At 66.2% G+C, this 41,048-nt stretch carries 39 protein-coding genes, 3 tRNA genes and 2 pseudogenes; 20 read left to right on the top strand and 24 right to left on the bottom strand.

Features of this window, described 5'->3' with window-relative positions:
- The 3 genes from ACP7A5_RS15265 to ACP7A5_RS15255 form a co-directional block, all read right to left on the bottom strand.
- On the bottom strand, nt 1-119 hold a 119-nt coding region (locus ACP7A5_RS15265; protein ID WP_426038994.1), incomplete at its 3' end, for a GTP-binding protein.
- 51 nt (nt 120-170) lie between these two features.
- Nucleotides 171-244 (bottom strand) — tRNA-Gly (locus tag ACP7A5_RS15260).
- An 88-nt stretch (nt 245-332) separates the two neighbouring features.
- Nucleotides 333-416 (bottom strand) — tRNA-Tyr (locus ACP7A5_RS15255).
- Between the two features lie 147 nt (nt 417-563).
- On the opposite strand from ACP7A5_RS15255, the gene rlmB reads away from it, so the two are divergent.
- The 3 genes from rlmB (at nt 564) to ACP7A5_RS15240 (ending at nt 3,052) form a co-directional block, all read left to right on the top strand.
- The gene (rlmB, locus tag ACP7A5_RS15250) at nt 564-1,484 is read left to right on the top strand and encodes a 23S rRNA (guanosine(2251)-2'-O)-methyltransferase RlmB (protein ID WP_426042712.1); all 921 of its coding nucleotides are present in this window, start codon (nt 564-566) and stop codon (nt 1,482-1,484) included.
- Nucleotides 1,485-1,695: 211 nt separating this feature from the next.
- On the top strand, nt 1,696-2,574 hold the full coding sequence (locus tag ACP7A5_RS15245) for a TerC family protein (protein WP_426042711.1): 879 nt from the start codon (nt 1,696-1,698) through the stop codon (nt 2,572-2,574).
- Nucleotides 2,575-2,605: 31 nt separating this feature from the next.
- Nucleotides 2,606-3,052, top strand: coding sequence for a hypothetical protein (locus ACP7A5_RS15240; protein ID WP_426042710.1), 447 nt, complete (start codon nt 2,606-2,608; stop codon nt 3,050-3,052).
- Here the strand turns inward: ACP7A5_RS15240 and ACP7A5_RS15235 are convergent, their stop codons facing one another.
- The 7 genes from ACP7A5_RS15235 to ACP7A5_RS15205 form a co-directional block, all read right to left on the bottom strand.
- Nucleotides 3,053-3,766: a 2OG-Fe(II) oxygenase gene (locus tag ACP7A5_RS15235; RefSeq protein WP_426042709.1), complete on the bottom strand. Its 714-nt coding sequence runs from the start codon at nt 3,764-3,766 to the stop codon at nt 3,053-3,055.
- Nucleotides 3,763-5,466 carry a methionine--tRNA ligase gene (gene metG / locus ACP7A5_RS15230; RefSeq protein ID WP_426042708.1) on the bottom strand — a complete coding sequence of 568 codons (1,704 nt, stop codon included), beginning with the start codon at nt 5,464-5,466 and terminating at the stop codon, nt 3,763-3,765. Before metG ends, ACP7A5_RS15235 begins: the two co-directional genes overlap by 4 nt.
- Before the next feature lie 59 nt (nt 5,467-5,525).
- On the bottom strand, nt 5,526-5,933 hold the full coding sequence (locus ACP7A5_RS15225) for an MAPEG family protein (protein ID WP_426042707.1): 408 nt from the start codon (nt 5,931-5,933) through the stop codon (nt 5,526-5,528).
- Between the two features lie 46 nt (nt 5,934-5,979).
- A complete protein-coding gene (locus ACP7A5_RS15220; protein WP_426042706.1) occupies nt 5,980-7,338 on the bottom strand; it encodes an MATE family efflux transporter in 1,359 nt (452 codons plus the stop codon).
- 209 nt (nt 7,339-7,547) lie between these two features.
- The gene (locus ACP7A5_RS15215) at nt 7,548-7,946 is read right to left on the bottom strand and encodes a DUF1489 domain-containing protein (RefSeq protein WP_426042705.1); all 399 of its coding nucleotides are present in this window, start codon (nt 7,944-7,946) and stop codon (nt 7,548-7,550) included.
- 147 nt (nt 7,947-8,093) lie between these two features.
- Nucleotides 8,094-10,085, bottom strand: coding sequence for an acetyl/propionyl/methylcrotonyl-CoA carboxylase subunit alpha (locus ACP7A5_RS15210; protein WP_426042704.1), 1,992 nt, complete (start codon nt 10,083-10,085; stop codon nt 8,094-8,096).
- A gap of 436 nt (nt 10,086-10,521) precedes the next feature.
- Nucleotides 10,522-11,421 (bottom strand): enoyl-CoA hydratase-related protein, encoded by a 900-nt coding sequence (locus ACP7A5_RS15205; protein WP_426042703.1) that lies wholly within the window; start codon nt 11,419-11,421, stop codon nt 10,522-10,524.
- Nucleotides 11,422-11,669: 248 nt separating this feature from the next.
- Here ACP7A5_RS15205 and ACP7A5_RS15200 point away from each other — a divergent pair, with 248 nt between their 5' ends.
- Nucleotides 11,670-12,164, top strand: coding sequence for a hypothetical protein (locus ACP7A5_RS15200; protein ID WP_426042702.1), 495 nt, complete (start codon nt 11,670-11,672; stop codon nt 12,162-12,164).
- Here ACP7A5_RS15200 and ACP7A5_RS15195 read toward each other — a convergent pair.
- The 4 genes from ACP7A5_RS15195 to ACP7A5_RS15180 form a co-directional block, all read right to left on the bottom strand.
- Entirely contained in the window at nt 12,154-13,746 is a 1,593-nt protein-coding gene (locus ACP7A5_RS15195) for a carboxyl transferase domain-containing protein (protein WP_426042701.1), read from the bottom strand. The two genes, ACP7A5_RS15200 and ACP7A5_RS15195, sit on opposite strands and share 11 nt — an antisense overlap.
- Nucleotides 13,747-13,946: 200 nt before the next feature.
- Entirely contained in the window at nt 13,947-14,366 is a 420-nt protein-coding gene (locus ACP7A5_RS15190) for a J domain-containing protein (RefSeq protein WP_426042700.1), read from the bottom strand.
- A 13-nt stretch (nt 14,367-14,379) separates the two neighbouring features.
- Nucleotides 14,380-15,213, bottom strand: a complete 834-nt coding sequence (locus ACP7A5_RS15185) for a division plane positioning ATPase MipZ (RefSeq protein WP_426042699.1) — start codon at nt 15,211-15,213, stop codon at nt 14,380-14,382.
- Nucleotides 15,214-15,406: 193 nt separating this feature from the next.
- Complete coding sequence (locus ACP7A5_RS15180) at nt 15,407-16,093, bottom strand: SPOR domain-containing protein (RefSeq protein WP_426042698.1); 687 nt, start codon at nt 16,091-16,093, stop codon at nt 15,407-15,409.
- Between the two features lie 76 nt (nt 16,094-16,169).
- Between ACP7A5_RS15180 and panC the strand changes: the two are divergent.
- Nucleotides 16,170-17,033: pseudogene (panC, locus tag ACP7A5_RS15175) on the top strand (pantoate--beta-alanine ligase).
- Here panC and ACP7A5_RS15170 read toward each other — a convergent pair.
- On the bottom strand, nt 17,034-18,218 hold the full coding sequence (locus tag ACP7A5_RS15170; RefSeq protein ID WP_426042697.1) for a cation:proton antiporter: 1,185 nt from the start codon (nt 18,216-18,218) through the stop codon (nt 17,034-17,036).
- A gap of 112 nt (nt 18,219-18,330) precedes the next feature.
- On the opposite strand from ACP7A5_RS15170, the gene ACP7A5_RS15165 reads away from it, so the two are divergent.
- Complete coding sequence (locus tag ACP7A5_RS15165; protein ID WP_426042696.1) at nt 18,331-18,834, top strand: cytochrome C; 504 nt, start codon at nt 18,331-18,333, stop codon at nt 18,832-18,834.
- On the opposite strand, the gene ACP7A5_RS15160 is transcribed toward ACP7A5_RS15165, so the two are convergent.
- The 4 genes from ACP7A5_RS15160 to gor all read right to left on the bottom strand — a co-directional run bounded on the left by ACP7A5_RS15160 (nt 18,831) and on the right by gor (nt 23,413).
- The gene (locus ACP7A5_RS15160) at nt 18,831-19,601 is read right to left on the bottom strand and encodes a chorismate mutase (RefSeq protein WP_426042695.1); all 771 of its coding nucleotides are present in this window, start codon (nt 19,599-19,601) and stop codon (nt 18,831-18,833) included. The two genes, ACP7A5_RS15165 and ACP7A5_RS15160, sit on opposite strands and share 4 nt — an antisense overlap.
- 282 nt (nt 19,602-19,883) lie before the next feature.
- Complete coding sequence (locus tag ACP7A5_RS15155; protein ID WP_426042694.1) at nt 19,884-20,471, bottom strand: prephenate dehydratase domain-containing protein; 588 nt, start codon at nt 20,469-20,471, stop codon at nt 19,884-19,886.
- Nucleotides 20,468-21,838 (bottom strand): class II 3-deoxy-7-phosphoheptulonate synthase, encoded by a 1,371-nt coding sequence (locus ACP7A5_RS15150; RefSeq protein WP_426042693.1) that lies wholly within the window; start codon nt 21,836-21,838, stop codon nt 20,468-20,470. Before ACP7A5_RS15150 ends, ACP7A5_RS15155 begins: the two co-directional genes overlap by 4 nt.
- Before the next feature lie 195 nt (nt 21,839-22,033).
- Entirely contained in the window at nt 22,034-23,413 is a 1,380-nt protein-coding gene (gene gor / locus ACP7A5_RS15145; protein WP_426042713.1) for a glutathione-disulfide reductase, read from the bottom strand.
- Nucleotides 23,414-23,747: 334 nt separating this feature from the next.
- On the opposite strand from gor, the gene ACP7A5_RS15140 reads away from it, so the two are divergent.
- Complete coding sequence (locus ACP7A5_RS15140) at nt 23,748-24,704, top strand: hypothetical protein (RefSeq protein ID WP_426042692.1); 957 nt, start codon at nt 23,748-23,750, stop codon at nt 24,702-24,704.
- Nucleotides 24,705-24,724: 20 nt separating this feature from the next.
- Here ACP7A5_RS15140 and rpiA read toward each other — a convergent pair whose 3' ends face one another.
- Nucleotides 24,725-25,408 (bottom strand): ribose-5-phosphate isomerase RpiA, encoded by a 684-nt coding sequence (gene rpiA / locus ACP7A5_RS15135; RefSeq protein ID WP_426042691.1) that lies wholly within the window; start codon nt 25,406-25,408, stop codon nt 24,725-24,727.
- Nucleotides 25,405-26,754, bottom strand: a complete 1,350-nt coding sequence (glmU, locus tag ACP7A5_RS15130; protein WP_426042690.1) for a bifunctional UDP-N-acetylglucosamine diphosphorylase/glucosamine-1-phosphate N-acetyltransferase GlmU — start codon at nt 26,752-26,754, stop codon at nt 25,405-25,407. Before glmU ends, rpiA begins: the two co-directional genes overlap by 4 nt.
- A gap of 67 nt (nt 26,755-26,821) precedes the next feature.
- Here glmU and ACP7A5_RS15125 point away from each other — a divergent pair, with 67 nt between their 5' ends.
- The 5 genes from ACP7A5_RS15125 (at nt 26,822) to ACP7A5_RS15105 (ending at nt 31,300) form a co-directional block, all read left to right on the top strand.
- A complete protein-coding gene (locus ACP7A5_RS15125) occupies nt 26,822-27,550 on the top strand; it encodes an HAD-IA family hydrolase (protein WP_426042689.1) in 729 nt (242 codons plus the stop codon).
- Between the two features lie 349 nt (nt 27,551-27,899).
- The gene (locus ACP7A5_RS15120) at nt 27,900-29,189 is read left to right on the top strand and encodes a dicarboxylate/amino acid:cation symporter (protein ID WP_426042688.1); all 1,290 of its coding nucleotides are present in this window, start codon (nt 27,900-27,902) and stop codon (nt 29,187-29,189) included.
- Between the two features lie 74 nt (nt 29,190-29,263).
- Nucleotides 29,264-29,338 (top strand) — tRNA-Val (locus ACP7A5_RS15115).
- Between the two features lie 911 nt (nt 29,339-30,249).
- Nucleotides 30,250-30,498, top strand: coding sequence for a hypothetical protein (locus ACP7A5_RS15110; protein ID WP_426042687.1), 249 nt, complete (start codon nt 30,250-30,252; stop codon nt 30,496-30,498).
- A gap of 82 nt (nt 30,499-30,580) precedes the next feature.
- Nucleotides 30,581-31,300: a hypothetical protein gene (locus ACP7A5_RS15105; RefSeq protein ID WP_426042686.1), complete on the top strand. Its 720-nt coding sequence runs from the start codon at nt 30,581-30,583 to the stop codon at nt 31,298-31,300.
- Nucleotides 31,301-32,022: 722 nt separating this feature from the next.
- Here ACP7A5_RS15105 and ACP7A5_RS15100 read toward each other — a convergent pair.
- On the bottom strand, nt 32,023-32,706 hold the full coding sequence (locus ACP7A5_RS15100; RefSeq protein ID WP_426042685.1) for an IS6 family transposase: 684 nt from the start codon (nt 32,704-32,706) through the stop codon (nt 32,023-32,025).
- 70 nt (nt 32,707-32,776) lie between these two features.
- Here ACP7A5_RS15100 and ACP7A5_RS15095 point away from each other — a divergent pair.
- Nucleotides 32,777-33,012: pseudogene (locus ACP7A5_RS15095) on the top strand (transposase); the annotation flags it as partial.
- Nucleotides 33,013-33,332: 320 nt separating this feature from the next.
- A complete protein-coding gene (locus tag ACP7A5_RS15090; protein WP_426042684.1) occupies nt 33,333-34,637 on the top strand; it encodes a ShlB/FhaC/HecB family hemolysin secretion/activation protein in 1,305 nt (434 codons plus the stop codon).
- Nucleotides 34,638-34,770: 133 nt separating this feature from the next.
- Here ACP7A5_RS15090 and ACP7A5_RS15085 read toward each other — a convergent pair whose 3' ends face one another.
- Entirely contained in the window at nt 34,771-35,082 is a 312-nt protein-coding gene (locus ACP7A5_RS15085; RefSeq protein ID WP_426042683.1) for a hypothetical protein, read from the bottom strand.
- A gap of 499 nt (nt 35,083-35,581) precedes the next feature.
- Between ACP7A5_RS15085 and ACP7A5_RS15080 the strand changes: the two genes are divergently transcribed.
- The 6 genes from ACP7A5_RS15080 (at nt 35,582) to ACP7A5_RS15055 (ending at nt 40,106) form a co-directional block, all read left to right on the top strand.
- On the top strand, nt 35,582-36,190 hold the full coding sequence (locus ACP7A5_RS15080) for a MarR family winged helix-turn-helix transcriptional regulator (RefSeq protein ID WP_426042682.1): 609 nt from the start codon (nt 35,582-35,584) through the stop codon (nt 36,188-36,190).
- Nucleotides 36,187-36,510 (top strand): DUF6522 family protein, encoded by a 324-nt coding sequence (locus ACP7A5_RS15075; protein ID WP_426042681.1) that lies wholly within the window; start codon nt 36,187-36,189, stop codon nt 36,508-36,510. Before ACP7A5_RS15080 ends, ACP7A5_RS15075 begins: the two co-directional genes overlap by 4 nt.
- The gene (locus ACP7A5_RS15070; RefSeq protein ID WP_426042680.1) at nt 36,507-36,926 is read left to right on the top strand and encodes a hypothetical protein; all 420 of its coding nucleotides are present in this window, start codon (nt 36,507-36,509) and stop codon (nt 36,924-36,926) included. The genes ACP7A5_RS15075 and ACP7A5_RS15070 overlap by 4 nt, the downstream gene beginning before the upstream one ends.
- A 10-nt stretch (nt 36,927-36,936) precedes the next feature.
- Complete coding sequence (locus tag ACP7A5_RS15065) at nt 36,937-38,331, top strand: NAD(P)/FAD-dependent oxidoreductase (RefSeq protein WP_426042679.1); 1,395 nt, start codon at nt 36,937-36,939, stop codon at nt 38,329-38,331.
- Nucleotides 38,332-38,519: 188 nt separating this feature from the next.
- Nucleotides 38,520-39,194: a thiaminase II gene (gene tenA, locus ACP7A5_RS15060; RefSeq protein ID WP_426042678.1), complete on the top strand. Its 675-nt coding sequence runs from the start codon at nt 38,520-38,522 to the stop codon at nt 39,192-39,194.
- Between the two features lie 219 nt (nt 39,195-39,413).
- Nucleotides 39,414-40,106, top strand: a complete 693-nt coding sequence (locus ACP7A5_RS15055) for an IS6 family transposase (RefSeq protein ID WP_426042677.1) — start codon at nt 39,414-39,416, stop codon at nt 40,104-40,106.
- 332 nt (nt 40,107-40,438) lie between these two features.
- Here the strand turns inward: ACP7A5_RS15055 and ACP7A5_RS15050 are convergent.
- Nucleotides 40,439-41,048: DUF3422 family protein (locus tag ACP7A5_RS15050; protein WP_426042676.1), on the bottom strand; the 610-nt coding region annotated here is incomplete at its 5' end.

Here is a 41,048-nt window from a genome sequence, read left to right as displayed (position 1 = left end):
CTGGCCTTGGCCAGAACCATCGTGATCGCAGCCGTCAGCGTCGTCTTGCCGTGGTCCACGTGACCGATCGTGCCGATGTTGCAATGCGGCTTGTTACGTTCGAACTTTTCCTTGGCCATGGCCAAACTCCTGATGGCCCGGCTCGGGGGCGCTGGTGCTTATCAAAAATATGGAGCGGGTAGACGGAATCGAACCGACATATTCAGCTTGGAAGGCTGCTGTATTACCATTATACTATACCCGCACGGAAACCACGGCAGCCCTTTGTTTTCACGAAGAAACTTCCGCAGCCGATCGTCATCGAAAACCCTGCCGTCCGTATCGAAAGCGCGTGGTGGGGGAAGCAGGACTCGAACCTGCGAAGCTTACGCAGGGGATTTACAGTCCCCCCCCTTTGCCACTCGGGACATTCCCCCAGCGCGCTATGTCGATCCGTCCGAACCGTCCCTGACCAATCTTTCGACCGGCGTCGGAACAAAAGGCTTCGGGGTCGGGACACGCCTGAGATAGAGGGAGCGCCAGACCCGAAAGCCCTAGGGCTCCAAATCGGAGGGCGTCTTATAGTGTCGAGAAATCCAGAACGCAACGACCGGAAATCGGGCCAAAAGCCGACCGGCAAACCGGCCTTCAAAGGCCGGTCCGGCGACGCTTCGCCAGAGTCCAAAGGGGCGCCCAGGGGCGGCCCCGACCGCGGGGGCTGGAACCCCAATCCGCCAACCAAGGCCTTCTCCACCGCCGCGCCGCGCGCCGGGCGGGGCAAGGTCGACGCCGACGGCTTCGTGTGGGGCCGTCATCCCGTGCTGGCGGCGCTGGCGAACCCGGCGCGCAAGGGCATGGGGCGTCTGCTGGCGACCGCCGATCGCGCCGCCGAGCTGGAACGCGACGGCATCCCCAACGGCCACAAGGTCGAGGTGATCGAATCGCTGGCGCTGGAGCGGATGCTGCCCGCAGGCGCGGTGCACCAGGGCCTGGCCTTCAAGGTCCAGCCGCTGGAAGGCGTGGCGCTCGAGGACTTCGCCGATCCGGCCGAGGGAATCATCGTCATGCTGGATCAGCTGACCGACCCCCAGAACGTCGGCGCCATCTTCCGCTCGGCCCTGGCGTTCGGCGCGCGGGGAATCATCGTGCAGGACCGGCATTCGCCGGTGCTGGCCGGAGCGCTCGCCAAGGCGGCGGCCGGGGCGACGGAGCGCCTGCCGTGCGCGCGGGTGACGAATCTGTCCCGGGCGCTGGAGCGGCTGGCCGATCTCGGCTGGCGGGCGGTCGGGCTGGATGGATCGTCCGAGGAACTGCTGGAGAATGCGCTGGATCACCGGCCGACCGTTCTGGTCATGGGCTCCGAAGGCGACGGCATCCGCCGTCTTGTCGCCGAACACTGCGACGTCCTGGCGAGGATCCCCATGCCGGGCGGCTTCGAGAGCCTCAATGTGTCCAATGCGGCGGCCGTCGCCCTCTACGAAGCGACCAAGAAACAGCGCAGCTAGAGCAGGATCGGCTGAGGAGGAATCGCTTCGCGATTCCGCTGATGCCGTGAATCCTGCTCCAGTTATCAGCGAGAGCCTGATTCACGCTTTCGACAGAAGCGCGAAGCGCTTCCATCTCAAACGATCAGGCTCTGGCGACCTTGCCCCCCGTCGTCGTTCGGCGACGGGGAGGAGACTTGGCGCACGACGTTCGCGACGCTAGAGACCGCCCATGGAATTCCTCAGCTCTCCCGAACTCGCCAGCCAGTTGACCGCACTCGGTCAGGTCATGGCCATCGACCTGGTGCTCGCAGGCGACAACGCCGTGGCCGTGGGCCTGGCCGCCGCCGCCCTGGCGCCCGAACAGCGCAAGAAGGCGATCCTGATCGGTCTGGCGGCCGCCGTCGTCCTGCGGATCGGCTTCGCCCTGATCACGGTGCAGCTTCTGGCCATTGTCGGCCTGCTGCTCGCCGGCGGCATCCTGCTGCTTTGGGTCTGCTGGAAGATGTGGCGCGAACTGCAGGAGCATAAGACCCACGACCAGGCCGAGGCCGAGGCGGAGCTCGAAACCGCCCTGTCCGCCCACCACGGCGGCGGACCGGCCCCCGAGGCCCTGGGCCTGAAGCGCAAGACCTTCGGCGCCGCCCTGCTGCAGATCATGATCGCCGACGTGACCATGTCGCTCGACAATGTGCTGGCCGTGGCCGGCGCGGCGCACGAGCATCCGTGGATCATGGTGTTCGGCCTGATCCTGTCCATCGCCCTGATGGGTCTGGCCGCGACCTTCATCGCCAAGCTGCTGAACAAGTACCGCTGGATCGGCTACGTCGGCCTGGTCATCGTCCTGTACGTCGCCCTGCACATGATCTGGGACGGCGCGCGATCGGTCGTGGTGCGGACCGGAAATCTGGAGCAATTCAACGCCGCCGCCCCGGCCTTCCTCGATATCTCCCCCTATGAGGTCGAGAAATTCCAGCAGGGCGTGCGGACCGAGGACAGCGCCCTGCCCGGCGCGGGCGAGCCCCTGACCTCGCCTGACTCGGCGACGGATGCCGCTTCCGCCCCGACCGGGACCGCAGTAGCGTCACCGGAGCCGGCCAGGGCGGAATAGTCCGCCGGCCCGGCCGCAAGGCGGAGGCTAAGTGAGCGTCATTCTGATTTCCGCGCTGCTCGCGGGGCCGATGACGGCCGCGCCGGTCGCGCCGCCCGCGGTCGTCGTCCAGGCGGGACCGCGATCCGTGCCGGTCGGCGACCCCCTGCGGCGGACGCTGCTGAATACGCTGCGTCCGTCCATCGAGGACGAGCTGAACCAGCCGGTCCAGTTCATGGTCGACCGGCTTCGGGTCCAGGGCGACTGGGCCTTCTATGCGGGTTCGGTGCAGCGCCCCGACGGCCGCCCCATCGACTTCGTCCGTGCCGGTTTCGCCGAAGCGATCGCCGAGGGCGTGTTCGACGGCCCGGCGACCTATGGGCTGATGCACCGCGTGAAAGGACGCTGGACGGTGACCGTCTTCGTCATCGGACCGACCGACGTGGCCTATATCGGCTGGCCCGACGCCTACGGCGCGCCGATCAGTCTGTTCGAATAGTCAGGCCCCCCGCAGCCAGCCGGTGATCGACACGCGGTCGGCCCCGGCCGACAGGGCGACCTGGGTCACCGAATGGGGCGCCGGGACCTTGAGCAGGTTAAGGGTGTTGAAGCGCGGGGTGAAGGCCTCGCCGACATTGCCCTCGGCATCGTGGAAGGCCAGCAGGCCGCCCCAGACGATCCGCCACCCGGGCGTCAGGCCCAGGACATAGGCATAGAGGCGGTTCTTCCCCTCGGCCGTGTCGTCGTGCTCGGTCAGGAAGTGCCCCTTGCGGAATCGGGTCAGCTGGGCGTCGGCCGAGGCGATGCGGGGCTCGCCCGTCGCCTGTCGCATCAGGCCGAGGAAGGCCTCGCCGTTGAGGAACGCGACCAGATCGGCCCAGACGGGAGCGGCCGATCCGGCTTCGGCGAGATCGTAGATCGGGTGGTTGTCGAACAGGTACTGGAACTCGTCAGTCGCGGCGGTCTGGACGGCCTGGCCCAGGGCCTGACGCTGGTGCGGCTCCAGCGAATGCAGCCAGGCGCCGGGGAGATCGACATGACCGGTCGAGCGGCGGGTGACGACATTGAAGTCGGGCTGCTCCGCTTCGGCCCGCAGGTGTTCGGCACAGGAAGCCGCCAGCAGGTCGTGCAACTGCACGCGGCCGGTGGCGGCGAGGCGCTCGCGCACCGCCGAGAGGGTCGCCGGGGAGTGATCGGCCAGCGTGGGCTTCACTGAGCCCCTCCGAACCGCTCGCTCCACTCGGCGACCTGGACGTCCTCGATCTTCCTGAACAGGACCTCGGCGGCGGCGACAGTCTGACCGCGCGAGAGTTGATCCAGAAGCGCGGCGTTGGGGGCGGGCCAGCTGAGATCCGTCTCGCCCACGGCGGCGGCGATCTTCCCGGCCGAGAAGGGCATGACCGGCGCGGCAATGCGGGCGAACAGGGCGACCAGGTTCAGGCCCGTGCGAACGCCCACGGCGGCGCGATCGACATCGGACTTGAACGCGGTCCAGGGCGCGGCTTCCTGCAGGTATTCGTTGCCGAGGACCCAGACGGCGCGCAGGGCCTGGCAGGCCTTGCGGAACTCCAGGGCCTCGAAGGCCTCGGTCGCCTCGGCGATGCCGGCGCGCATGTCGGCGTCGAGCTTCGCCTCCAGCGGGCCGGGTTCGCCGCCGTCCGGGACGACGCCGTCGAATTTCGACTCGGCGAACTTGACGATCCGGTTGACGAAATTGCCCAGCACGTCGGCCAGGTCCTTGTTCGTCGTCGACTGGAACTGTTCCCAGGTGAAGGCCGCGTCCGACCCTTCCGGCCCATAGGCGGTCAGATGCCAGCGCCAGTAGTCGGCGGGCAGGATCTCCAGCGCCTGGTCCATGAAGACGCCGCGCTTCTGCGACGTCGAGAACTTGCCGCCGTACCAGTTCAGCCAGTTGAAGGCCTTCAGCGTGTCGACGGTCTTCCACGGCTCGCCCGATCCCAGGATGGTCGCGGGGAAGCTGACGGTGTGGAAGGCGACGTTGTCCTTGCCCATGAACTGGACGTAGCGGACGTCGTCCGCCCCCTCATCCAGCCGCCACCAGTCGCGCCAGGTCGTGCCGTTGGCCTCGGCCCATTCCTCGGTCGCGCCGATATATTCGATCGGGGCGTCGAACCAGACATAGAAGACCTTGCCCTCCATGCCCGGATGCGAACCGCCGTCGGGACCGACCACCGGCACGCCCCACTTCAGGTCGCGGGTGATGCCCCGGTCGATCAGGCCTTCGTCGAGGTGTTTGAGCGCGATCGAACGGGCCAGGGTCTGCCAGTCGGACTTCGACTCGATCCAGGCGCGGATCTGGCCCTCGATCTTCGTCTGCAGCAGATAGAGGTGGCGGGTGTCGCGGACCTCGAGGTTGGTCGAGCCGGAGACCGCCGACCAGGGGGCGATCAGGTCGGTCGGGTCCAGCAGGCGGCCGCAGTTGTCGCACTGGTCGCCGCGCGCGCCCACGTGGCCGCAGTGGGGGCAGGTCCCCTCGACATAGCGGTCGGGCAGGAAGCGGGCGTCGTCGATCGAATAGATCATCCGGTCGACCCGTTCCTCGATCAGGCCGTTCTCCTCCAGCACCTTGGCGAAATGCTGGGTCAGGCGGCGGTTGGGCTCGCGCGAGGAGCGGCCAAACCAGTCGTAGCTGAGGCCGAAGGCGGCGCCCGCCGCCTTCTGGATCTCGTGCTGTTCGTCGCAATAGGTCTGGACGTCCTGACCGGCGGCGGCGGCGGCCAGTTCGGCGGGCGTACCGTGTTCGTCGGTGGCGCAGATGTAGAGGGTCTCGTGGCCCTGGGCGCGCTTGAAGCGGGCGAAGACGTCGGCCGGCAGCATCGAGCCCGCCAGATTCCCCAGATGCTTGATGCCGTTGATGTAGGGCAGCGCCGAGGTGATGAGGATACGGGCCATGATCGTCCGATGTTGGGGAAGGCGACCATATAGAGAGGGGCGGGCCCGGCGGCAAAGTCCTAGCTGAACGCCGTGAATCCGAGCTGCACCGCCATCGCCAGCAGGGCCAGGGTCCCGACGGCAAAGGCGTTGAATCGCAGCCTCACATTGTTGCCGTTCAGATGGATCAGGCTATGGACCAGGCGCGAGGCGACGAAGATCCACGCTGTGACGACCAGGCCCGGCCCCGTCGCCCCCAGATGCAGCGCCAGCAGCACCAGAACGTAGAACAGCACGGGTGTCTCGAACTGGTTGGCGCAGTTGTTGGAGATCAGGCGAACCGGCTCGGGCCAGGCGTCGTTTGAGGCCGCGACCGCCGCGAGCGGGACCTCGCGCCGACGCAGCGCGCCGATTCGGGACACGCCGACGAGGCCGACGAGGCCGAGGGTAAGGGCGATCTGGACCAGAAGGGGGGCGATCAGGGACATCGGGCGACTCCGGGTTTTGAATCGCTACTCTTTCTCCGGATCGACCCTAAGGCAACGCTTGAGTCGAAGCCGGCAGCCTTCTGGCCACCCGCATGAACCGCCCCGTCAACAGGGCGGAAGACACCAGGCTGGCGATGATCACGGCCCAGACCAGGCCATTGACCCCGATCTGGTGCGCCAGGACCCAGCCCAGCGGCATCATGACCCCGCCATAGGCGGCGAAGTGGATGATCGTCGGCCACCAGACGTCGCCGGCCGCGCGGTTGGCCTGGGCGGCGACGACCTGGATGCCGTCGGCCACGAAGAACAGGGTCGCAAGAACCAGGGCGGGCGCGGCGATGGCCAGCAGCAGGGGATCACGATTGTAGGCCCCGACCATCATATGCGCGCTGGGCCAGACCAGCAGGGCGACGATCAAGGTCAGGCCGGTGACCACGCCGATCCCGACCAGGCCTGCCCGCAACGCGCCCTCGCTGTCCCCTGCCCCATAGGCGCGACCGACCAGCACGGCCGTCGCCGACGACAGGCCCATGGGGACCATGAAAACGATCGCGGACACGTTCAGCACCACGGCCCAGGCGGCGGTCTCGTTGGCCCCCAGCTGACCGGCGATGAAGGTCATGGCGGCGAAGGCGGCGACCTCGATGAAATAGGACGAGCCGCCGCCATAGCCGATGCGGCGCTGTTCGGCGGCGGCGACCGGATCGGGCCTCGGCCGGGTGAAGATACCCAGCGCCCGCGCCTCCGGCAGGCGGACGATGTAGATCACCAGGAAGATCGCCAGCGCCGCGCGCGCGGCGAAGGTCGCCCAGCACGAGGCCTCGGCGCCGTTCAGACCCAGGCCGAGGAGGTCGGGCACAAGCAGCAGGTTGAGGGCCAGGTTGACGCCATTGGCGACCCACATGGCGACCATGCCGGGCTTGGGTCTGCCGAGCGCCTCGAGGAAGAACTGGGCCGCGACCGACACGAGATAGGCGGGCATGGACAGGGCGAGAACGATCAGGGCCGGGCCCGCGCCCTCAGCCAGACCGGCCTCGAGGTTGAGCTGGCGCAGGAGCCAGGGGCCGAGGAACACGAGGGCGATACAGGCGGCGACGCCGAGCTGCAGCGCATAGACGAGCCCGCGCCGGAGGACGGCGCCGACCTCGGCGCGACGTCCCTCGCCCAGCATCCGGGCCGTCATGACCTGGACCCCGAACAGCAGGCCGACCGCCGTCACGACGATGATCGAATGCGGCGCCCAGGCGAGGGAATGGAAAGCCAGCTCCCGCGAAGCGTAGTTGCCGACCACGATCGCGTCGGTCAGCCCCATGGTCATGATGCCGATCCGCGCCAGCACCACCGGCCAGGCCAGGGTCAGAAGCTCGCGCGTCGCGGTGCGGGTGGAGGGGCTGAGGAACGTCATGGGACGCGGCGCAGACCACGGTCTGACGGTGGGGTCAACACGATCCTTCTCCCCTTGCGGGAGAAGGTGGCAGCCGAAGGCTGACGGATGAGGGGTCGTACCGGAGGCTGGAGTGAGGGCTGGCAAAGCTGACTTCAAACGTCAGCGTGACCCCTCATCCGACCTCGCCTCGCTCGGCCACCTTCTGCCGCAAGGGGAGAAGGCGTTCTTCACCAGGCCCCCATCTCGCGGAGCTGTTTCGCGAGATCCTCGGGCATGTCGCCAGCGTCGAGCGAGGACATGTCCGGCGGGGCGTCTTTCGGCTCGAGGTAGCGCCAGCCCTGGAAGGGGCGACGGGCCTGGGGCGCGGTGCGGATGACCTCGGGCGACAGCTTGATCAGGCACATGGAGGCCTTGCCCTCCCCCCGGGTCGAGACATCCAGAATGGGCATCCGGCAGGTCACCGACCCCTTCATCACCCAGTAGAGGGAGCCGCCGTCCTCGAGCTCGGGCGCGCGCTTGGGCGTCATCCGGGTGTTGACGGTCAGCCATTCGCCCTTGGCCGCGCGGCGTTCCAGTGTTTCCACGTGGACGACGCCGACGCACAGCTTGATCATGTGGAGAGGCATGGGCGGTCTAGATTTTCCGATCATCCCCGCGAAGGCGGGGACCCAGTTCTTTTGTGAGGCACGGTGCGCAGGATTGACGTCAGCGCTTGTTCGGTTCGATCCATCGTCCAAGGCACCGGGTCCCCGCCTTCGCGGGGATGATCGGAGTTAAGTGTTGGCCTCGACCTTCGCCAGCACGGCGTCCGCGGTCACCTGGTCCCCGACGGCGAAGCCGATCTCGCCGACCACGCCGTCGAATGGCGCGACGAGGGCATGCTCCATCTTCATGGCCTCCAGCACGATGATCGGCTGGCCCCTGGTCACGATGTCGCCGGCCCTGGCGGGGGTGGCGACGATCTTGCCGGGCATGGGGGCGCGGAGGGAACCGTCCGAGGCTGAGCCGCCGCCGGCCCGTTCCGCCACGCCGCCGCGCCAGGCGACACTGATCGCCTCACCGTCGGCGAACAGGATGTCGCCGTCATCCTCTCCATATGCCCAGTTGAAGACCCGATCACCGACCAGAACCTGCTGGTTGACGACCTCGGCCGGAATCTGATCCGCGCCGATCAGCCATTTGAACCCGTCCGTCGTGTCGGTCAGGACGGGCCGGACCACGGGCTTGCCGCCGATGCGGGCGGCATAGCTGGCGCTCGACGGGCCATTCAGGCGGAAGCCGAACGTCGCGCCGGGCAGGCCCTCGAACGGCGACGCCCTGTCCGCGCCTGTGAACCCGGTGCGGGCATGCCACTCGTCTTCGGCCGCCAGGGCGATGGCGGCGGCTTCGATGTCCGGGTCGTGCGCGGCCGCCAGCGCGGCCGCCTCCGCCGCGATCAGGCCCGTATCGACATCGGCCGTCACGAAACGGGGATGACGCAGCAGGCGGGTCAGGAAGCCGGCATTGGTCCTGACCGGCCAGACCTCGACCTCGCTGCAGGCCTGCGCGAGCCGTTCGGCCGCGGCCTCCCGCGTGTCTTCATGCACGATCAGCTTGGCGATCATGGGATCGTAGAACTGGCTGACCTCGCCGCCCTGTTCGACGCCGGTGTCGACGCGGATGTCGTCAGGCAGGACGAAATGATCCAGCCGCCCGATCGAGGGCAGGAAGCCGTTGGCCGGATCCTCGGCATAGAGGCGGGCCTCCATGGCCCAGCCGTTCATCGGGATGTCGGCCTGTTTCAGCGGCACGGGCTCGCCGGCCGCGGCGCGGAACTGCCACTCGACCAGGTCGACGCCGGTAATGGCCTCGGTCACCGGGTGTTCGACCTGCAGCCGGGTGTTCATCTCCATGAACCAGATGCGGTCGGCCTTCAGACCGTCGGAGGCGTCGCCGATGAACTCGATGGTGCCCGCCCCGACGTATCTTACAGCTTTCGCTGCCCTGACCGCCGCATCGGTGATCGCGGCGCGCGTCGCGGCGTCCATGCCGGGCGCCGGAGCCTCCTCGATGACCTTCTGATGGCGGCGTTGCAGAGAGCAGTCGCGCTCGTACAGGTGGACGACCTCGCCGTGGCTGTCGCCGAAGACCTGAACCTCGATGTGGCGGGGCGAGAGGATGTATTTCTCGATCAGCACCCGGTCGTCGCCGAAGCTGGACGCCGCCTCCCGCTGACAGGAGGCCAGGCCGTCGAGGAAGGCCTCGGACGCATCGACGCGCCGCATCCCCTTGCCGCCGCCGCCCGCGACCGCCTTGATCAGCACCGGATAGCCGATGGCGTCGGCCTCGGATTTCAGCCGGTCGGGCGACTGGTCCTCGCCCATATAGCCGGGCGTGACCGGGACCCCGGCCTCGACCATCAGCTTCTTGGCGGCGTCCTTGAGGCCCATGGCGCGGATCGCGGCCGGCGGGGCGCCGATCCAGACGATGCCCGCCGCCATCACCGCCTCGGCGAACTCGGCGTTCTCGGACAGGAAGCCGTAGCCGGGGTGGATGGCCTCGGCGCCCGTCGCTTTTGCCGCCGCCAAGACCTTTTCGGCGACGAGATAGGATTCGCGCGCCGCCGCGGGGCCGATCAGGACGGCCTCATCGGCCTCACGGACATGCAGGGCCCCGGCGTCGGCCTCGGAATAGACGGCGATCGTGCGGATCCCCATCCGCTTTGCGGTGCGGAAGACGCGACAGGCGATCTCGCCACGATTGGCGACCAGGACGGACTTGAACATGGGCCCGGTTTAGAGGGGCGGAGGGCGATTGTCTCCTCCCTCGCCGGAGGAGCGCGACTCCAAAAAAAGAGTCGACAGAGTCGACAGAGTCTACATCGACGGACGTGAGGCGGCGACGATGTCAAAGACCGGGAGACAGTGTCTCACGGTTTTCAGGGGCGCCTGGAATAAGGCTATAAATCACGGCCGGGCGTTGGAGTCACAGAGGAATTCCGGGCGTGCGTTGATGGGTATGGCGCGTTTTCCCTTCTCCCCTTGCGGGAGAAGGTGGCGGCCGAAGGCTGACGGATGAGGGGTCTCACCGGCGGCTGAAGACATGGATGGACGACTGATCATTCGGCTGGAGCCGGTGTCACCCCTCACCCGCCGGCGCAAGGACGATCGCTGCGCTCTCGTGCGGCGCCTCCCTCTCCCGCAAGGGGAGAGGGCAAGTCCCCTATTCCGCCCAGCGCGGGGCGCGCTTGTCGAGGAAGGCGCGGACGCCTTCCTGGCCTTCGTCGGAGACGCGGGCGCGGGCGATGCGTTTGGCGGTCTCCTCCATCAGGCCATGGTCGATGTGGCGTCCGGCGACGTCGCGAACCAGTCGCTTGGCCTCGCCCATGGCGCCGGGGGCGTTCTGGGTCAGGCTGTCGGTCAGCATGGAGATGAACTCGTCCATCGAGCCCTCGGGCAGGACCATGTCGACGATCCCGGCGTGGGCGGCGTAGTCGGCATCGAAGATGTTGGCGGTCAGGAACAGCTGCTTCGCGCGGCGGGCGCCGACGGCCTCGATCACATAGGGGGCGATGGTCGCGGGGATGAGCCCCAGCTTGACCTCGGAGAAGGCGAAACGGCTGCCCTCGACCGCCACGGCCATGTCGCAGGCGCAGACGATGCCGGCCCCGCCGCCCATGGCCGCGCCCTCGACAAGGGCGACCGTCAGGGCCGGGATGTCGTGCAGGGCCTTGAGCATTTTCGCCAGCATCATGGCGTCGTCGCGGTTGTCGCTCTCGGACCAGCCGGCGGCGTCAGCCATCCAGTTCAGATCGCCGCCGGCGCTGAAGGTGCCGCCCGCGCCGCGGATGAAGACGACGCGCACGTTGTCGGCCCCGTGCAGCGTCTCGAACGTCTCGTACAGGGCCGCGACGGTGGCGGCGTCGAAGGCGTTCTTCTTGTGCGGCCGGTTGATGGTGACGAACACCACGCCGTCGGCAGTGCCGTCTACCTGGATCAGGTCGTCGTTGGCGTCGGGCGCCGGGTCGCTCAACAGCGGGTTGGAGATCGCATTGATCTCGGCGGCCTCGGCATCGGTGATGTCCAGCGCGTTCAGTTCGGCTTCGGTGGGTTTGTCGGTCATGTCGGTCATCCGGGGAATGTAGTGAGGAAATTCCCCGTGGGCTCCTTCTTTTCCAGAAAAGCGTTCTGAGAACATATTGCCAACCTGAACAAACCGGGTACGGTTCGCTCTCGGGGGCACTTCTTTGGTTCAAGGTACACCCAATGACGACAAACCGGGCTCCCCGCGGGCAGACCAACCACCTTGGCTACGCCCAGATTGCTGGTGGATTCCACGCCACCCGATACGCGACGTCACGCAACCGCCCCATGACCCATATGGTCACCATCAACTTCGATCGTCTGGCTATCGAAGAAGAAGCTGCAGGTACCGTATTCCGTGCTCTCCGCGCCCGTGTGTCCCGAGCGTGGCGCTATGCTTCCAAGACTGATCGAGACCTCGGGTCTTTCGACTACTTTCATGTCCACGAGAACCCGAACAACCGCAGCAACGTGCATTGGGCAGTCCATCTTCCGGCGGGGTACGAGAAGTGGTTTGAGCACCTGATACGCGACCGGCTCAGCAAGCTGTCTGGCGGGCCGTGCGGGTCAGATGAAGTGCGACTTACGCCTGTGACGACCCCGGGCGGAATGGCCAAGTACATGATGAAGGGAGCGAATCCCTCTTTCGCCAAGCACTTCCATCTCGCCGACTGGATCGCTGACCAAGGCGTCGTGATCGGGAGACGTTTCGGAACTAGCCGCAGCCTCGGCCGGTCGGCTCGGAAGGCCAACTGGTCGCGGAAGAGAAAGATCACATCCTGAACACGCCAAAGGTCGTGTCGGCTATCGGTGCGTTCAGACTGGCCGAGATGGCCAGGCCGAGAACGTCGCGGGTCTGGGTCGGCTCGATGACGCCGTCGTCCCACAGGCGGGCGGTGGCATGGTAGGGATTGCCCTCGTCCTCGTATTTCTGACGAACGGGCGCCTTGAAGGCTTCGGCCTGTTCGGGAGTCCAGCTGTCGGCGTCGCGGTGGACGGTCGCGAGGACGCTGGCCGCCTGTTCCCCGCCCATGACGCTGATCCGGCTGTTGGGCCAGGTGAACAGGAAGCGCGGGCCGAAGGCGCGGCCGCACATGCCGTAGTTGCCGGCGCCGAAGGAGCCGCCGATCAGGATGGTGAATTTGGGCACGCCGGCCGAGGCGACGGCGGTGACCAGCTTGGCCCCGTCCTTGGCGATGCCGCCGGCCTCGTATCTTCCGCCGACCATGAAGCCGGAGATGTTCTGCAGGAAGACGAGCGGGATCTTCCGCTTGCAGGCCAGTTCGATGAAGTGGGCGCCCTTCAGCGCGCTCTCCGAGAACAGCACGCCGTTGTTGGCCAGTATGGCGACCGGATAGCCCCAGATGCGGGCGAAGCCGCAGACCAGGGTCGTGCCGTAGAGCGACTTGAACTCCTCGAACTCCGAGCCGTCGACGAGGCGGCCGATGACCTCGCGCACGTCATAGGGGGCGCGGACGTCGTCGGGGATCAGGCCGTAGAGTTCGGCTGGGTCCAGAACGGGATCACAGGGTTCGCGCACGTCCATGTCGACGCGCTTGACGCTGTTCAGATGGCCGACGATGTCGCGGACGATCTCCAGCGCGTGTTCGTCGTTGTCGGCGACATAGTCGACGACGCCGGACTTGCGCGAATGGGTCTCGGCGCCGCCCAGGTCCTCGGCCGAGATGACCTCGCCGGTGGCGGCCTTCACCAGCGGCGGGCCGGCCAGGAAGATGGTGCCCTGGTTCCTGACGATGACCGTCTCGTCCGACATGGCCGGCACATAGGCGCCGCCGGCGGTGCAGGAGCCCATGACGCAGGCGATCTGGGGGATGCCCTTCGCCGACATCTGCGCCTGGTTGAAGAAGATGCGGCCGAAGTGGTCGCGGTCGGGGAAGACCTCGGCCTGGTGCGGCAGGTTGGCCCCGCCGGAATCGACCAGATAGACGCAGGGCAGGTTGTTCTGTTCTGCGATCTCCTGGGCCCGCAGGTGCTTCTTCACCGTCATCGGGAAATAGGCGCCGCCCTTCACCGTCGGGTCGTTGGCGACGATCATGACCTCGCGACCCGAGACCCGGCCGACGCCGCAGATCATCCCGGCGCCGGGGGCCTCGTCGCCATACATGCCGTTGGCGGCGAGCTGGCCGACCTCGAGGAAGGGTGAGCCGGGATCGAGCAGGCGTTCGACGCGGTCGCGAGGCAGAAGCTTTCCGCGCGAGACGTGGCGGTCGCGGCTGGCGTCCGATCCGCCCCTAACCGCCCTCGCCACCCGCTCGCGCAGCTCGGCGTTCAGGGCGGTATTGTGGGCGTGGAGCGCCTTGAAGGTCGGCGATTGCGGGTCGATGGCGGAGGTCAGCTTCGGCATGACGGGAGGTTTAGGGGGGTTTGACGGATGCGTGAACCCTCTCCCATGGGGAGAGGGCTTAAGCGCACGGCGGCGCAGCCGGCGTCCTTGCGCGAAAGGGTGAGGGCCGGACCTCACCGGAAGCGCACGACCCTCACCCTTTCGGCCAAGACACATCGCTTCGCTCTGCGAGCCTCAAGCCCTCTCAGCCTGGGAGAGGGTTATTTTCTGAGCAACCGATCCCGCGCCGCATTCAGCCGCGCGGCCAGTCCCTCTGTGCCGCCCTGATCCGGATGGGCGCGGCCCATGAGGCGGCGCCAGGCGGCGTTGATCGCTTCGGGGGTGGCGTCGGCCCCGACGCCGAGGATCGAGCGGGCCTCCGTGTCGGACAGCCCGGCGGCGCGCGGGGGGACGGACCGGATGCGAGACGCCACGGTCAACCAAAGCGCCGCCCCGACCAGCGCGCCGCCGCTGATCCACGCGCCCTTCGACAGGGCCAGCGCTCCTCCGGCCAGCATGGCGGCCGATACGAGCGTGGCGGCGACTCGCCATTGGCCGCGCCGGGGACCTTCGGTCTGACGGCCCAGCCGGACGAGGGCCCAGACTCCGATGCCGACCAGCACCAGCCAGATCAGACCCATGGCGGGACCTGGGTCAGGCCGCCGCGTCCAGGGCCGGCAGAGCGACCTCATCCAGGCCGAGCGACTGCATCAGATTGCGCATCTCCTGACGCGCGGCGACGTGGGCCAGGGACACGGCCACGGGGCGGACCTCGTTCGACAGGTCTGCGACGGTCAGGCCGAAGGGGAAGAGCTCGCGGTAGATGACCCGGTCGCGCAGGCCCGGGCCGACGCGGAAGCCGACCCGCTTGGCCAGTTTCTGCATCTTGTCGTCCAGGCGACGGCGGTTGCGGGCCTCGGCGACGGCGAGGCGGTTGGTGATGATGACCCAGTCGATGGCGGCGTGGCGGCCTTCCGAGATCGCGCGGTGCTTGCGGGCCTCCCAGACGCTCTCGGAATAGGTCGAGGGCTTGAGAAGTTCGAGGGTCACCGGGTCGACCGTGCCCAGCATGTCGAAGTCGACGAAGCTGTCGTTCATCGGGGTGACAATCTGGTCGGCGCGGGCATGGGCCGCGCGCGACAGGGCGGTGTCGCCGCCGGGGGTGTCGATCAGGATGATTTCGGCGCCTTCCGCCTCGGCGAAAGCGGCCTCGAAGCAGGCGATCTGGTCGGCCTCGCCGGCCCTGGCCAGAGCCTTGCCGTCGCCGAGATCCGGCTCGATCGGCATGGGCAGGATCACACCGTTGGCGGCGGTCCAGGCGGCGCGGTAGGCGAAGAAGTGACTCATGGATCGCTGGCGCAGGTCCAGGTCCAGGATGGCCACCCGCCGGCCCGCGTGCAGCAGTCCGCACACGATATGGATGGCGAGGGTGGACTTGCCCGCCCCGCCCTTTTCGTTGCCGACGACGATGACCTGAGGCTGCGTCATGAACCGATGATCCGAAAGCTGGCGACGACCGACTCACTCGCCGGTCGCCTTGGCCTGCCAGAATCGGGCCCGCCGCCGCTTCCGTCAACGAAAGGTTAAAAGACGACTGTGGATGGGATCGTCGGGGCTCACCGCTCCCCTATACCCGTGCACTCCGGCGAAGGCCGGGGTGCACGGATGATGGATTGGGCGGCTAGCCCCGGCGCAGGCACCCGAGTTGGGCGGCATCGGCGGCGCGGCAGACGGCGCGGGCGGCGTCGGCGGGGGCGACGACCTTCAGGCGGGTCAGGCGGCGCCCATCGACCTCGACCGCTTCGAACACAGGAGACAGTTCGGCAACCGCGTGGCCGGCTGAGGCGATACGCGTCCAGGCGGCGCGGGCGGCGCCCGGGCTGGAGAAGGCGCCGAGTTGCAGCGTCGCGCGAGGCGCCGCAGGCGCGGTTGCGGCCGCGGGAGTGGCGCGGACCACTGCGCGTTCGACACGGGGCGCCGGCATTCGGTCCGAGACCTGCTGGACGACCGCCTCAGCCACCATGGGAGCCGCGGCCTCGATCAGGGCGGGTGCGGCGCGTTCGACCGCGCCGCGCAGGCCGGCGTCGCGCGCGTCCCACAGATCGTGCGGATTCATGACCTCGACCCGCAGCGCGCCCGGGTTGACGACCGCTTCGGTCATGGCCAGCGCGGGACGCAGGCCGCCCTCGGCCGCCGTGCGCACGGGGCGCGCCTCGCCTGAGCGGGGGCCGCCATCCAGAGGGATGTCGGCCACGATCTGGGCCATCGACTCAAACCGGTGCGGGTCGCCCTCGACCAGGCTGCACGACGAGGTCGCGAGGCCGGCAAAACCGAGGAGCACTGGACGAAGCATTCTGCTGGGCGTCATAAGCCGACTCATAGCCCGACACCTTTTGCCGTCCCGTGCACGAACAGGCTTAAGTTGAAGGGTTAACCCGGTAAGCATGACTGAGAACACTCCTCCCCTTCCCATCGCGAGAACCATCGAAACGTTGCGTGCGACCGTGCGCGACTGGCGTCGCCAGGGGTTCACCGTGGGCTTCGTGCCGACCACGGGCGCCCTGCACGAAGGCCATCTGACCCTGGTGCGCGACGCCGGACGGCGGGCGGACAAGGTGGTCGCCAGCGTCTTCGTCAATCCGACCCAGTTCGCGGCGCATGAGGACCTCGGCGCCTATCCGCGTCGCGAGGCCGAGGACGCCGGCCTGCTGGCCGGGGCCGGATGCGACCTGCTGTTCGCGCCGACGGTCGGAGAGATGTATCCGGAGGGCTTCGTCACAGGCATCAGCGTCGGAGGACCGTCGCAAGGGCTGGAGACCGACTTCCGACCGCATTTCTTCGGCGGGGTGGCCGTGGTCGTGGCCAAGCTGCTCAACCAGGTCCAGGCCGACGTCGCCGTGTTCGGAGAGAAGGACTATCAGCAGCTGCTGGTGGTTCGCCGCCTGGCCCGTGATCTGGACATCCCGACCGAGATCGTGGGTTCGGCGACCGAGCGGGACGGGCACGGTTTGGCCCTGTCGTCGCGCAACGCCTATCTGGCCGACGCCGAGCTGACGGTGGCGCGCAGGCTGAACGGCATCCTGGCCTAGGCGGCGATGAAGGCGGCGGACAGGCGTCCGCTCGCGGCGGTGGAGCGGGAGGCCTATGCCGAGTTGCTGAAGGCCGGGTTCGGGCGGGTGGACTATGTCGCCGTGCGCCGCGCCGACGATCTGGCGGCGTTTGCGAACGGGGTCGTCGATGGACCGGCCCGGATCCTGACTGCTGCCTGGCTGGGAAAGACGCGGCTGATCGACAACATGTCGATATGATCAGCCCGAGGCGAGCCGGGCCAGGCGTGGCTTGACGATCGGAATGGTCAGCATCGTCGAACCCAGCGCCATCAGCAGCAGGGCGGTGAAGGTCTCGTTGGTGATGATCTGCTTGTCCAACAGAATGTTGGCGAAGATGATCATGATCAGGGCCTTGGTCTGCAGCAGCCAGCCGATGATCGTCGCCTCCCCTTTCGGCCACTTCAGGATGCGACCCGCCAGCTGAACCCCCGCCAGCTTGCCGGCGACGGCGGCCAGCAAAAGCAGGGCCGCGGCGCCGAACACGGCCGCGCCGCCGACGCCCCACTGGGTGCGCAGACCCGTCGACAGGAAGAAGACCGGCATTATCGTCAGCAGGACGATGTGGCGAAAGCCGTCCATCTCGGTCTCGTCGAACCAGTCCTTTTCCATCACCACCCCGGCCAGGAAGGCCCCGACCATGAAGTGCAGGCCCGCCCAGTCACAGACCAAGCCCATGGCGGCCAGCCAGATCAGGCCGACGTACCAGCGGTCGGTGCGGGGAATGCGCTGCATCAGGGCGCGCAGGGCGATCGAGGCGATCGGAAAGCCAACCAGGAAGCCGGCCTGACGCCCCAGCCGGTCCCAGTCCAGGATGATCAGGGCCAGAACGCCCCAGATGGCGATGTCGTCCAGACTGGCATAGCGCAGGACGCGCTGGCCCAGCGGCTTCCTGAGAATGCCCAGCTTGTCGAGAAACAGCACCAGGATGGGCAGGGCCGTGACCGCGCAGGCCATGCCGATGCCGGCGATCGTCTGCCACGTCGCCGCCCGTGCGCCGATCCAGCCGGGAAACTGCAGCATCACGGCCGCCGCGCCACAACCGAACAGCAGCGGCGTGGCCAGAGCCAGGCCCGCCGTCATCCCCGTCTCGCCCCGGCTGGCCCAGGCCTGTTTCAGATCCAGCTCGATCCCGGCCAGCCAGACGAAGATCAACACCGCCCACCAGGCGATGCCGTTCAGCGCCGAAACGACCTGCGGATTGAAGACGAAGGCGTAGTAGTCGGGAAAGGTCGCGCCCAGAACGCCCGGCCCCAGGAGGATTCCGGCGATAATCTGAACCACCACCAGAGGGGCGTAGTGATCGGTCTTCAGCAGTCGCCAGACCAGCCAGGGCAGGCTGAAGATGATCAGCATGGCGATGAGGAAGACTTCCGTCGTATTCATGCGGGGCCCATCGCGATCCAAACGCGCGACCCAGTCCTAGCCGATTCCCGCCGAGCTTGACGAACGCGTTTGCGTGGATTTCATTCCCGGCGGGATAACGGGGGGATTTGAGATGAGGCGGACCGATCTGGTCGCGTGCCTGGGCATGGCCGCACTGCTGGCCGGATGCCAGCCGACGATGGAGACCCAGGTCGGCACGGACACTGCGGACGGCCCCCGGGTAGTGGCCGCGTCCGATATCGAGGCAGGCCGCTATGTCGTTCTGGTCGGCGGTTGCAACGACTGCCATACGCCGCAGTACGCCATGACCGGCGGGGCCCGGCCGCCCGAAAGCGAGTGGCTGAAGGGGTCGACCGAGGGGCACACCGGGCCCTGGGAAACCAGCTACGGCAAAAACCTGCGCCTGACCGTCGCGGGGCATTCCGAAGACGAATGGGTCCAGTTGCTGAGCACGGGCGCCAGCCTGCCGCCCATGCCCTGGCCGAGCGTCCGCGCGATGTCGGAGCCCGACAAGCGCGCCGTCTATCGCTACATCAAGTCCTTGCCGGGCGACCCGGGCCAGCCTGCGCCGCCCCCCCTGCCGCCTGGGGCGACGCCGCCCGCTCCGGCGGTCTAGCCGATCGCGCCGACACAGCCCTCGGCGTCGCCGGGGGTCAGGTCGGCCTCGGTCAGGGCCAGGGTCCAGCCGTGGTGGGTGTTCAGGCCCCAGCGACGCGCGCCGCCGCCGTCGCCGGCGTCTCCGCCCGCGCTGACCACGACCCGGCGGCCCCTGGGCAGGGCGGCCGGGTCGATCTTGCCCACGGCCAGAGAGGTCGGCTGACCGCCAGCCGAGCCGAAGCCGTCGAAGACGCTCAGGCTCGACCAGTCGCGGCGCAGACCGACCCACCAGGAATCTTCGGTATTCACGGCCAGAACGGCGACACCCTTACCCTCGGCAGCGAAGGCGAGCGCGGCCTGCGGGTCGCGAACCATGCGGATCGAGGCGGCCGTGCCGAAGCGATGGCGGGCGCCGTCGAAGGCGCGGGTCGGGTCGGTCGGAGCCCAGACCTGGACCTGAAGCTGGCCCTGGCGCGCCAGACCCCAGCCGACGATCTCGCGCCACAGGCCCTCGACGGCGACGGCGTTCTCGGGATCAGCCCTGGCCATGACGCGGCTGAGAACGGTCTGTTCGCGGTCGGGGCGCAGCTTGGTGTGAGGGCCGTGGGGCGCGTCCTTAGCCTGACCAACCTTGGCGGCGATGGCGAGGCGGCGCTGGAACAGGACCAGGAGTTCGTCGTCGACGAAGTCGATCTCGTGACGCAGGGCGGCAAGGGCCATCTGCTCGGGCGACATGTCTTCGGGGTTCATGTCGGGCCAGACGTGCTGGAGGTTCGATTTCGGCATGGGGTTTGAGCTTTCACGGGATGCATTTCGATGAAGGGCGAAGGGGTGCGCCGCCGCCCTGGTTGAGGGCGGTCGCCGGCGAGGCTGTCAGGAGCGAGGAATGCTCGAGGCCTCAGCCGGCGTATCGAAAGCCGTAAAAGCAGGAGCCGAGATAGCAGGCAGCCGCGCGCGAACGGAGCGAGAGGGTCAAGAGCGAAGCGCGCAGCGGGGACATGAGTCGAACCGGTTGTTAGGATCGTGTGCGATCCATGGGACCCTAAGACACGCAACGATCGTGCGACGTCAAGCCGGTTCGCGGGCCAGAAGAACAAATCGCGTGCGATTGTCGTCGGAATCCTGAAGATCGTTGCGCAGAACCGTCAGTCCGTAAACCTCGGCCGCAGCGACTGGCGCGATGGCGGCGCGGGTGCGGTCGCCGAGTTCGGCGACCTCCCGGGCGGCCCCGGCGGTGTCGAAGGCCTCGATGATCTCGAACCCCATGTCGGCCAGGGTCCGGGCGCATTGGCGCAGGGCGATGGGATGGCTGGCCACGGTGCGGATCTGTTCGAACTCGGCGCCGTCGACGGCCATCAAGGCCATGCGGATGGGCCGCCAGGCATCGCCGACGATCGGCAGGCCGGACTCGGCCACGAGGGTCGCCGCTGGCTCCACGACACCGATGGTCGAGTTCTCGACCGGGATCAGGGCGCAGTCGCAGTCGCCCGACTGCACGGCGGCGATGGCCGCGTCGAAGGTCTCATACGGCACATGCTCGTCCCAGGGACGCAGAGCCATGCAAGCCTCGTGGCTGAAGGCTCCGGGCGCGCCCTGGAAGGCCGTGCGGCCTGCCCGATCCTCGCTCTCCGGTCTGCCGACAGCCCCGGTGGTCATGCCGCCTTCGACCTGTTGAGGCGGCCCGACTTCAGACGCTCCGCCACCAGGAAGGCCAGCTCCAGCGCCTGATCGGCATTGAGGCGCGGGTCGCAGTGGGTGTGGTAGCGGCTGGAGAGGTCGTCCTCGGACACGGCCTGGGCGCCGCCGAGGCATTCGGTGACGTTCTGGCCGGTCATTTCCAGGTGGACGCCGCCGGGGTGGACGCCCTCGTGTTCGGCCACCTCGATGAAGCCCTTCACCTCGCCCAGGATCCGGTCGAACGGCCGGGTCTTGTAGCCGTTGGAGGCCTTCAGCGTGTTGCCGTGCATCGGGTCGATCGACCAGATGACCTTCTTGCCGTGAGCCCTGGCGGCCTTCATCAGGCGCGGCAGGCGGTCGTGGACCTTGTCGTGGCCGAAGCGGCCGATGATGGTCAGCCGGCCCGGGATGTTGTCCGGGTTCAGGGCGTCGATGAGGGGCAGCAGGTCGTCCGGCTCCATGGTCGGGCCGCACTTCACGCCGATCGGATTCCTGATGCCGCGCATGAACTCGACGTGGGCGCCGTCCAGCTGACGCGTGCGCTCGCCGATCCACAGCATGTGGGCGGAGGTGTCGAACCATTCGCCCGAACCGCCATCGAGGCGCGTCAGGGCGCTCTCGACGTTCAGGAGCAGCGCCTCGTGCGAGGTGAAGACCTCGACACGCGACAGGTCCGGATGGGATTCGGGCGTGACGCCGACCGCTTCCATGAAGGCCAGGGCTTCGGCGATCTTCTCGGCCAGTTCGCGGTACTGGGCGCCGACGCCGCCGTCGGCGAAGCCCTGGGTCCAGCGATGGATGTTGTAGAGGTCGGCATAGCCGCCGCCGGCGAAGGCGCGCAGCAGGTTCAGGGTCGAGGCCGACTGGTTGTAGGCCTTCAGCAGACGCTGGGGATCAGGGAGCCGCTCCTCGGCCGTGAAGGCCGAGCCGTTGATGTTGTCGCCGCGGTAGGACGGGAGTTCGACGCCGTCGATCTCCTCCACCGCCGAGGAACGCGGCTTGGCGAACTGGCCGGCGATGCGGCCGACCTTCACCACGGGCTTGCGACCCGCGAAGGTCAGGACGACGGCCATCTGCAGGATCAGGCGGAAGGTGTCGCGGATGTTGTCGGTCGAGAACTCCTTGAAGCTCTCGGCGCAGTCGCCGCCCTGCAGCAGGAAGGCGTCGCCGCGCTCGACCTGGGCCAGTTTGGCCGTCAGGCTGCGCGCCTCGCCCGCGAACACGAGTGGCGGCAGGGTGCGCAGCTCGTCCTCGACGGCGGCGAGCGCGCGCGGGTCCGGATAGTCCATCGGCATGTGCACGATGGGTTTGTTTCTCCAGGATTCAGGGGTCCAGCGCTTGGTCATTGCAGAAGAATAGGCCTCTCGCGGTTGCGAAACAACAAATCTGGTCTCCTCCCTGTTCGCCGCCTGGCGAATGGGGAGGTGGATCCGTAGCGAAGCGGAGGAGACGGAGGGGTTCTTGCCGCCGTCAGAACCCCTCCGTCAGCTCGCGAAGAGCTCGCCGCCACCTCCCCATCGCTGCGGGACAGGGAGGAGGCATTACCCCGCGCTGACGTCTTGAGACTGTTTGACCTTCAGGGTCACCAGTTCCTCGGCCATCGTCGGGTGGACAGCGCAGGTGGCGTCCCACTGGGCCTTGGTCAGGCCGGCCTTCACGGCGATCGCGGCCAGCTGGATCATCTCCGGCGCCTCGGGGCCGACGATGTGGACGCCGACCACGCGGTCGGTGTCGGCATCGACGACCAGCTTCATCAGCACCCGCTCATCACTGCCGGTAAAGGCGTATTTCATCGGCCGGAAGCGGGTCACATAGACATCGACGCCCTTGGCGCAGATGTGGCGGGCCTCGCTTTCGGCCAGGCCGACGACGCCGACGGGCGGCTGGCTGAAGACCGCCGTGGCGACGGCCTCGTAGTCGAAATGCTGCGGGTTGTCCTTGTAGACCGTCTCGTGGAAGGCCACGGCCTCGCGGATGGCGACGGGGGTCAGGTTCATCCGGTCGGTGACGTCGCCAATGGACCAGATGTTGTCGGCGGTGGTCCGGGACAGGGCGTCGACCTTGATCGCGCCCTTCTCGTTCAGTTCGACCCCGGCGGTTTCCAGCCCTAGATCGACGACATGCGGGAGCCGGCCGGTGGCGAACATGACGACGTCGGTCTCGATCTCCATGCCGTTTTCGAGAACGTTCATCAGACCGGTCGCGGTCTTTGTGATCCCGGTGTGCTGGGAACCCAGGATGACCTTGATGCCGCGCTTCTCGATCTCGCCGGCGAGGTGAGCGCGAACATCGTCGTCGAAACCGCGCAGGATGTTCGGGCCGCGATAGATCAGGGTCGTTTCGACTCCCAGACCCGCAAAAATGCCGGCGAACTCCACCGCGATATAGCCGCCGCCCGCGATCAGGATGCGTTTGGGCAGTTCCGGCAGGTGGAAGGCCCCTTCCGACGTAATGGCGTGTTCGATGCCCGGCAGGTCGTCCGGCATCCAGGGCCGGCCACCCGTGGCGATCAGAATGCGTTCGGCGGTGATCGTCTGGTCCTTGCCGACGATCTCGACGGTGTGGGCATCCTTCAGGACCGCACGGCCGTGGATCAGCTCGACCCCCGCCTTGCCGAGGTTGGCGGCGTAGATGCCGGACAGTCGGGCGATCTCAACGTCCTTGGCCTGGATGAATTTCGGCCAGTCGAAGCTGGCCTCCACCGTCCAGCCATAGCCCTCGGCGGTTTCGAACTGGTGGGCGAAGTCCGAGGCCATGACCATGAATTTCTTGGGCACGCAGCCCCGAACGACGCAGGTGCCGCCGACGCGGAACTCCTCGGCTATGGCGACGCGCTTGCCGCCGAGGCCCGTCAGACGCGCCGCGCGCACCCCGCCGGACCCGGCGCCGATGACGAAGAGGTCGTAGTCGTAGTCGGCCATGGCGATCTCGAAGCGGACGGAAAACACAGTCCGAAGCGTCCGAAGCGTCCGGAGAGGCCGGACGTCGCTGGCGGCGTCGGCGGACGGACTTAGGCGCCGCTGACACTCGGGACAAGCGCCCTGCCCGCTTCAACTCCAGGCCTCGGGGCCCGTTCCCCGTCCAGCCGCGATGGCAGGGCTCGAACGGACCGGCGTCGGGGCCTCCGGAACGCGCTCATCGCGGGGCGCGCCTGTCGCTTTCCGGCCACGTTAGACGCGTTGAATCAGCCGCAGTTGAACAACCACAGATCAGTGTTAGCCTCGTCTCCGGGACCTGTTCAGGAGAGACGCCGTCATGCTTACGCTCGCTGCCCTGGCCGTCATGGCCACCCTGTCGATCGAGGGTGACGCCAATGCGTCGATCCGGCCGGTCCAGGTCGCACCGCAGGTCGCCCAGACGGGCGAGCCGGTCAAGCTGGAGGACATCGAGGTCACGGGCCGTCCGCTGGACTCCATGATCCTGAACTTCGTCGAGGAAGTCGCCGCCCCCGCCCATCGTCGCGGGCTGGCCCGCTGGGATGCGACGGTCTGCGTCGGCGTCGCCAACCTCCGCAACGACGTCGGGCAATACATCGTCGATCGTGTGCAGACGGTGGCCCAGGATCTTGGCCTCGAAACCGGCCGTCCGGGGTGCCAGCCCAACGTCATCGTCGTGGCCGCTGCGGACGCTGACGCTGCGACAGAGGCCCTGACGCAGCGACGCCAGCGCTTCATCATGGGCGGATCGGGAATGGACCGGGGTTATGCGGCACTGAATGAGTTCCAGACCAGCGATCAGCCGGTACGCTGGTGGACGGTCAGCATGCCGGTCGATTCAGAAACAGGCGCCCGGGCGGTTCGGCTGCCTGGCGATTGCAGGAACGAATGCGACAAGCCGGCGGACTACGCCCCGATCGTCCCCATCGCGTTTGCGTCGCGCCTGACCACCCAGATCGTCGACGAGATCGTGCAGACCGTCGTGGTGCTGGACGTCGACCAGGTGGCGAACGTGTCGGGACAGCAGCTCGCCGACTACGTCTCGATGGTGGTCTTCGCCCAGATCGACCCTGAAGCGGACACCAGCGCCTACGCCTCGGTGCTGAACGTGTTCGATGCGCCCGAGACGGCCGAAGGCCTGACGCAGTGGGACCTCGCCTATCTCGAAGGACTGTATGACGCCCGGCGCACCCTGCGCAGCACGCGGGCCGCCAACCGCGAGATCGCCAGTTCGATCCATCGCGCCCACGCCCGGCTGAACAGCGCCGAAGAATAGCGCCGGAGACGGCGTGGGGATCAGGGCAGCCTGATCTCCACGCCCGCGTCCGTGCCGATGATCGCCTCGTCAGCGAGGTCGAGGAACAGGCCGTGTTCGACCACGCCCGTGATCAGCTTCAGGTCGTCGGCGAGACGGACCGGGTCATGGATGGCCTGGCATCTGGCGTCGTAGATGACGTTGCCGCCGTCGGTGCGGACCACGCCGCGATCCGCCTGCCTCAGACGGGCGGGCATCTGGATGTCGTGGTCGATCAGGACGTCGGCGATGCGGTTGCCCGTCGTCTTGTGACCGAAGGCGACCACCTCGATCGGCAGGGGAAAGGCGCCCAGAACCGGCACGACCTTGGCCGCGTCGGCGATGACAATGCAGCGGCTGGACGCCTCCCATACCAGTTTCTCGCGCAGCAGGGCCGCGCCGCCGCCCTTGATCAGGGCCAGACCGGGACCGATCTCGTCGGCGCCGTCGACGGTCAGGTCGATGCGGGAGACATCCTCCAGCGTGACCAGCGGCAGGCCCAGTTCCCGGGCGAGGTCGGCGGTCTTCTCCGAGGTCGGGACGCAGCGCAGGCCGGTCAGGCCACGCGCCGCTAGAGCCTTGACGAACCAGGCGGCGGTGGAGCCGGTGCCCAGGCCGACGACCATGCCGGCCTCGACGCACAGGGCGGCGGCTTCTCCGGCGCGTTGTTTCTGCAGATCGCTCACCTGGACTTCGCCTTCTTCGCTTTCGCCTTGTCGCGGAAGGCCGCGCCGGCGCCGTCCTTGTTGACCTGACGGCCCCGGGCCAGCGCCAGGGCGTCGGCGGGGACGTCCTCGACGATCACCGAGCCCGAGCCGACGATGGCGCCCGCGCCGATGGTCACCGGGGCGACCAGAGACGCGTTCGAGCCGACGAAGGCCCCCTCGCCCACCGTGGTCTTCGCCTTGTTGTACCCGTCGTAATTGCAGAAGATCACGCCCGCGCCGATGTTGGCGCCCGCACCGACCGAGCCGTCGCCGAGATAGGACAGGTGGTTGGCCTTGGCGCCCTTCTCCATGCGGACATTCTTGACCTCGACGAAGTTGCCGACCTTGGCCCCCTCGCCCAGGTCCGCGCCGGGCCGCAGGCGGGCGTAGGGTCCAACCTCGGCGCCGGTCGCCACCGTGGCGCCCTCGATGTGGCTGAAGCTGCGGATGCGGGCGCGCCCGGCGACGCGGGCGCCGGGGCCGAAGACGACGAATGGCTCAATGATTGATCCGGCCCCGATTTCCGTGTCCCAGGCGAAGTGGACGGTGTCCGGCGCCGACATGGTGACGCCGGCGGCGAGGAAGGTCTCGCGCTGGACCTTCTGGAACAGGGCTTCGGCCTGGGCCAGTTCGGACTGTGCGTTAACGCCCATGACGGAGTCCTCCGAGGCCATGGTCACCCGGGTCGGTTCGCCGCGTTTGCGGGCCAGTTCGACCACGTCGGTCAGATAGTATTCGCCCTTGGCATTGTCATTCCTGACCTCGGCCAGCAGGGAGAACAACAGGCCCACAGGGGCAGCCATGACGCCAGAATTACAAGTGGTTATAGCCAGAACCTCAGGCGACGCCTCCTTGGCCTCGGTGATGGCGGCGAGGGTTTCGCCCTCCATGACCAGACGGCCATAGGCGCCCGGGTCGGCGGCCTCGAAGCCGATCACAGTGACGCCGTCGTGCGTCTCGAACACCGCCTCAATGTCGGCTGCGCGCAGCAGGGGTACGTCGCCGTAGGTGACCACGACCTGACCGATGAAGTCGCCCAGCACCGCCTCGGCGGCGCGGACGGCGTGGCCCGTGCCCATGGGCGGATCCTGGACCGCAACCGCGTCCTCGCCCAGACGCGCCACGACATGGGCGCGGACCTCCGGGGAGTGGGCGCCGACCACGACGACGATCCGCTCGCAATGCAGGGCCTCCGCCGCGTCGATGGCGTGGTCCAGCATGGCGCGATGGCCGATGGGATGCAGCACCTTGGGCAGGGGCGACTTCATCCGCGTGCCCTGGCCGGCGGCGAGGATGATGGCGGCTCTGGGATGAGGTGTGGTCATGAATCGGTCCGGGGTCTAGTCACGCGCCGTGGTCTAGCCCATCGGGACGGCCGACGGGAGACGACTGATGATCGAACGTGACCTCGAAGGCTGGACCCTCGCCTTCGACCTGGATGGGACCCTGGTCGAGACGCATAAGGACCTGGTCGGCACGCTGAACCGGATGCTGGACCTGAAAGGCCTGCCGCCCGCGCCGATGGAGAGCGCAAGGGAACTGATCGGCGGCGGGGCGCGCGCCTTGCTGGTCCACGGTTTCGAGCTGGCGGGAGCGCCCGTCGAGGCGGCGAACGACCCCGCCTTGTTCGACGCCTTCATCGCAGACTACATCGACCACATCGCCGACCACTCCAGGCCGTTCGAGGGCGTGGTCGAGACGCTGGAGACCCTGGCCGCGCGCGGCGCCACCCTGATCGTCGTGACCAACAAGCGGTCGGACCTTTCGGAACTGCTTCTGGGCAAGATCGACCTGACCAGGCATTTCGCCGCCATCGTCGGCCCGGACCGGGTCAGCCAACGCAAACCCTCGGGCACCCATGTGATCGAGGCGATCCGGTCCGTCGGCGGCGACCCGGCCCGCGCCGTCATGGTCGGCGACGCAGCGCCCGACATCGACTGTGCGCGCGACGCCCGCATCCCGTCGATCGGCGTGAGCTTCGGCTACACCCCCGTGCCCATTGAGGATCTGGAGCCCGATGTCATCGTCGACGCCTTCGAGGATATCGAGGAAGCCGTCGATATGATCGTGGTGGAGCATTATGTAACGCGGGCCCTGGCGGGCGCCCAACCCGATCTTTAGACCTCATTGTCAAGCTGCTCCTCCCGAAAAGGAGAAGCCTGTGTTCGGAGAAGTTCTCGCCTACCTGCATCGTCACAATCGCGTGGCGCTGACCGGCACGTTCATGGTCGTGTTCGTAGCCCTGGTCCAGCGGATCAGCTAGCCGGCCGCCTTCGCCGCGTCGATGCTCGGGCGAGGCGGAGCGCCGCGGGGACCATGCGACGGTGCATGCGGCGCTGAACGGGCATTGGTCCCCCTCCCACCGGTAGAGACAATCTATAGCGAACCTTAGAATTCCTGCGTCGCCATCGCGTTGCGGCGCAGGGCTGCGGCCAGCATCTTCAGAGGCTCCTCCCCGAAAGCCGCCTGTATGTTCGCCAGATTCGTCGCCATCCCGCTGTGGCAACGCACGGCCGCGGGGTTCGCCCTGGGCATCGTCGCCGGGCTGATCCTGAGGGAACAGGCGACCATCTGGCTCCAGCCGATCGGCGACATCTATCTGAACCTGATCCGGATGTTGGTGGCGCCCCTGGTGCTGTTCACCATCGCCTCGTCGATCGCCAGGCTCGGCGAAGGCGCGGGCGCGATCCGGCTGGGGGCGCGGACCATAATGTGGTTTGCGATCACCTCCTTGCTGGCCGTGCTGGTCGGGTTCGCCTTCGGACATCTGATCAATCCGGGCGTGGGGCTGGCCAACCTGCCGCTGGGCGAGGTGCGCGAGCGCGAGATTCCGACGCCGCTTGACGTGCTGATCGGCATCGTCCCGACCAACCCCTTCGCGGCTCTGGCCGAAGGCAGGGTGCTACAGATCATCTTCTTCTCGGCCCTGGTGGGCGCGGCTCTGGTGGCGCTGGGCGACCGGGCCCAGACGGCGCGACGGTTCGTCGACGAGGGCGCCGCCATCATCTTCCGCATCACCCGCTGGGTCATCCAGCTAACCCCGTTCGGAGTGTTCGGCCTGATCGGCTCGGTCGTCGGCGGCTATGGCTGGGAGGCGCTGCTGCCGCTCGGCAAGTTCATCATCGCCATCTATGCGGCCTGTCTGTTCCACATCCTGATCGTCTATTCGGGCCTGCTGAAGCTGCACGGGCTGAAGGCGACCAGCTTCTTCCGCGGCGCCTTCGCGGCCCAGCAGACGGCCTTCGCGACCTCGTCGTCGCTCGGGACCCTGCCCATCACCCTGCGTCAGACGGTCGAGCGGCTCGGCGTGCCCCAGGCCTACGCGGCCTTCGCCGTGCCCCTGGGCGCCAACGTCAAGATGGACGGCTGCGGCGCCATCTATCCGGCCATCGCGGCCATCTTCATCGCCCAGTATTTCCAGATCGAGCTATCGCTGACACAGTACGTCCTCATCGGGCTGACGGCGATCCTCGGGTCGCTGGGCACGGCGGGCGTGCCCGGAACCAGCATCGTCATGCTGACCCTGACCCTGTCGACGGCCGGCCTGCCGCTGGAGGGGATCGGCTATATCGTCGCCATCGACCGGATCATCGACATGATGCGCACCGCGACCAACGTCACGGGCCAGATGCTGGTCCCCGTGCTGGTGGCCAGGGAGGAAGGCATCCTCAACGAGGGCATCTATGACGGCCACGTCGCCTGGCTGCCGGGCGACCCGGACGCGGAGACGCCGGAGGGGGTGCGGGCGGCCGGCATCTGAGGCTTGCCTCTGATCGGGGAGCGGGCTATGTCCGCGCCTCCCCGCTTTGGCGCCTTGCCTGCGGGGCCCGAGATGGATGCTTAGCTCAGCGGGAGAGCACCTCGTTCACACCGAGGGGGTCGCAGGTTCAATCCCTGCAGCATCCACCAATTTTCCTATTAAATACTGAGAGTTACGGCTTGGCCGGCTCGATGGCTGACAAAGCCCCTAACCTTCCGACACCAAATAGATACCAGCCTGTCGGAACCGCGGTATCGGTAGAGCTACCTCGGGCTCTCACAGGTCTCACTCTCGTCGCTCGCTCGGTCCGCCAAGTTCCTGTCGATAAATGGAACATTTAGAGAACATTTTCTTGCCCTCTCCCCGCTCAATGGGCCAAATCGCCCGCGAGAGGCCGGAGCTGGAGCGAGACGATGAACGAACGGTCCCTTGCCGATTTGCTCGACCAGATCGACGCAGCGCTTGCGAGAAAGAACGATGCCCAAGGGCCGGCCAGCGAGATCCTGGCTTAGGCTCAGGACCCATTGATGTGATGCGCTCGATCTGATTCAGGCTCTGCGAGGAGTCTGGATATGAGCGACCTTTATTGGCTGACGGACGAGCAGATTGTGGATCGGCGTCGAAATCGGACCCCATCGAGAGGCAGCCTAGGTAGTTGAATTCGCTATGTAATAACACGTTGGCGCGCGTGCTGACAGGCGTCTGTAGGGACCCCGTCTCGCCCCGAGATATTGAGCTCATTCAATGTGTTACCTCATATCGGGTGGGGTCCCGCCTTCAACGCCGATCAACAGGCTTGGCCTGTGGTAGGCGCCGAACCGTTCCGTCGCCGGAACCGCTCACACGCTTCACCGTTCGCTTCCCGGAAGGAGAACGAAATGACCGACGAAAATCCAAACCCGGGGACCTCCAATGGCGGCCAGCAGGACGGCAGCAGTCACGGGACGACACGGCCCGATCAGAGCGGCACGAGCCAGCAGGCGCAAAAGCGAGAAGGCTCAGCTAGCGGGGGGGAGGGTGCATTCGAGGCGGGTGGTCCCAAGGGCTTTGGGGCCGGCGAATGACGATGCGGTTCTACACGGTCACGCTCGAACGGAACGGCGAGCACCGCGATGTTCGGGTTCCTTCCCCGACGGATGTGCAGGCCGCTGATGCTGCCGCGCCGCTGATGAAGGCCGGCGAGTCCATTATATCTATCACGGAGGTAGAGGACGACGGTTTGCAACAGGCCGACGCACTGCCGCCCAAGTCACAAGCCGCTGAGTTCGCTCCGGTCACGCCCGGCGCGGCCGCCGCCCCAGATCGGTGAGCAGAACCCCAGTGGCCAGTGCCGGAACTCTTCGACCCGAGAAAAGCTTGGACAGGCCCCGCAGTCTTTGGAAGGGCAAAACATGACCGACTACCTCGAGCGATCCTCTCACACTCACCCTCTTCACGTATTGGTCTCGTGGCCAGCCGTCATCGCGGGGGCGGTCGTCGCCGTAGCTGTCGGAGCTATGCTGAACCTACTGGGCGTCGCTCTCGGAGCGGGGGCCTTCAATCCGTACGATCTCGACGGCGGCGACGCCGAAAGCTTCGCGGCGGCAGCCGGGATGTGGGCCGTGGTCGCAAACTGCATGGCGCTGTTTGTGGGTGGAGCTGTGGCGAGCCGCGCAGCCAAGTACGCGGATCATCATAAGGGCGCGCTCCACGGCCTCAGCGTCTGGGCCGTCGCTTTCCTGCTTGCGATCCTGATTGCGTCGGGTTCTGCCGCCGTAAACACCGCCGGCATCGCAGGCGGTGAGGCGACCAGGACGACTGCGGGTGAGACGGTGATCGGCGACGCCTTGGCGCCTGACTCGCGAGTAGTTGAGGGAACTTTGATCGTTTCTCTCTCACAGCGCGTCGAAGCGGAAAGCACGGCTGACAGCACCGCGACGCTCGCTCTTTGGGGCTTCCTGACGATGCTTCTCAGCGGCATCGCCGCAGTGTTCGGCGGCCTGTACGGCTCGCGCAATCATCGCTGGATGGCGAAGGCGGGACTGGAGGGTCGCCCGGCTCCCGAGGTATCACGCGATGCTGCTCGAGAAGTGAGCGAACCACACAAAGTCTATCCGACGCCGAGGAGCTGAAAGCGTAGGGAACGAAGCAAACGAACGCCAGTTTCTGACGGGGCTGGTGTCCTGCTATCCGCAGGCTGGGCCGCTTTATGGGCGCGTCGTCGCGTGATCCTGACTACGGATTGTGGGCGACCTTGGCTCAGATCACCAAGCCGGGCCCGGACGCGGAATGTGATCATCGTTGACAGGTCCGGTATCGCCCCGATGAACGTCCCTTATTTGCATGGCTCGTTCGCGAAGTGCCTGATCCCGAAGGGAGTCAGCCGCCTTACGTTCAGCCGCCTTTCGAGCTTCGACCTTCCTGTGGGCTTGCAGGATAGGGTTCGTCATATCGCGTCCCTCTCGTTGGTCTGGACGGGGAACGCACGATCCGACGAAGTGTTGCCGAGTTCGCTAGGAGTGCGGCCTGGACAAAGATGTCATGAGGTCTAGCGCGAGCTTTTGCTGTGGATCGGCGTAGAAAAGGGACCCCGTTAGGGGGGTGATCGGCGTCGCAAAAGGACCCCTCACCCCTGAGATCTAATGGTGCTACTTGACGAACGTACAACAAACACTTCTCAGAACGGCGTGCGTTGTTATGGTCAGGCGATGCGCCTCGCACCGCTTGCCGCCATCGCCTTAGCCTCATGCACCGCCGCCCCCGCTGCTGTGCCTGTCGCCGCTAACACGCCTTCCACTCGTGGGCGCTGTCGGGATAACGAAGCCGGGTTGAGAAGCGCCCTACCCTGCCGAAATCAGGCGACCGCAGCCGCCCAGGCGGTCGCCGCTTCGGCGCGGATGCGGCGAAGAGTGGCTCTGCTGATCAGATGGCGTTGGATGTTGAATGTGTTGTAGGTCGCCGCGTGGGTGGTAAGGAATCTCTGAGCTGAGGCTTGGGATTTGAACCGCTGCTGCCGCTCCTGTCGTCGGATCGGAAGGTGGGAATTCTCCGCCCTATTGTTTTCCCGAAGCCGACCCGGTCGATGCCTCAGATCCAGCGGATCCAGAGCCGCGCCGTATGAGGCCAGGCCGTCGGTCGTGATCGTCTGGGGCTCGACCGGCTGATTGTGAAGGAGACGCCTGAGCAGTCTCAACGCGGCCTCCGTGTCCCGCCGGCGCTGGACAACGAGGTCGAGGACTTCGCCTTCGTCATCGACAGCCGGCCACAGATAGATCCGCTTTCCGCCGATCAAACAGATCATCTCGTCCTGATGCCAGCGAGGCGAAGGCACAGGCCGGCGGCGCTTCAGTCGCCTCGCGATCAGCGGTCCGAACTTGATCGTCCAGCAGCGGATTGTCTGGTAGCTGACGTCGATCCCGCGCTGCGCCAAGAGCTCCTCGACGTCACGAAAACTGAGGCTGAAACGGAAGTACAGCCGCACGGCATGGCGGATGACGTCCGCCGTAAACCGGTGGCGCTTGAACGAAATCGGTTTCACGAATTATCATCCTCGCCAGCGGCTTACGCCGCCTGCAGTGAAGACAAATTTGCATTAAAGTGACGACACCGACGGCGGCTATGCCGGCGACAAGCTGCGCGGCGCCATGGCTGAACTGGGCCGCTGGAAGATCGAGATCATCAAACGCTCGGACCGGGCCAAGGGCTTCGAGGTGCTTCCCCGCCGATGGGTCGCGGAACGGACCTTCGCCTGGCCAAGGACTTCGAGGCCACCATCGCCTCCGCCACCGCCTGGGTCTTCGTCGCCCATATCCGACTGCTCACCCGCAGACTGGCAAGGCCTTGAAAACCATGAGACCATTCTGAGTCAGACCTTGAGACTGACAGCACCCTATCGCTGTATAATTGTTAGACTTCCCGGAACAAAAACAGGCCAGAATGGTTCGGCGATGGGGGCTTATAACAAACCCTTAATTTTACTGTCTTGTTAACATTTGAGATCACGGGGTCCTTATTTTCGGTAGCTCGAGGTTAGTCCGCTAATGTGGACGAAATCCCCGAGAATTGTGCCGACCAGATCGATCATTCGAGCCTTTTCTACGTGCGTGGCCTCCGCTGCGTGAGAGCCGCTACGCTCTGATACCGCGGCGGCACTTCGAGGTAGCTATGTTGAGATCGAGCCTGATAGCGGCTGCTCTGCTGGCCGTCAGCCAGAACGCTGCTGCCCAGGAGCCGCCCGGCGCGGGTACCCAGCTGCAGCAGATTCCGCCCGTAGCACTCCCCGGCCGAATGGCTCCGGATATTCGCATCGAGCGTCCGGAAGTCGCGTCGGATGCGGCGGCCGATGGGGTTCAAATCCGGGTCAATGCGCTGCGGATCACGGGTGCGACCCTGTTCTCCGAATCGGAGCTTGTCGCGGCCACCGGCTTCGTGCCGGAAAGTGAATTGACCCTGCCCGAGCTGCGCAACGCCGCGGCGGCGATCACACGCTTCTACAACAGCCGTGGCTACCTTCTGGCCCAGGCCTATCTGCCGGCGCAGGACGTCCTTGAGGGGACCGTGACCATCGCCGTGATCGAAGGCCGTTATGGCGCGATCGAATTGCGTAACCAGACCCGACTGTCTGACGGCGTGGCCCGCCGCATCCTCGACGGTCTCGACCCGGCCGATCCGGTCGCCATCGCTCCGCTCGAGCGGAGGCTGCTGCTGCTTTCCGATATCCCGGGCGTCATCGTCCGTTCGACGCTGTCTCCGGGCGCCCAGGTCGGCGCCTCGGACCTGACGGTCGATCTTGCCCCCGGCCCGCTCATCTCGGGCAGCCTTGAGGCCGACAACGCCGGCAATTACTACACCGGCGCTTACCGGTTCGGCGGCTCCATCAACCTGAACAATCCGACCGGCCTGGGCGATCTGCTCAGCCTGCGTCTGCTCGTCTCCACCGAAGGGCTTGCGTACGGCCGGGTCGCCTACCAGGCGCCGATCGGCGCCGCCACTGTCGGGGTCGCCTATACGCACATGCGCTATGATCTCGGGCGTGAGTTCTCGGCCCTCGACGCCGGCGGCACGGCCGACATCGTCAGCGTCTTCGCCAGCTATCCGCTGATCCGCTCGCGCAACGCCAACCTCCAGGTCTTCGCCAGCGCGGACGCCAAATTCCTCACCGATGAAATCGGCCTCGTCTCGCAGGTCTCCGACAAGACCATCCGGTCGCTGACCGCAGGCCTGCGGTGTGGATCGGCGTCGAAATCGGACCCCATCGAGAGGCAGCCTAGGTGGTTGAATTCGCTATATAATAACACGTTGGCGCGCGTGCTGACAGGCGTCTGTAGGGACTCCGTCTCGCCCCGAGATATTGAGCTCATTCAATGTGTTACCTCATATCGGGTGGGGTCCCGCCTTCAACGCCGATCAACATCCTTGGCCTGGCTTGTGCCCTGGCCGGTGCCGCGCCACCTTGAGCTGATGAAATAACTTCTGATCAGCGCCTCGGCCGCTACCGCCCGCAGCACCTCGCACGCGACAACACAGCCACCGCCCGCAGCTCTGGCGTCACGTCCGCGCCGGGATACGGGACGGGCGTATCGAACCCTACCCAAGGCCGGCCTTACGGGTTCGAACGCGGCTGGCGTGAGCCCCACCGAGGCGGCAGCACGCCCGACGCCGCCCTGGCCTGCCCGTCTACGTCCAGCAGAAGACGGGCTGCGTCGGTGCCGTCGGCGCGAACGCGGTCAAGTTCGGCGCGCGACACGCCGCCAATCGCAAGCCAGCGTTCCAGCACAGCCTGTTGACTTGCCCGAAGATCTGCGAAGTCCTGAAAGGCGGCGACACGCCGCTCCGCGATCAGCCGCCCGGCGATCGCCCGCCTTATGCCCATACGCGCCCGCCAAAGGGCGTCAGCATAGTCATAGCACGCCACGGTGAACCGCCAGGTCCGCGTTAGTCAGTCTCGCACGGCGAAGCACGCCCCGGTCGATCGGAATATCGTGTGCCGCGCCGAACAGCCCTGGCGACGTTTCCGTGGCGCCGACGCGTATTCCGACGTCAACGTCAGGGTTGCTGCAGGCCCGACGCGCACCGCGCGCCCTGCCGCGACGGTTGTCTCAACAGCGGATTTCGCAGCAGCCACATCTCCGTTTAACCGTCGCGCTGCCGCGAATAGCGCCAGCCGATCCCATGTACTGCGCGCCGGGCGCAATCTCAGCGAGGCTGGAGCGGACGTCGTTAGGCTAAAGGGTCTCAAGCGAGCGGGCTCCAACGGGGTCGGCGCAATCCACCGGCTGCACAGCTGGTGCATCACGCAGGAGAGAGCGCCAGGTCAGTCGAGAACAGCGTCAGCCATATTAGTTTCGTATCGCTACTAGTTTGCGCAAGTGGTTCGTCCACGCTACGGTCGCCTCCGAGCTGTGGAGCCGAGGATGGATAGTCGCGTCATCGCGGAGATGATCTTGCACTTGGGGCACATCACGTCCCGTGAGGCTCCGGTGCTTGGACTGACTCCTGCCCAGTGGGCAGCGCTTAGATACTTCGCGCGGGCCAATCGCTTCTCGCGAACCCCGTCTGCCTTCGCCGCGTTCCAAGGCACGACCCGGGGCACAGCCTCTCAGACGATTAAAAGCCTCGAAGCCCAAACCTATCTTACGCGCATGCGATCAGAGGCGGACGGCCGAAGCGCCCGGCTCGATTTGACCGAAAAGGCCAAGGCCATTCTTGCGCACGACCCCCTCGAAGCTCTGGTTCGCGCAGCTGACGGGCTCTCCCGGAGTGGCCGCGGTCATTTCGCCAGTGGCCTGCAGCTTATGCTTGGCGAAGTCGCGAGGGAGAGAGGAAAGCCTACCTTTGGCAACTGCGCGTCGTGTGAGCGTCTGGAAGGCGACGGCTGCCGCCGGGTCGGCCAAGCCCATTACGCGTGCGGGTTCATGAGCGAACCGCTGGTTCTAAAAGAACTCGACGGTCTCTGCATCAACTTCGTTCAGGGCGCGCCCTTGAGAAGGACGGGCTCTTTCGCCGGGGCCACACCGCGATGAACTCTGTTCCAAGATCAGCGATTTCCATCGAAGACGGCGAGATCACCATCGATGCCGAGCTGGTCGCGTACAAGCTCGGTGTCTCCACCGCGTTACTTCAGGCCGGAATGCCCAAGGGCGTCGTGTCCAGCGTCGCCGAGACCGGCATTGATGAGGACGTCGGACGTACACGTCTTACTTTCAGGTACCGCTCGCGAACCTGGAGGGTGGTGGTCGAGTCTGACGGCAGCTTGGTCGAAAGCATGGAGCCGGCCCCCAAGGCTTTGCCGGCGAGCACCGGTCGCTTGGGTCCGAGCGATTTGGCCAGGCGCGGCCCATGACTGCATTAGATTGGGATTCTGCCGCGACGACGACGGTTGAGGACAACACGGGTGAAACGCTCGCCCGCCGGCTTCGAGCGCATCTTCAAGCGCTTGCCCCACTGCGTCTACCGATCACCTATCGGGAAGCGGCCAAAGGGCTGCTGCTCTCACCTCCGAACACCATTCATCAAGTCACGCAGGCGTTGGAGCAGATCATGACCGAGGACGCAGCGGCGGACCGCCCCTTCATCGCGGCCATGGTCATCAGCAAGATGCGCGGCGGCTTGCCGGCACCGGGGTTCTTCGACTGCGCGGCAAGGCTGGGACGGTTTGCCGAAGATGCAACGTGTCTGGACGCTTGGGCCTTTCACTCGGTCGAGATCGAAACGGCGTTCGCCTTCTGGGGGCCGCCGAGTGGACCCGCGCGAGAGTAAACGAAAACTGATGGCTCCTTATTCGGCGCAGTCCCTTAAGGAACGTCGACTTGATCTGGTGCCAGGCACCGGCGTGGGTGTCCAGCGCTCACGCGTGGTCATTGTCGGCGCCGGATTCGCCGGCCTTACCGTGGCAAAGCGGCTTGCCGAGGTGCCGGTGGACGTCATCCTGATCGACCGGGAGAACCATCACCTCTTTCAGCCGCTGCTTTACCAGGTAGCGACGGCCGGACTGTCGCCAGCCGACATCGCCTGGCCCATTCGAAGTCTGGTCCGGGACCAGCGCAACACAAGCGTGTTGTTGGGCGAGGTCACCGGCGTCGATCATGCGCTTAAACGTGTGAACATGGGCGACCGCAACATTGCCTACGACCTTCTGGTGCTCGCGACCGGGGCGACCCATGGCTATTTTGGCAATGACAGTTGGGCGGCCCATGCGCCCGGCCTGAAAACAATCGACGACGCCACGGAAATCCGCCGTCGTTTGCTGCTCGCGTTCGAGCGCGCGGAGATGGAATCCGATGCGCGCGAGCACGAACGTCTCCTCACCATCGTCATCGTTGGCGGCGGGCCGACCGGGGTCGAGATGGCCGGCGCCGTCGTCGAACTTGCGCGCCAGGCGCTCGCGACCGACTTTCGCGCCATTGATCCGCGGCAGACGCGGGTTCTGCTGCTCGAAGCCGGACCCAGGTTGCTGCCAAGCTTTCCGGAAGCGTTATCGCGCTATGCCGAGAAGACGCTTCGGCGCCTCGGCGTAGATGTCCGCCTCGAACACGCTGTCACACGCTGTGAGGCGACCGGGGTCACGGTGGGCGACGAGGACGTGGCCGCAGGCACGGTCATCTGGGCGGCCGGGGTCGCCGCCTCGCCGGCCGCCGACTGGCTCTCTGTAGCGAGCGATCGCGCCGGCCGTGTGTTGGTAGGACCTGATTTGCGGCCACCTGGATTGGGCGACGTTTTCATCATCGGCGACACCGCGCTTGCCCGTGACGTTGCCGGCGCGCCACTTCCCGGCATCGCCCCGGTCGCCAAACAGCAGGGTGTCTATGTGGCCGACGTGATCAAAGCGCACCTTGACGGCAAGCCCGAGCCGCCACCCTTTCGCTATCGTGACCGGGGGCAACTCGCCACGGTAGGCCGCAAGACCGCCGTCATCGCGTTTGGGCACCTGCGGATCAACGGATGGCTTGCGTGGTGGGTGTGGGGAATCGCTCACATCTACTTCCTGATCAGCCTGCGCAACCGGCTGGTCGTCATGACGCAATGGCTCTGGTCCTACGTCACGTTCGAGCGCGGCGCGCGGCTCATCACCGGCAGGCTGACCGACCTCAAGCCTGAATGGCTGGGAAGTCGAGGCGAAGATGGTGCCGCGGCAAGCCCAAGGGACGAAGAGCGGCTTGAATAATCGACGGCGTCACGGGAGGGCGTGTCCAAAATCATCCGAAGACGAGATCCGAAACATATTAATTCAAACGGTAACGACTGATGGCCGCCCCCGGAACTGGTCATGGTCGCCGTCCGCCGGTCAACGCGTCTCACTTCGGGATGAACCGTGTTTCGTAAAAAACGCAGAGGCTGTTGAGAGAAAATATGATGACTGAATCTTTCGCCGAGACAATGCGGCTGGAGTGCTCCGCGATCTGGGACGCGCAACTGACGCACCCTTTCGTGGTCGCGCTTTCCGACGGAACACTGCCGCAGGCGACGTTCCAGTTCTATATCTTGCAGGACGCCCGCTTCCTGACCGACCTTGCGAAGACGTTTGCCTTCGCCGCGACGAAAACAGACGACCGCGACCGTATCCTGAGGTTCGGCGAATTCCTCATCGACACGGTGCGGGTGGAGCGCGCCCTCCACGAGATGTACGCTGAACGTTTCGGTTTGACGATGGCCCAGATGGCTGCCACGCCCATGGCACCGACGAACTATGCCTATACCCGCCACATGCTCCAGGTCGCCGCGACGGGGTCACTCGCGGAGGTCGTTACCGTGATGCTCCCCTGCGCGTGGATCTACGCGGTCATCGGGGAGCATTTTACCGCATTGGGGGAGCCGCCTACCGACCACCCGTATTGCGACTGGCTGTTGATGTACGCGAATCCGGAATTCGCGGCAGTGGGCGCGTGGTTGCTCGCAGTTGTTGATGACGAGGCCGAGCGAATGGACGATCGCGGCCGCCAGCGGCTTCGCGACATCTTCCGCACCAGCAGCGAGTACGAGTGGCTCTTCTGGCAGATGGCGTGGACACACGAAGCGCGGCTTTTCTGAACCAAGCGCCGGAGGAAACGGTACTGACGGGTTAAAACCGGAATTCGCCTTAGAGACGAAATCCTACTTGTTTTTGCCCTTTTTCAAGATCGAAGTCAGGCCGACTCGCCTCATCTGTCCCGCGTGTGAATCGGCGTCCAAAGCGTGACGGTGCCGTCAGGTGAACGATAAAAGATCTCCGGTATTTGTGACGTAAGCCACTGACGGGGATCATATTTCGTGAAGCCGATTTCGTTTAAGCGCCACCGGTTTCCGGCGGAGGTAATCCGCCACGCCGTTTGGCTGTATTTCCGGTTTAGCCTGAGTTTTCGGGACGTCGAGGAGCTTCTCGCGCAGCGGGGGATCGACGTCAGTTACGAGACGATCCGGTGCTGGACCATCAAGTTTGGCCCTCTGATCGCCAGGCGTCTGAAACATCGGCGGCCTGTGCCTTCGCCCCGCTGGCATCTCGACGAGATGGTCTGCTGGATCGGCGGCAAGCGGATGTACCTGTGGCGCGCCGTCGACGACGAAGGCGAGGTTCTTGACCTCGTGGTCCAGCGCCGGCGGGACACAGAGGCTGCGATGAAGCTGCTGAAACGCCTGCTACACAACCAGCCGGTGGAGCCGACATCGATCACCACCGACGGCTTTGCGTCTTACGGAGCCGCTCTGGATCAGCTGGATCTGAGGCATTTGCACCGGCCGGGCCGGCTGCGGGAAAACAACCGCGTCGAGAACTCCCACCTACCGATCCGGCGACGAGAACGGCAGCAGCAGCGGTTCAAATCCCAAGGTTCTGCTCAGCGATTCCTCACCACCCACGGAGCGATTTACAACACCTTCAACATCCAGCGTCATCTGATCAGCAGACCAACCCTTCGGCTCTTCCGAGCCGAAGCGGCGACCGCTTGGGCGGCTGCGGTTGCCTGAATCGAAACAGGGAGGGCGCTTTTCGACTTCGGCCGATTAACTTGTCAGCACCCGTCTAACCACCCTCAACAGCCCCTCGGGGCGTCCGGTTTGCGACGGTAACACCAATGTCTGGTTTGGCGCAGATCGCCAACCGCCGAGTCCGACCCCTTGCGGCTGTTAACGACGTCAGCTTTGCGGAATGTGTCGGGTCAAAAGCCCGGTAGTTCCTTTCCTGCCACGGCCCGATGTACAACACCTTCAAGCTGCAGCCCCTTCTGATTTCCTGCCCTGGACTCCGCACCTTGCGGGCGAAGATAACCGGCGCATTTGGCCTTGGCGGACCTGGCTTGTCAGCCCTCATCGACGAACTGCTCGCGCCATGCCCGTAGTCCAAGCCAGACCCCCGCCAACACAAACGGGGTGAGCAAGCCCGCGCCGAGCGTGGCGTCGAATTGGGTCCATATGCGCTCCAGCCCCTTCAAAGGTAACTCCATCAGGCCAACGGTATAATAGGCGATGGCCACCGTCGACAGACCCTCGACTGCCTGTTGCAGCCTTAGCTGAGCACCGGCGCGGCGGTCCATCGACGCCAGCAGGGCGGCGCTCGTAGCTTCGGCGGCGACTTCGACCCGGGTGTTGAGCATCTGTGTCATCCGGGCGATCCGGGCGATGGCTGCGCGCTGCCGTTCCGCCACCGCGTCGCAGGTCCGCATCGCCGGGTCTAAACGACGCTGCATGAACTCGCCCAGCGTCAGAAGACCCTCGATGTGCTGTTCGCGCAGCTGCTCGATCCGCTCGCGAACGAGGCGGTGATAGGCCGCGGCTGCGTCAAAGCGGAAATTCGTACGACTGATCAGCGCCTCGGTTTCGCCGGCAACAGCCGCCAGTCGATCCAGTAACAGCCGGTCGGCATCTGGATCGGCATCCTCGGCGAGTTGGTGAGCGAGGTCCGCCGCCGTG

The organism is Brevundimonas sp. TWP2-3-4b1, assembly GCF_049897665.1.
GTDB lineage: Bacteria > Pseudomonadota > Alphaproteobacteria > Caulobacterales > Caulobacteraceae > Brevundimonas > Brevundimonas subvibrioides_B.
The sequence above is the reverse complement of the archived record's forward strand: the minus strand, read 5'-3'. Positions and strand labels throughout refer to the sequence as shown.

Coding starts and splice junctions, on each gene's coding strand:
- ACP7A5_RS15245 (WP_426042711.1), top strand. CDS start 1,696: ATGGAATTCCTCAGCTCTCCCGAACTCGCCAGCCAGTTGACCGCACTC.
- metG (WP_426042708.1), bottom strand. CDS start 5,466: ATGGCCCGTATCCTCATCACCTCGGCGCTGCCCTACATCAACGGCATC.
- ACP7A5_RS15225 (WP_426042707.1), bottom strand. CDS start 5,933: ATGTCCCTGATCGCCCCCCTTCTGGTCCAGATCGCCCTTACCCTCGGC.
- ACP7A5_RS15220 (WP_426042706.1), bottom strand. CDS start 7,338: ATGACGTTCCTCAGCCCCTCCACCCGCACCGCGACGCGCGAGCTTCTG.
- ACP7A5_RS15215 (WP_426042705.1), bottom strand. CDS start 7,946: ATGCCTCTCCACATGATCAAGCTGTGCGTCGGCGTCGTCCACGTGGAA.
- ACP7A5_RS15210 (WP_426042704.1), bottom strand. CDS start 10,085: ATGTTCAAGTCCGTCCTGGTCGCCAATCGTGGCGAGATCGCCTGTCGC.
- ACP7A5_RS15205 (WP_426042703.1), bottom strand. CDS start 11,421: ATGACCGACAAACCCACCGAAGCCGAACTGAACGCGCTGGACATCACC.
- ACP7A5_RS15200 (WP_426042702.1), top strand. CDS start 11,670: ATGACCCATATGGTCACCATCAACTTCGATCGTCTGGCTATCGAAGAA.
- ACP7A5_RS15195 (WP_426042701.1), bottom strand. CDS start 13,746: ATGCCGAAGCTGACCTCCGCCATCGACCCGCAATCGCCGACCTTCAAG.
- ACP7A5_RS15190 (WP_426042700.1), bottom strand. CDS start 14,366: ATGGGTCTGATCTGGCTGGTGCTGGTCGGCATCGGAGTCTGGGCCCTC.
- ACP7A5_RS15185 (WP_426042699.1), bottom strand. CDS start 15,213: ATGACGCAGCCTCAGGTCATCGTCGTCGGCAACGAAAAGGGCGGGGCG.
- ACP7A5_RS15180 (WP_426042698.1), bottom strand. CDS start 16,093: ATGACGCCCAGCAGAATGCTTCGTCCAGTGCTCCTCGGTTTTGCCGGC.
- ACP7A5_RS15170 (WP_426042697.1), bottom strand. CDS start 18,218: ATGAATACGACGGAAGTCTTCCTCATCGCCATGCTGATCATCTTCAGC.
- ACP7A5_RS15165 (WP_426042696.1), top strand. CDS start 18,331: ATGAGGCGGACCGATCTGGTCGCGTGCCTGGGCATGGCCGCACTGCTG.
- ACP7A5_RS15160 (WP_426042695.1), bottom strand. CDS start 19,601: ATGCCGAAATCGAACCTCCAGCACGTCTGGCCCGACATGAACCCCGAA.
- ACP7A5_RS15155 (WP_426042694.1), bottom strand. CDS start 20,471: ATGACCACCGGGGCTGTCGGCAGACCGGAGAGCGAGGATCGGGCAGGC.
- ACP7A5_RS15150 (WP_426042693.1), bottom strand. CDS start 21,838: ATGACCAAGCGCTGGACCCCTGAATCCTGGAGAAACAAACCCATCGTG.
- gor (WP_426042713.1), bottom strand. CDS start 23,413: ATGGCCGACTACGACTACGACCTCTTCGTCATCGGCGCCGGGTCCGGC.
- ACP7A5_RS15140 (WP_426042692.1), top strand. CDS start 23,748: ATGCTTACGCTCGCTGCCCTGGCCGTCATGGCCACCCTGTCGATCGAG.
- glmU (WP_426042690.1), bottom strand. CDS start 26,754: ATGACCACACCTCATCCCAGAGCCGCCATCATCCTCGCCGCCGGCCAG.
- ACP7A5_RS15125 (WP_426042689.1), top strand. CDS start 26,822: ATGATCGAACGTGACCTCGAAGGCTGGACCCTCGCCTTCGACCTGGAT.
- ACP7A5_RS15120 (WP_426042688.1), top strand. CDS start 27,900: ATGTTCGCCAGATTCGTCGCCATCCCGCTGTGGCAACGCACGGCCGCG.
- ACP7A5_RS15110 (WP_426042687.1), top strand. CDS start 30,250: ATGACGATGCGGTTCTACACGGTCACGCTCGAACGGAACGGCGAGCAC.
- ACP7A5_RS15105 (WP_426042686.1), top strand. CDS start 30,581: ATGACCGACTACCTCGAGCGATCCTCTCACACTCACCCTCTTCACGTA.
- ACP7A5_RS15090 (WP_426042684.1), top strand. CDS start 33,333: ATGTTGAGATCGAGCCTGATAGCGGCTGCTCTGCTGGCCGTCAGCCAG.
- ACP7A5_RS15080 (WP_426042682.1), top strand. CDS start 35,582: ATGGATAGTCGCGTCATCGCGGAGATGATCTTGCACTTGGGGCACATC.
- ACP7A5_RS15075 (WP_426042681.1), top strand. CDS start 36,187: ATGAACTCTGTTCCAAGATCAGCGATTTCCATCGAAGACGGCGAGATC.
- ACP7A5_RS15070 (WP_426042680.1), top strand. CDS start 36,507: ATGACTGCATTAGATTGGGATTCTGCCGCGACGACGACGGTTGAGGAC.
- ACP7A5_RS15065 (WP_426042679.1), top strand. CDS start 36,937: ATGGCTCCTTATTCGGCGCAGTCCCTTAAGGAACGTCGACTTGATCTG.
- tenA (WP_426042678.1), top strand. CDS start 38,520: ATGACTGAATCTTTCGCCGAGACAATGCGGCTGGAGTGCTCCGCGATC.